Origin of the sequence: Mesorhizobium sp. M1006 (assembly GCF_040318825.1) — a bacterium.
Lineage (GTDB): Bacteria > Pseudomonadota > Alphaproteobacteria > Rhizobiales > Rhizobiaceae > Mesorhizobium.
This window is the reverse complement of the sequence record NZ_JAMYMZ010000029.1, coordinates 1-57,671: the sequence shown is the minus strand read 5'-3', so window position 1 is coordinate 57,671 and position 57,671 is coordinate 1. Positions and strand designations below refer to the sequence as shown.

Genomic DNA, 57,671 nt, shown 5'->3' with positions numbered 1-57,671 from the left:
GATGAAAATCGCCAACCGCATCAGCGCCGGTACCATGGCCGGCGCTGCGGCGGCGATCGCCGCGCGGTCTTGAGCCGGCGTCAACCCATTTCGATTATCGGTGCGATCTCGACGCTGAAACCCGGGTCCGTCAAGATAGGACAATCTTTGGCTTTGCCGACGGCATCGTCGATGTCCTTTGCTTCGATGATGGTGTAACCGGCGGTCGGATTGCTGCCGCCATTGTTCTCGACCTTGCCGCCAGGCAGCAGGGTCTTCGACATGCCGACTGGATTGCCACCGTCGACCACCGCTGAACCAAGCTTGCCGTACCAGCCGTTCCAGGCATCCATCGCTGCCTTCCGTTCGGCCTCCTCGGTCGGCATCTTGCCCGAGCCGTGATAGACGTAGAGAAATTTCGCCATGTTCTCCTCCTCTGATCGGCGGCATCGAACCGGCATGCGGTCATGCCGCATGCCGATCATCGGACCAAACCGGCAAACAAGCAACGAGAATGCGAAGTAGCTAATATAATATGCCGTTGGCTCGCAACGGCGGTGCCCTATCGCGCCATCGCATGGTATTCATCGTTCGGCCGCATATCGATTGCCGATGCCAGCCGGTTCGACATGTTGAAGAACGCCGCGGTCGAGGCGACGTCCCAGATGTCGCGGTCGGAAAAGCCGACTTGCCGCAACGCCGCCCGGTCCGCTTCGACGATCTTTGCCGGCTGCCCGGTCAGCTTCACCGCGAATTCGAGCATGGCGCGTTGCCTGTCCGACAGCTTGGCGGCGCGAAAATTCATCACCATCATCTCGCCGAAGGCTGGGTCGCCGGAAAGCTGGCGCACCGCCGCGCCATGCGCGGCCAGGCAATAGTAGCAATGGTTGACCGATGAGACGGCCACCGCGATCATCTCGCGCTCGAGTTTCGACAGGCCGGATTCACCCAGCATCAAATCATTGTACATGTCGGTGAAAGCGCGCAGCTTCTTCTCGTCGAAGGCATAGGCGAGCAGCACGTTGGGAACGAGGCCGAGCTTCTCCCGGCACTTGGTGAAATAGGCCTTGGTCGCGTCGCTCAGCTCCGCCGGTGCCAGGTCAAGCGCGGTGATTTTGTCCGTCATGGCGGATCTCTCCTCTTTTTCGCCAGGCTGCCGGTGAATTCCGACATTTCGTCGCAAGCCGTCAAACCTTTGTCGCCAAATACCCGTCATCTGTTAGCATAGCCGCAAAAACATGTGACGGGAGGGACTCATGGCCAGCGTAAAGTCAGCGAGCCGGTTGAAAAAAGCCGGCCTGACGAGGGGTGAAGCCGCGGGTGGTGAAAAGCCCGGCAGGCTTGCCGACTACCTGCTGGCCCGAGCTCCGGCCGAAGATGTCGCCGCCTACGACGTCATCGATCTCGAACGCGCTGCCGAACTCGCCGGCCGCGCAGTGGCCAGGCACAAGAAGGACGACTGCGTCGTTGCCATAGACGTCGATTCCGGTGTCGTCCGCCAGGGCCGGCCGATGACGGTGATCACTGTCGTCAACGACAACATGCCGTTCCTGTTCGATTCCGTCCTCGGCGAGATTACAGAAAGCGCCGGCGAGCCGCTGCTGGTTACCCATCCAGTCATAGTCGTCAGGCACGGCAAGAACGGCGTCGAGGAAATCCTCGGCGATGGCGGTTATGCCAAGGGCGACCACAGCCATGACCGACTGAGCGTCATCCATGTCCATATCGGCCGCCTTTCGGCCGAGCAGGCCGAAGGCCTGGCCGCACGCCTGACGAAACTGCTCGGCCAGGTGCGAGCCGCCGTCACCGACTGGAAGCCGATGCTTGCCCGCCTCGACCAGGCGATCTCGGAATTCCGCTACTCGCCAGTGCCGCTCGACAAGGCCCATGTCACCGAGGCGATCGCCTTCCTCGAATGGCTGCGCGACGACAACTTCACCTTTCTCGGCATGCGCGAATTCAACTATACCGGCGGCGAGACGAGCGGCATGCTCGAGCGCGCCGAAAAGCCCGGCCTCGGCATCCTTTCCGATCCCGACGTGCTGGTGCTCAGACGCGGCACCGAAGCGGTGAGCACGACGCCGGAAATCCGCGCCTTCCTGCATGGGCCGGAACCGCTGATCGTCACCAAGGCCAACGCCAAGTCGTCGGTGCACCGCCGCATCTACCTCGACTACATCGGCGTCAAGACCTACACCGGCAAAGGCGTGCTTTCAGGCGAGCTCCGTATCGTCGGCCTGTTCACCTCGACTGCCTATACGCGCTCGGTGATGAAAATCCCCTATCTGCGCTCGAAGGCGGAAACCGTCATCGCCAAATCCGGCTTCAATCCAAGCGACCATTCCGGCAAGGCATTGATCAACGTGCTGGAGAGCTATCCGCGCGACGAGCTGTTCCAGGTTCCGGTGCCGATCCTGCGCAAGCATGCCGAAGCCATACTGGGCTTGATCGAGCGGCCGCGCGTCAGGGCATTGGTGCGTGTCGACCAGTTCGACCGCTTCGTCTCCGTGCTCGTCTTCGTGCCGCGCGACCGCTACGACAGCGTCGTGCGCGAGAAGATCGGCACCTATCTGAAGACCGTCTTCGAAGGCCGGCTGTCCGCCTATTACCCGGCCTTCCCGGAAGGCGGGCTGGCGCGCGTCCATTTCATCATCGGCCGCTCCGGCGGCAAGACGCCGAAGGTCGAGCAGGCAACGATCGAGGCGGCGATCCGCGACATCGTACGGACTTGGGACGATGCCCTGCGCGAGACCGCGACCGAGACCGGCGCCGATGCGAGACTCACGGCCATCGCCTCGCGTTTTTCGGAAAGCTATCGCGACAGTTTTCGGCCGGGCGTGGCGCTGGCCGATGCCGGGCGCATCGCCAAGCTCGATGCGTCAAATCCGATCGCCATCGACTATTACCGTCACGCCGACCAGAAGCCGCATCAGGCGGCACTGAAGATCTATCACCATGGCAGCCCGGTGGCGCTGTCGCGGCGCGTGCCCGTGCTGGAAAACATTGGTTTCCGCGTCATCAGCGAGCGCACTTTCGAGGTCGGCGACAATCAATCCGGCACGATCAATAGTGATCAGCCCGGCATGGTCTTCATCCACGACATGGAACTCGAGAACAGCTACGGCAGGCCGATCGACCTCGGCAATGGCGGCGCGCTGTTCGAGGATGCGTTCCTTTCCGTCTGGCGCGGTGATGTCGACAATGACGGCTATAACGGCCTTGCCCAGACCGCCGGCCTGTGGTCGGGCGAGATCACCGTCCTGCGCGCCTATGGCCGCTATCTCCAGCAGGCCGGCATCCCGCAGAGCCAGGATTTCATCGCCGCCGCGCTCAACCGTTATCCCGAGATCGCCCGCGGCCTGCATGCGCTGTTTGTCGCCCGCCTCGGCGCGACGGCCGAGACGGAAGGCGTCGTTCAGGCCAAACATCTGAAAGCCAAGATCACGGATGCGCTGGAAGACGTTCCCAACATTGACGACGACACCATCATCCGCCGTTATCTGAACCTGATCGAAGCCTCGCTGCGCACCAATCATTTCGTTGCCGATACGAAACAGAAAGGCCAATCGCTGGCGATCAAGCTCGATTCGCAATCGGTCGACGGGCTGCCGGCGCCGCGGCCATGGCGGGAGATCTTCGTCTACGGCTCCGAGGTCGAGGGTGTGCATCTGCGCTTCGGCCCGGTCGCGCGCGGCGGCCTGCGCTGGTCGGACCGTGCGCAGGACTATCGCACCGAGGTGCTCGGCCTGGTCAAGGCACAGCAGGTCAAGAATGCGGTGATCGTGCCGGTTGGCGCCAAGGGCGGCTTCTACCCGAAAAAGCTGCCGATGAGCGCCGGGCGCGACGCAATTTTCGAGGCCGGCACGGCCGCCTACAAGAATTACGTTTCCAGCCTGTTGTCGATCACCGACAATATCGGGCTGGATGGCGTCATCCCGCCAGCCGGCGTCGTGCGGCGCGATCAGGATGATCCGTATTTCGTCGTCGCCGCGGACAAGGGCACGGCGACCTTCTCGGACATCGCCAACGCCATCAGCGAAAGGCACGGCTTCTGGCTCGACGACGCTTTCGCCAGCGGCGGTTCGGCCGGCTACGACCACAAGAAGATGGGCATCACCGCCAAGGGCGCCTGGGAAGCGGTCAAGCGGCATTTCCGCGAGATGAACCGCGACATCCAAACCACGCCGTTCACCGTCGTCGGCGTTGGCGACATGTCGGGCGACGTGTTCGGCAACGGCATGCTGCTGTCGGAGCAGACCCGGCTGATCGCCGCCTTCGATCATCGCGACATCTTCATCGATCCCGATCCCGACATGGCCGCTTCGATGGCCGAGCGCCGGCGTATGTTCGCTCTCGCCCGCTCAAGCTGGCAGGATTACGACAAGACGAAGCTGTCCGAAGGCGGCATCATCGTCTCGCGCAGCCAGAAGTCGATCACCTTGCCGGCTGCCGCGGCTGCAGCTATCGGCCTCGGCAAGACAACGGCCACGCCGGTCGAGATCATGAGTGCCATCCTCAAGGCGCCGGCAGATCTTTTGTGGTTCGGCGGCATCGGCACCTATGTCAGGGCATCGGGCGAGACCAACCAGGACGTCGGCGACCGTGCCAATGACGCGATCCGCATCACCGCGCTCGACCTGCGTGCCAAGGTCATCGGTGAAGGCGCCAATCTCGGCGTCACACAGCGGGCGCGCATCGAATTCGGATTGAATGGCGGCCGCTGCAACTCAGATGCGATCGACAATTCGGGCGGCGTGAACTGCTCAGACGTCGAGGTCAACATCAAGATCGCGCTGGCTTCCGCCATGCGGAAGGGATCGCTGACGCGGCCGTCGCGCAACAAATTGCTGGCCGAGATGACCGACGAGGTCAGCGCCCTGGTGCTGTCCAACAATTACCAGCAGACGCTGGCGCTGTCCCTTGCTCGCACGGGGGGCATGGCGTACATGGCCATACGGCCCCGATTGTGGTTGGCGAGCGCGGCGCGGGGGTGGCGCGCCGGTGCGGGGACGCCGGGGCGGGCGGGGGCGGCTGTTCCCGGGCGCGACGCGCGCGGCGAGCCGCTCACCCGGGCCGAGCTCGGCGTGCTGCTTGCCTATGCCAAGATCGTGCTGTTTTCCGATATCGTCGCCAGCGACGTGCCGGACGATCCGCATTTCGACCGCGACCTGATGGGTTATTTTCCCGACCGCATGGCAAAGAAATATGCGGCGGAAATCCACGGCCATCGCCTGCGCCGCGAGATCATCGCCCGTGCCGTCGCCAATGACCTGGTCAATCGCGGCGGCCCGTCCTTCGTCAACAGGCTGCAGGAAGCGACCGGGCGCAGTGCCGCCGATGTCGTGCGCACCTTCGCCGTGGTGCGGGATGGCTTTGCGCTGCCGGCGCTCTATCGCCAGATCGACGCGCTCGACAACCTGATCGACGGACAGATCCAGCTCGACCTCTATCAGGCGGTCAGCCGGCTGATCTATGTGACCAGCGGCTGGTACCTGAAGAACGATGCCGGCACCGCACCGCTCGGGCAGCGGATCACCGAGTTGCAGGATGCGCGCAAGGCGCTGGAGCCGAAGCTCGTTGCGCTGTTGCCGGCCTTCTCGCGCGAGCGGATCGAGGAGCGGCGGCACAGCCTGTCGAAGGGCGGCGCGCCCGAGAGCCTGGCCGAGCAACTGGCGTTGACCGATGTGGCGGAACTCATCCCCGACATTGCGCTGACGGCGCGGACGGCAACTGCCGGCATCGTCGCTGCCGCCAAGGCGTTTTTTGCAGTCAGCGATGTCTTCCGCATACCGCGCGTCGAAGATGCGGCGCGGTCGATCACGCCCCCGGATTATTACGATCAACTGGCGCTTTCGCGCGCCACCGACACAATCGGCGCGGCCAGGCGCGGCATCGCGGTGGCGGCACTCACCAGTCATGCCGAGGCGGCGGATCCGGTGACAGCATGGTTGGAGGCGGGCGGCGAACGGGTCGGACGCATCCGCGAGCGGCTGCAGGCTCTGACCGAGGGCGGCGACATCACCGTGTCGCGGCTGTCGGTGGCGTCCGGCCTGATGAGCGATCTGACAGGGCTGTGAGACGTCTTCCACATCGCGCGGGATTGCCGGGAAGAACTGCGCTATTGAGCGAACGGCGCCCTGCGTTGGGGGGCGCCGGAGCATGATCCCAAAAAGTGACGATCGGCTTTTGGACAAGATCGTGCTCAACAACAAGACGGAGCATCATTCCGATTCGATCGGCATGGAGCAAGCTCCAGCGGAGGGGACATGGCTGAGATGGCAGTGCAGCGGGCATCGGGACGCGGCATCTGGGGATGGATGCTGTTCGACTGGGCGGCACAGCCGTTTTTCACGGTCGTTACCACCTTCATCTTCGGTCCTTATTTCGTCTCGCGCATGGCCAGCAATCCAGAGACCGGGCAAGCGGCCTGGGGCTACGGCATTGCCGCCGCCGGCGTCGTCATTGCCGTTTTGTCGCCGGTCCTCGGCTCGATCGCCGATCAGACTGGACCACGCAAACCGTGGATAGCCTTCTTCGCCGCGGTTAAAATCACCTGCCTCACCCTGCTGTGGTTCGCCGCGCCCGGCTCTAATCTTTTTCTGGTCGTGGCGTTGTTCTCGCTGGCGTCGGTCGCGGCGGAATTCTCGACTGTGTTCAACGATTCGATGATGCCCCGCCTGGTGCCGAAGAGCGACATCGGCAGGATCTCGAACATGGCCTGGGGACTCGGCTATCTCGGCGGCATGATCGCACTGATCTTCGTCGTTACCGTCATGGCCGGCTCGCCTGAAACCGGCAAGACCGTCGTTGGGCTCGACCCGATCTTCGGCCTCGACCCCAGGCTCGGCGAGGACGCGCGCGCCACCGGACTGTTGTCGGCGGCCTGGTATTTCCTGTTCATCCTGCCGATGTTCTTCTTCACGCCTGATGCGATCAAAGGCATTCCAATCGGGCCGGCGGTGCGCGAAGGCCTGTCGGAACTGAAGTCGACGCTGGCCGAAGTGCGCAAGCGCAGCGGCATTTTTCGCTTTCTCGTCGCCCGCATGATCTATCAGGACGGCGTCAATGCACTGCTGGCGCTGGGCGGAACGTTTGCGGCGGCAATGTTCCATTGGTCGATTACCGAGATCGGCCTGTTCGGCATCATCCTCAACGTCGTTGCCATCGTCGGCTGCCTGGTTGCCGCACGCCTCGACACAGCACTGGGTTCCAAGACCATAGTGATGATTTCGCTGGTCATGCTAAGCATCGCTACGCTCGGCATCGTCTCGACCGGCCCGGGCTATACGCTGTTCGGCGCCTGGATGATGATGCCCGGACTGGACGGCGGCGGATTGTTCGGCACGGCGGCGGAAAAAGCCTACATTTTCTACGGCCTGCTGATCGGGCTTGCTTTCGGGCCGGTGCAGGCATCGTCGCGCTCCTACATGGCGCGCAGCGTCTCCGCTGCCGAATCGGGCCGCTATTTCGGCATCTATGCGCTGGCCGGCCGGGCAACCAGTTTTGCCGCACCCTTCATGGTGGCCACGATCACCCTGGCCAGCGGCTCGGCGCGGCTCGGCATGGCGGCGATCGTGCTGTTCCTTGGCGCCGGCATGGCGATCCTGATCGGCACGCCCTATCCGGCGGATCGGCCGGCGGAGTGAGCTGCTCCTGCCTTCTCCCACAGCGGGGGTAACGCGTTCAATGCCGGAAATGCCTCACTCCGGTGAAGACCATGGCAATGCCGTGAGCGTCGGCGGCGGCGATGACATCGTCGTCGCGCATCGAGCCGCCGGGCTGGATGACGGCTGTGGCGCCGGCTTCGATTGCCGACAAAAGCCCATCCGCGAACGGGAAAAAGGCATCCGAGGCGACGACCGAGCCCCCGGTCAAGGGCTCCGTCAGGCCGGCAGCCTCGGCGGCGTCGAGCGCCTTGCGCGCCGCGATGCGCGAGGAATCGACCCGGCTCATCTGGCCAGCGCCGATGCCGACTGTAGCGCCATCCCTGGCATAGACGATGGCGTTCGACTTGACGTGCTTTGCCACACGAAAAGCGAATTTCAGATCGGCCAATTCGGCCGGCGTCGGAGCGCGTCTGGTCACCACTTTCAGCTCGAGGTCATCCACCACCGCGTTGTCGCGGCCCTGGACCAGCAAACCGCCAGCAACCGATTTCAAGCCAAGGCCCGCCGCGCGCGGGTCGGGCAGGCCGCCGGTGACCAGCAGGCGTAGGTTCTTCTTGGCGGCAATGATGCGGACTGCTTCTTCGGACGCCTCCGGTGCGATGATCACCTCGGTAAAGGTCTTGACGATCTCTTCGGCGGTTCCGGCATCGAGGATGCGGTTCATGGCGACGATGCCGCCGAAGGCCGAGACCGGATCGCAGGCCAGCGCCTTGGCATAGGCCGCCTGCAGCGAAGCGTCCTCAGCGACGCCGCACGGGTTGGCGTGCTTGATGATGGCAATTGCTGCGGAGCGCGACGGGTCGAACTCGCCGACCAGCTCGAAGGCAGCGTCGGTGTCGTTGATGTTGTTGTAGGAAAGCTGCTTGCCCTGAAGCTGGCGCGCCGTGGCAACGCCCGGCCGCCTGTCGCCGTTGACATAGAAGCCGGCGCCCTGATGCGGGTTTTCGCCATAGCGCATCACCGACTGCAGCTTGCCGCCGAAGGCGCGCCATGTCGGATGCTCGATCTCAAGCGCCTCGGCGAACCATCCCGAGATCGCCGCATCGTAGGTGGCGGTGCGGGCAAAGGCCTTGGCTGCCAGCTTCTTGCGGAAATCCAGCGACAACGACCCGAAATTCATCTCCAGCGCGTTGAGCACCGAGGCATAGTCATCGGGATCGGTGACGATGCCGACATAGGCGTGGTTCTTGGCCGAGGCACGGATCATCGCCGGGCCGCCGATGTCGATGTTCTCGACGATCGCCGCGTAGTCGGCGCCGGAGCGACGCACCTCTTCGAACGGATAGAGATTGGAGACGACGAGATCGATCGGCTCGATGCCGTGGTCGCGCATCGCTGCGGCGTGCTCGGGATCGTCGCGCACGCCAAGCAGTGCGCCATGCACCGACGGGTGCAGCGTCTTGACGCGGCCGTCCATGATCTCGGGAAAGCCGGTGAGCTCGGACACGTCGCGCACCGCCATGCCTGCCTCGGCAAGCGCCCTTGCGGTGCCGCCGGTCGAGACTAGCTCGACGCCGGCCGAAGCCAGCGCCCTGGCGAAATCGATCAGGCCGGTCTTATCAAAGACGGAAAGGAGCGCGCGACGGATGGGTACAAGGTCGGGCGCGGGAATGTTCTTGGCGGCGACGGCCATGGGCTGGCGGCCTTTCCAGTTCTGGTTGGAGAGCGTCCGCGGGCCGTAGCATATGAGGCCCGGAAATCAAGCCGCAAGACTTGATCAGTGTCTGCCGTTGCCACCGGCTTCAGCTTTTTCCGGACGGCCGGCGATGATGGTGCGCGTCAATTGCCAGTGGACCTCCGAAGTTTCCGAGGCCTTGAACGCAAGCACGATCTGGCGGCTGCGGCGCGGGCCGCCAAGCCCTGCGAAATAGATCGATTCCTCGACCTCGGGCACCACTTCGGTAGAGGTAAACACCCAGGTGTCGGCATGGTCGGCGGCCAGCACCAGACGGTCATGCTCATCCTGGAGCAGGCTAATATCGGGATGGACATGGAAACGCACCGTGACGAAGTCACGGCCATTGTTGCGGATAGAAGCGCCGCCCGGGCGCAGGAAACGGTCCCTGCCGGCAAACACATTGCCTTCGGTCGATAATTTCAGCTCGCGCTCATGCAGGAAGCCGAAGCGCGCTGCATAGCCGTCATGGCGGGCGATGAAGCCCTGGCTGCCCTTCTGGTCGGTGCGCTTGCAAGGCACATGCTGCGGCCCGCCGATCAAAGGCGTGCCGAGCAGGTCGTTGACGCGCAAGGAGTGATTGAAGCGCGCCGACGACGTGTCGTTGATGGTGGCGGTCGAGTGGGCGGCGGTGGCGCGGGCAAGCGGCCGGAACTCGGCGGCGCCATAAGTGTCTATTCCGGCGTTGACGATATAGTGCTGGCGGCCCGACGACAATTCGAAGGCGAGGCATCCGGCGTGAGCGGCATTGGATACGTCGACAGGGGGCGGCGGGCCGGTATCGGCGATCACAGTGACACCGCCCATCGACAGGCGCTCATAACCCGAATGCGGCGCGTGCAGCAACGGTGCGCCGGCGGTGTCGTCGTGATGCAGGATGCTGGCGATACGGTCGTGAATGGTGGCGCCCATGCCGTTGAAGCGGGCAAGGCTGCCGTCCTGATGGCGAAAGAAGCGCAATGCCGGCAGCATCCGGTCGATGGCGCCGATCAGGGCGGCCGGCGGTGTCTCGGCCTGATTGGCGTATGTCTGGCGCAACGGCAGAAGGTCGGCGAGGATTTCAAGCACGGCCATCGGATTGCGCGAGATATGGCCGCCGTCAGGCAGGATCTGGCGGTCGAGCTCCTCGGCGAGATTGCGGGTAGCACCGCGTAGCGCCGAGGCCGGCGCCGGCAGCGACAAAGCGGCAAAGGCCAGCGCAATGCGGGCGCGCAGCCGGTCCTTGCCGTCCGGCATCTCGCGCACCATGGCGCGCAGATAGCGGATCTGGACGGCGAGCGATTTCAAGAACGCGCGGTAGAACGGAAATTCGGCACCCTGCAACACGATCGAGGAATGCTGCAGCCAGGCAATGACACGCTTGGCCGTCGTGCCGGGCTCCCAGGCGACGCCGGAAATATGGCTGCCATGGATTGCAATCCAGTCGGAAACCAACGCCCGCGCGTTGGCGGCGGCTAGCTCGGTGCCGGCGGCACGCATATGCCGCAGCCAGCGAAAGCCATGCAGCGTTTTTTGCCAGCCGGGATTGGGCACGTCGATCTGGAAGGGCGATTTGCCGCCGGTCTCGACCAGATGCCCCGAAAGCGGATAGCGGCCGTAATAGATCTCGAGCGCGATCTGAGGATCGGCGAGCCGCAGGTCCGGTGGGGCGATCAGGACGCGCTCCGGCGTGCGGCCTGAGTAGCGCCAGCGATAGAGTGGCCCGGCGCGCAAGCGCCGGCGCGTCTTGCGCCAGAACTCCCTCGCGACAAGCGTCCACAGACGCGTCGTGTTACCGGCAGCGATTGCCAAAACCCCTCCTGATCGTCCTCACCCAGGCACAAGTTTATATGATTCAAGAACTTGTGCGAAGGCGAATTCCGCGGCAGTGGGGCCGTTCAGCCTGTTTTCCATGCCTCCTCGCCCCAAGAAGCCGGACGGCGCTTCAAGATCGGCCCTTAGCCGGCTCTGCGCATGCGGGCGGCGAAGAAGCCGTCCAGCCCGGAGCGGCCCGGCGAGCCTAGCTCCAGATCGGCAGGCGTGGTGCGCAACGTGCCTTGCGGCGTCAGAAACGGGTCGATGCCGGCGATCTCACCCGGCCGAAGCGGGTCGTCGACAATCTCCGCATTGCCGGCGAGAAAGTCGCGATAGAGCTCTTCGCCTTCCAGTGGATCGAGCGAACAGTTGGAAAAGACGATGCGTCCACCAGGCTTGACCAGGGTGACGGCGCGGGCAAGCAGCCGGCGTTGCAGGTTGGCCAGTTTTTCGACGTCGGCCGCCGTCTTCGTCCAGGGGACGTCGGGATGCCGCCGCACCGTGCCGGTCGAAGAGCAAGGTGCGTCGAGGAGGACCGCATCGAAGAGGTCCTTCGGCTCGTATTTGAGCAGATCGGCCTGGACGATCTCGGCGGCCAGACCGAGCCGTTCGAGGTTCTGCGTCAGCCGTGCCAGCCGCGTTTTGGACATGTCGAGCGCGGTGACGTGGGCGTCGGCGAGGATCAGCTGGGCGGTCTTGCCGCCCGGCGCGGCACAGAGGTCGGCGATTCGCAAACCATTGATGTCGCCGAACAGCCGGGCCGGCAGGCTGGCCGCTGCATCCTGAACCCACCAGGCGCCTTCCCCAAAGCCGGGCAGTTCGGTCACGGAAGCGCTGAGCTTTTCCACCCGCACCGTGCCGGTCGGCAGGACAAAGCCGCCGAGCCGTTCGGCCCACAGCGCCGGGTCCGACTTGACCGAGAAATCGACCGGTGCCTCATGGCGATGGGCGAGCAGTATCTGCCTGGCCTTGTCGAGGCCGTAGACTGTTTTCAAACGGTCGGAAAACCATTTTGGCGCCTCGTCGGTAGCGGCAAGTGCTGCGGCGAGCTCGTCCTGCTTGGCCCGCGCCAGCGTGCGCAGCACGCCGTTGACGAGGCCGGAAAAGCGCGCCGTGCGCGGATCGGACTTGGCGTGTGTCACGGCGAGGTCGACGGCGGCGCGGTCGGGAACATCGAGGAACAGGATCTGCGCTGCCGCCACATGCAAAATGTGCGAAAGCGCCGTGGCGTTGGGCGGTAGCGGCTTTTCCAGGCGACGGGCCAAAAGGCCTGATATGGTCATGCGGTAGCGCAGGGCGGTGACCAGAATGGCGCGCACCAAAGCGCGGTCGCGCAGGTCGAGCGCCTTGTATTGTGGATGGCCGTTCTCATGGTCGGTCAGCCCGTCGAGCGGCGTCCTCGCGTCGATGACAGCGGCAAGCAGCCGCGCGGCTGCCTTGCGCGCGGCGAGACCGCGAGCTTCTGAAGCCTCACTGTGAGTTGGCCTCATTGTGTCGGCGATCGGTTGACTAGTTTAAATATGGCGCTGACAAAATCTTCTTTACTTCCTAGGGGTGAGATCACCTGAATGTAGTCTTTCTCAACCGTGCCGACATAGTCCGCGACTTGCTTTGGAGATGCACCATCCCCGACAAGTCGGACGATGTGGCGGAGATAGGTGTCATATTCATCTTCAGGAAGTGGGCGAAAGCCCAGGTCACTTGATGTTGCTATGCTCGCCATCGGTATGCCGATAGGGTTCCAGTGCCTTGCACAAAGATCGCGCATTTCCGCCAGCGAGATCCCGCCTTTTTTGTCTGTCGCGCTCGTCACGACCACGGACCTTTGGGGCCGGTCGGATTGCGTCCCCAGGGATTGGGTCTCGGCTTGGCCGGCTCAGGCGGCCTCTCGGGCCGCGCGGCCCTGTCCCACGAACCAGACGGCTGCTGCCCGGTCGCTTCCGGCGCCGGCCTTGACGTCGCGGCCGCTTCGGGTGCGCCGGCCATTTCGCTCGCCATCCTCTGCAACGCGGCGATGCGGTTTTCTGTGCTCGGGTGAGTGGAAAACAAACTGTCCATGCGCTCGCCGGAAAGAGGATTGATGATGAAGAGATGGGCGGTTGCCGGATTGCGCTCGGCATCCGGGTTGCGGATGCGTTCGGCGCCCCGCGCGATCTTGTCAAGGGCCGAGGCGAGCCACAGCGGGTGTCCACAGATTTCGGCACCGCGCCGGTCGGCCTCATATTCGCGGGTGCGGCTCACCGCCATCTGCACGATCATGGCGGCCAAAGGCGCGACGATCATTGCCACCAGCACGCCGACGATGCCGAAGGAATTGTTGTTGTCGCGGTTGCCGCCGAAAAAGAAGGCGAAATTGCCGAGCATCGAAATTGCGCCGGCAAAGGTGGCGACGATCGTCATGGTCAGCGTGTCGCGGTGCTGCACATGGGCGAGCTCGTGCGCCATCACCGCCGCGACTTCTTCATGCGATAGCCGCTCGAGCAGGCCGGTGCTGGCGGCGACAGCGGCATTTTGCGGATTGCGGCCGGTGGCGAAGGCATTGGGCTGCGGATTGTCGATGAGATAGGTTCTCGGCATCGGCAGGCCGGCACGTTGGGCGAGACCCTGCACGATGGCGTAATATTCAGGCGCGTTGCGTTCGTCGACTTCGATCGCACGGTGCATCGACAGCACCATCTTGTCGGCGTTCCAATAGCTGAACAAATTGGTGCCGGCGGCAATCAGCAAGGCGATCATCATGCCGCCGGATCCGCCGACCAGATAGCCGACGCCCATGAACAGGGCCGTCATTGCGGCCAAAAGCATGGCGGTGCGAAGGGTGTTCATCGTCTGCTCCATTTGGGCCCAACAAAGGGGTCGATCCTTGTGGGCGCATCGCTATATGATGGGAAACAGCCGTTCCCGTTTCAATCGGGCCTGTTTCAATCTAGCGGAAGATCGCATGATCGACAAAACCAGCCAAACGCATGCTAACGGCTCGCCGCAAAAGCCGCTGACCCCGGCAGCCAGGCGCGCCTTGGTCGAGGCCGAGGCCCGGCGGGAGAAATATCGCGAGCAGGAAGCCACGCTGCCGAGGGAGATCGGCGGGCGCGGCGGCAAGGAGCCTGGCCGCTATGGCGACTGGGAGGTCAAGGGCCTGACCAGCGACTTTTAGCGCAAGCAGGATGCTAGTTAAGCAGGCTGTGCGGTCCGTTCCGCTTCGATGGCAATCCAGCCGTTGTCATCGACGGCGATGCCGATCACGCCATAGCCGGTGATGGCGGCATGCGGCGTCTGCAACGGATGCCGGTGCGTGGCGCTGATCACCACGATTGCAGCGCCCGCGGCTTCGGCTGCCGCTATGCCGGCCGGCGCGTCCTCGAAGACGAGGCAGTCGCGCACATCGACGCCGAGCCGTGCGGCCGCCAGCCGGAAGCAGTCGGGCGCCGGCTTGCCGCGAGCCACGTCCTCCGCCGCGACGATCACGGCGGGAGCCGGAATGCCGGCGGCCTGCAGGCGCAGCAAGGCAAGTTCGCGCGGTGCCGAAGTGGCGATCGCCCAGCTTCCAGGCGGCAGCGACGCCAAGAAGGCCGCGGCGCCGGCAATCGGGCGAATGCCCTCGACATCGGCCGCCTCGGCCTGCAAAAGCGATTCGGCTTCGCGGGCAGGATCGACGCCTGGGAGCGCCAGCCGGCCGATGGTCTCGATCGCCCGCACGCCGTGGATGGTCGGCAGGAATGCGGCGACGTCAAGACCTTGCCGATGCGCCCACGCTGCCCAGACCCTTTCCGCCGCGGCGATCGAATTGAGAATCGTGCCGTCCATATCGAACAGTAAGGCCGCGAATTTTCTGCCTGCGAACATCGGCTTTCCCGGGTCATCTTGGAGGGATTATGTCAAAAGACGCGTGTCGATCGACCGTAACGTTGCCGCGTCCGTATGGGAAGCCGCGAGGCGTCGTTTTCGACGTTTGCAAGGAACCGCCGCACACTCTCCTGCGTTGACCACCACTATCTTCCATGACGATCGTAGGGGGACGGCGATGCTGATCAGGCTCGGCTATGAAATTGCCATTGAATGCGCTGCAGCCACGCCGATTGTTTCGCTGCTCGAGATCCATCGGGATCGCCAGGCCGACATCAAGCGGCAGACGCGCGTGCTGACGTCGCCGTCGGTTCCGACCAGGGTCTACCACGATCTTTTCGGCAATAGCTGCCGCCGCTTCACGGCTCCGGCCGGAAGCTTTCGCATCCTTTATGACGCGGTGGTCGAGGACAGCGGCGAGATGGACGAAGTCAGCACGCTGGCCGGGGAAGTCCCGGTTGCCGAATTGCCGGACGGGGTGCTCGGCTATCTGCTCGGCAGCCGTTACTGCGAGACCGACCATCTCGGCGACCTGGCCTGGCAACTTTTCGGCCAGCTTCCGCCGGGCTGGGCGCGGGTGCAGGCGATCGTCGACTATGTCCACAACCGCCTGTCCTTCGGCTACGGCTATGCGCGCTCGACCCGCACGGCGGCGCAGGCGCATGAGGAGCGCGTCGGCGTCTGCCGCGACTTTGCCCATCTGGCGATCACGCTCTGCCGCTGCATGAACATCCCGGCCCGCTACGTGAACGGCTATCTCGGCGATATCGGCGTGCCCGCCGATCCGGCGCCGATGGATTTCTCGGCCTGGGTGGAAGTGTTCCTCGACGGCAGATGGTACACCTTCGATCCTCGCCACAATGTGCCGAGGATCGGCCGCGTCGTCATAGCCCGCGGCCGCGACGCCACCGACGTGCCGCTGCTGCACAGTTTCGGCCCGCATCGGCTCAGCCTGTTCAAGGTCTGGACCCACGAGCAGGAAGGCAATCTGTTCAAGCCGCCCTATCGCGGCGTCGACAAGACCGTCAGCGCACGGATGCTGGCCTGATCTTCGGACACATTCGCAGTCCGGATTTCCACCTGCCGCCACTGCGGCAGCACTGATCCTGTTCGATACATCTCGTCTGTACCGGATTGGGACGCAGTCCAGCCGTCTCGAATTGCGAGCCCGAATCTTGGTAAGCGCTTTTTGAACAAAGCCGTGCCGACGCGGCTTTCGTTTACCCGCTGTTTACCTTGTCGCCGCTCGAAACCGTTTGGAAACAATGGCCTGAGCGGGGGCCGCTCGCTTTCCCGCGCCCGGCGGCGCGATCCGGTCGGATTCCTGCAATGCGCGTTCGGACAGCTGCAGGCTGTAGCGAATGGAGGCGGAAAGAATGCGGCGTTTCGGGGGTCTTGTTCAGGCGATCGGCGGCTTTGCCGGGGATCGCAGCGGAAATTTCGCGGTCCTGTTTGGTATAATCGGCTTAGTACTGGCGCTGAGTGTCGGCTTTGCCGTCAATGTATCCCAACTCTACAATGTGAAATCGAGCCTGCAAGGCGTCGTCGACGCTGCGGTCACCTCGACGGCCCGCGACCTGACGACCGGCGTCATCAGCGAGGCCGAAGCCAGCAAATCGGTGCAGGCCTTTCTCGATGCCAACAGCACGGCGGGTATCCTGCAGGACAATCAGATCGTTCTCGACAAACTGACCGTCGACCAGACCGCCAGGACCGTTCAGGCGGACGTTCATGTCAATGTCAGCTATTATTTCCCGCTTTTCAGCACGGGTAGCATGCAGCGCGTTCCCGCATCGACGACGGCTCTCTATTCGGACAAGCAGATCGAAGTCGCGATGATGCTCGATGTGACCGGCTCGATGGCAGGCCAGAAAATCATCGATCTGCGGACGGCTGCGGCGAATGCCGTCGACAGTTTTCTGGGCGGTCAGGACACCTCCAAACCGCGCGTGCGGGTTGCCATCGTACCTTATGCCAATTCGGTGAATGCCGGTACACTTGCCGCCAGCAGCGTCTATGTGGAAACCACCGCCAGCCAACGCAAACAGGCGCCGGCCAATGACGCTGTGCAGTATGTCTCGGGGCTCATCCGTCCTGACAATTGCGCCACCGAACGCAAGGGGACCTACCAATATTCGGACGCAGGCCCCGACGCCAGCATGGTCAACCGCGACTACCTGCTGTCGTCCTTCGCCTGGCAAACCGGCACCGCCGCCTGCCCGGCCGCCACGCTGATGCCGCTGACGGCGGATGCGACGGCGCTCAAGACTGTCATCAAGAATTTCGTCGCCTCCGGCGGCACTGCCGGCCATATCGGCGTGCAGTGGACCTGGTACATGCTCTCGGAGAACTGGGGGGGCATCATGAGGACTTCGCAGCGGCCGGCCAAGATGGATCCAAGAAAGGTCGCCAAAATCGCGATCCTGATGACCGACGGCGAATTCAACCTGTCCTACTTCGATGCGAGCACGGTGAGCGACGTCTACAATGACGCCGGCAAGGAGCCGACCCGCACGGCCGCCAAGAAACTTTGCGCTGCCATGCGCGACAACGGCATCGAGATCTTCACTATTGGGTTTGACCTAAACGAAACGAATGCCAAGGCGACGCTCCAGGATTGCGCGAGCCCGGACACCGCCAAGATCAAGCACTTCTACCAAGCTGCCAATGGAACCGAACTCAACCAGGCTTTCCAGGACATAGCGCGCAACGTCGAGATGTTGACCGTAACCAAATAAGGGACAACAGCCCAAAAAGGAAAAGGCCGCCGCTTCTCGCGAAGTCGGCGGCCTTCCGTGTTTCCGTCCATGGCGCGGCTCCTGGCGGCGACGGTTGGTCGCCAGCCGCGCATCTCGCGCCTTAACGGGAAGACTGCTTCCCGAAAGTGCGATCCGCTGAGGCCACGTTCTGGAAAACGAAATCACTCGACATCGGATCACCTCCTTTCGATTTGTTGAACACTTCCTCATGATGGGGTGTCATCCGGCAAATGGCAAGGCGCGGCACTCGAAAATCCTGAACAAGCGTGCTTGTGCACTCGGGCGGCTTGCGGCCGGCCGATCGGGCAGGCAAGATCGAGCCGCGATTGTTCCGGGCCGTTATTTGCCGGGTAAGGGAGGACGGGGATGGAGGCAGCCGAGAGAGCGGCCCGGATTGTTCGGACGGTCATCGAGACGCTGAAGCCGGGTTTCGCGGTGAGGCTGTGGACAGGCGAGCGGATCGGCCCGGCTACCGGCCCGGTGCTCACTATCAACGACCAGGACATCGTCTGGCAGATCGTACGTCGGCCCTCTTTATCGACGCTGATCGAGATGTGGATTGCCAAGGCGGTCGACGTCGAAGACGGATCGCTGTTCGATTTCTACGCCTTGCCCACGCACGGCAAGCTCAGGACGAAGCTCAAGACATTGCCGAAGCTGGCGATCCTGCGCGACCTGCCGGCGGTGCTGTTTTCGCGAAAACAGATGACGACGCGAACCGATCTTTCCGGCCGCAATCCTTTCGTCAGCGGTTCGAGCAAGGAGGCGATCCAGCATCATTACGACATTTCCAACGCATTCTACCGGCTCTTCCTCGACGAGCGCATGGTCTATAGCTGCGGCTACTTCAAGGATTTCGCCAACGATATCGATCAGGCCCAGAGAGACAAGCTCGACCATATCTGCCGCAAGCTTCGCCTGAAGCCCGGCGACAGATTGCTCGACATCGGCTGCGGCTGGGGAGCGATGCTCATCCATGCGGTGAAGAATTATGGCGTCGTCGGCCACGGCGTTTCGCTATCGGAAGCACAGACCGAACTCGCCCGTGAACGCATCCGCGCCGCCGGGCTGGAGGACCGCATCACCATCGAGATCAAGTCCTATGCCGAGCTGTCCGGCTCCTTCGACAAGATCTCCTCGATCGGCATGTTCGAGCATCTGGGGCTTGCCAACCATGCGGCCTATTTCTCGAGGATCCATCGCCTGCTCAAGCCCGGCGGCATCTATCTGCACCACGCCATCACCCGGCGCGACAAGGGCAGCTTGAAGAAGACGCTGCGCAAGGGGCCGGAATTCAAGGCGCTGATCAAATACATTTTTCCGGGCGGCGAACTCGATACGATCGGCATGACGCTCGGCAATCTCGAGGCGCACGGCTTCCTCGTCTACGACGTCGAAAACTTGCGCGAGCACTATGCGCGCACCTGCAGGCTATGGGCAGAGCGTCTCCACGCACGCTTCGACGAAGCCATCGCCGAGGTCGGCGAAGCCAAGGCGCGGCTCTGGCTGCTTTATCTGACCGGTTGCTCGATCACCTTCGAACGCGCCTCGGCGCAGATCTTCCAGACCGTTGTCACTAGGCGCGCGCGCGGCCCGAGCGGCCTGCCGCCGACGCGGGCGGATTTGTATCGATAGCTACAGGAGGCGCATCGTGGCGCCGATCTCGACGCGGGCCGGTCGGTCGACGGTGCAGTAGACGCCGAGGTTATGGGCGTTGTGGCGGACCAGGCTGCGCAGGATTGCCGGGTCGTGGTCGAACCCGTTCTGGCCAATGATGGTGAAGCCGCAGCGGCGGCACGGCTCGGAGATGGTCAGGAGCAGGTCGCCGATTGCCAGCTTGCACCCGATCCATTCCGTCTCGGGAAACGACCCCTCGACCTCTGGCATATCGACGACGATGTTGGGGCGGAAGCGGCGCGCGTCGGCGGCGCCCTCTGGATGCAGCACTTTCAAACGCGCCAGTGAGGCGGTGGTCAGCAGATGAATAGGGGTTTTGACGTAGCGTTCCGTCAGCAGGGGGCCGAGGTAATCCGGAGCCGCATTTTCCCGGCGGAACGGCCGGATGGAAGCCGCAAAGCCGAGATACGCGGAAACCGCGCGATCACTTTGCGCGCCAGGTGCCGAAAGCCAGCGTCCGTCGGGGATGGCGACCTCCAGCCTGCCGGCCTGCGACAGCCGGGTGCGGATGCGGGGCACCTTGTGCCATTTCGCTTCGCGGTCGGGCCGCGCGATTTCATCGGTCGAGGTATCGACAAGACCAAACAGGCGGTCGCCTTCGACGGTATACCAGTCGACGGAGATCGCCTCCTGAAACTCGCCGGCGAGCGAGCTCGCGGGATAGCGCCAAAGCTCGGTGACGGCGCCCAATGCGGGTTGCATCAGCCCTTCTTGTTTTGCCGGTTGGCGATCAGGTCGTCGACGACTGCCGGGTCGGCGAGCGTCGAGGTGTCGCCGAGCGCGGCAAAATCATCCTCGGCGATCTTGCGCAGGATGCGCCGCATGATCTTGCCGGAACGGGTCTTCGGCAGGCCGGGCGCGAACTGGATCTTGTCGGGCGAAGCGATGGCGCCGATCTCCTTGCGGACATGGGCGACGAGCTCCTGGCGCAATTCCTCGCTTGGCGTCTCGCCGGCCATCAGCGTGACATAGCAGTAGATGCCCTGGCCCTTGATATCGTGCGGGTAGCCGACGACGGCGGCCTCCGAGACCTTCTCATGCGAAACCAGCGCCGATTCGACCTCGGCGGTGCCCATCCGGTGGCCGGAGACGTTGATGACGTCATCGACGCGGCCGGTGATCCAGTAGTAGCCGTCAGCATCGCGGCGGCAGCCGTCGCCGGTGAAGTACCTGCCCTTGTAGGTCGAGAAATAGGTCTGTACGAAGCGGTCGTGATCGCCATAGACGGTGCGCATCTGGCCCGGCCATGAGTCGGCAATGCAAAGGTTGCCGCTGGCTTCGCCTTCCAGTACCTTGCCGTCGGCGTCGACCAGCTGCGGCTTGACGCCAAAGAAGGGCCGCGTCGCCGAACCCGCCTTGAGGTGGGTGGCGCCCGGAACCGGCGTGATCATGATGCCGCCGGTCTCGGTCTGCCACCAGGTGTCGACGATCGGCACCTTGCCGTTGCCGACGACGTTGAAATACCACTCCCAGGCTTCCGGATTGATCGGCTCGCCGACGGTGCCGAGCACGCGCAGCGACTTGCGCGACGTTTTGGTGACATGGGCATCGCCGGCGCCCATCAGCGCGCGCAGCGCCGTCGGCGCCGTGTAGAAGATGTTGACCTTGTGCTTGTCGATCACGTCCCAGAAACGCGACTGCGACGGGTAGTTCGGCACGCCTTCGAACATCAGCGTGGTGGCGCCGTTGGCGAGCGGCCCGTAGACGATATAGCTGTGGCCGGTGACCCAGCCGACATCGGCGGTGCACCAGTAGATATCGCCCTCATGATAGTCGAAGACATATTGGTGGGTCATCGAGACATAGACGAGATAGCCGGCGGTGGTATGCAGCACGCCCTTCGGCTTGCCGGTCGAGCCGGATGTGTAGAGGATGAACAGCGGGTCCTCGGCGTTCATCTTCTCGGGCTTGCATTCGGCCTTAACCGTGGCGACCTCGTCATGGTACCAGACGTCGCGCCCGGCGGCCCAGCCGGTTTTGCCGCCGGTGCGGCGCACGACCAAGACCTTTTCGACTTTCGTTCCGGCCTTGGCGGCGATCTCGATCGCCTTGTCGGTGTTCTCCTTCAGCGGGATAGTCTTGCCGCCGCGCAGGCCTTCGTCGGCGGTGATGACGAAGGTCGACTTGCAGTCGTCGATGCGTCCGGCCAGCGCATCCGGCGAAAAGCCGCCGAAGACAACCGAATGAATGGCGCCGATGCGCGTGCAGGCGAGCATCGCATAAGCGGCCTCCGGGATCATCGGCATGTAGATGGTGACGCGGTCGCCCTTCTTAACGCCGTGCTTCTTCATCACATTGGCGAGGCGGCAGACATGTGCGTGAAGTTCGTTATAGGTGATCTTCCTGTCGTCGTAGGGATTGTCGCCTTCCCAGATGATGGCGGTCTGTTCGCCGCGCTTCTTCAGATGCCGGTCGATGCAGTTCCACGAAACGTTTGTCTGGCCATCCTCGAACCATTTGATCGAAACCTTGCCGTCGAAGGACGTGTTCTTGACCTTGCTGTAGGGCTTGAACCAGTCGATGCGCTTGCCGTGCTTGCCCCAGAACTTGTCCGGGTTGTTGACGCTGTCGGCGTACCATTTCAGGTAGGCGTCATTGTCAATCAGCGCGTTCTTCTTCCACGCCGGCTGGACGCGATGGACATGAACATCGGACATTTCTTCGCCTTCCTCCCCAAAACCAAACCGCCGGCTTGACCGCCGGCAGGATCGCGGCGATGCGGCCGCGAATTCGCGCGCATTATTAACAGTTCGGCGGTGACGGCAACATTAGACGTTGGATTCGCGCGGCGGGATGCCGCAGGTGCCTTGCCCGGCGGTGTCAGCACTCTCGTGAGGCGGCTGCTAAGCGCATGTTTTTGCGGGAGGAATCTGATTTGATCGTAGAAATATCAATAGACGAATAAGCAAATGGGGTGCACAATTTCAGGCTGGGAGGAAGGAGAATCAACCAGGGGACCGGCAATGCGCGACCATTCAGAAATGGACCTGATGCTCAAGGGCTATGGCTTGACCACGGCCAAGATTCTTTATCACTTCCCAGATCATCCGCATCTGCTGCAGAGCTTCATCTGGCAGGATTACGACATCGCCCCGAAATTTCCCGTGCTGATCCGCTTCATCGAGTTCTGGAAGGCCAAGCTCGAAGGCCCGCTGCATTCGGTCAGCTACACGCACCAGAAGCTGATCGCGCCGAACGAATGGCGCAAGGTCGACGGCGAGTTCGTTCTGCATTAGCCGGGCGGGCGGCAGTCTGGGAGCCGCCGCCCAGCTTTTGGAGCGTCAGACTGCGGGCGGGTTCAGCCGGGCAAAACCCTCCTGCCGGCGATAGGGAAAATACGGATAGGGTGCGGTGACCTCACTTGCCGTGTCGAGCTTCTTCATCTGCTCGGCTGTCAAGGACCAGCCGACGGCGCCGAGATTCTGGCGCAACTGCTCCTCATTGCGCGCGCCAATGATGACGGAGGCGACGGTCGGCCGCTGCAGCAGCCAATTGATGGCGATCTGCGGTATGGTCTTGCCGGTTTCCTCGGCGACAACATCAAGCGCGTCGACGACCCGATAGAGATGCTCATCCTCGACGGGCGGTCCGAAGCTTGCCGTGTCGTGCAGCCGGCTTTTCTCAGGCAGCTTCTGGCCACGGCGGATCTTGCCGGTCAGGCGGCCCCAGCCGAGTGGGCTCCACACCAGCGCACCGACGCCCTGGTCGAGGCCGAGCGGCATCAACTCCCATTCATAATCGCGTCCGACCAGCGAGTAATAGACTTGATGGGCGACGTATCGGGGATAGCCATGTCTATCCGCCAGGCCGAGCGACTTCATCACTTGCCAGCCGGAAAAATTGGAGACGCCGACATAACGCAGCTTGCCGGCGCGCACGAGACTGTCCAACGTCGACAGCACCTCCTCGATCGGTGTTGCGGCGTCGAAGGCGTGCAGTTGCAGCAGGTCGATGTAATCGGTGCCAAGACGCTTCAGCGCGTCTTCGACGGCCTTGATCAGGCGTGAACGTGACGAGCCGGCATCGTTGGGACCGTCGCCCATCGGCAGCGAGGTCTTGGTCGAGATCAGCACGGCGTCGCGGCGGCCCTTGATGGCAGCGCCGAGCACTTGTTCGGAAGCGCCATTCGAATAGACATCGGCGGTGTCGAACAGGTTGACGCCGGCCTCAAGGCAGATGTCGACCAGCCGCCGTGCTTCCGCCGCATCGCTGTTGCCCCAGGCACCGAACAGCGGGCCTGAACCGCCGAAGGTTCCAGCGCCGAACGAGAGCACCGGAACCTTCAGGCCTGATGCGCCAAGATTTCGATAATCCATGGGTTTGCTCCTTGTGGAAGGATGGCTGTTTCAAAGATTGGCTCAGGTTTGCGTTCTATGACCGCGCGATTTCCGGTGTAGCGAGGACAGGATCTCGGTCGAGACGCAGCGCAAACGCCGCTACGGCAAGCGCTGAAAGTGGCAACAGCGCCGCGACCCAGGTGACGGCACCGAGGCCGGGACCATGGGCGATGACCACGCCGCCGAGCCAGGCGCCGGCCGCATTGCCGAGGTTGAAGGCGGCGATGTTGAAGGATGAAGCTAGGCTCTGGCCGGCGCCTTGCGCCTTCTGCAACACCCATAACTGTAGCGGCGCGACGGTGGCGAAGGCGGCGGCGCCGAGCAGGCCGACATAGATAACGGCCATGACCTGGCTGTGCAGGGCGAAGGTCATGGTGCCGAGCACCAGCGCCAGCACGACGAGACTGCCGAGAACGGACGGTACCAGCCAGCGATCGGCGAACTTGCCGCCGGCGAGGTTGCCGGCGATGAGGCCGCCGCCGAAGACCAGCAGGATCGGCGACACCGCTGTCTCGTCAAAACCGGTGATCTCGGTCAGCAACGGGGCGATGTAGGTGAAGACGGCGAAGACGCCGGCATAGCCAAGCACGGTGGTGGCAAAGCCAAGCAGGACCGGCGCGCGGCCGAGCAAGGCGAGATCGGCGCGCAAATTGCTCTTCTCAGGCTCTGTTCGGCTGCGCGGCACCAGCAGCAGAATGATGGTAAAGGCGGCGATGCCGACCAGGGTCACCGCCCAGAAGGTCGCGCGCCAGCCGAAGGCTTGGCCGAGCCATGTGCCGAAGGGCACGCCGAGGATGTTGGCGATGGTCAGGCCGGTGAACATCAGGGCGATCGCCGAGGCTTTCTTGTTGGGCGCCACCAGTCCGGTCGCCACGACCGAGCCGACGCCGAAGAAGGTACCGTGGGCGAAGGCGGTCAGTACGCGCGCACCCATCAGCGTCCAGTAGTCTGGGGCAAGCGCACAAGCGAGGTTGCCCAGCGTGAAGATCGCCATCAGCGCCAGAAGCACGGTCTTGCGCGGCCAACGGCCGGTCGCGATCGTCAGCAGCGGCGCGCCGATGACGACGCCCAGCGCATAGCCAGAAATCAGCTGGCCGGAAGCTGAGATCGAGACGCCGAGATCGGTGCTGACGTCGAGCAGCAGGCCCATGATGACGAATTCGGTGACGCCGATGCCAAAGGCACCGGCGGCAAGAGCGTAAAGAGCAAGGGGCATGGCGGTTCCCACTTCGATGACGACCAGTTTTGACGACGGGCGCCGTGTCCTCCCACGCCCCGATCCGGAAGATCGTGCCGCGATGTGCTGTGAACCAGCCTTGCATCGGGCACATCGTCTGTGAAATAGATTCACCAATGGCCAGGCCCGACATCAATCGCTCCGGCGAGATCGAAGTGTTCGTCCGCGTCGTCGAGGCGGGCAGCTTTTCAGCCGCTGCCCGCGCGTTGCGGATGACGCCGTCGGCGGTGAGCAAGCTGATCGCGCGGCTGGAGGCGCGGCTTGGTGCGCGGCTGGTCAGCCGTTCGACGCGCAAGCTGCAACTGACGCCGGAGGGGGCGGCGTTCTTCGACAGCGGCGTGCGCGTCCTTGCCGACATGGCGGCGGCCGAGCGCGAGGCAGCGGCGGGTGCCGCGCCGCGTGGCCGGCTGCGGATCAACAGCTACGTGCCTTTCGGGCAGCATCGGCTGATCCCGCTTTTGCCGCGTTTCCTAGAGCGCTACCCCGAAATCTCGGTCGATCTGGTGTTGACCGACGATGTCATCGACCTGATGGAGGAGCGCGCTGACGTCGCCATCCGCGCCGGGCCGCTCGGCGAATCACGGCTGGTGGCGCGCAAGCTCGGGCAGAGCCGGGTGGTCGTCGTTGCGGCGCCATCGTATCTCGAAGCGCGTGGCACGCCCAAGACGCCCGCCGACCTCGATCGTCACAACCGGATGGGATTCCGTTTCGTTCGTCACCTCGAGGGCTGGCCTTTTATCGACGCGGCCGGCAAACCGATCACCCTGTCGATCATCGGAAATACGCTGGTCAGCGACGGCGAGGCGATGCGGCTGATGGCGCTCTCGGGGGCGGGCATCGCCCGGCTGGCACGCTGGCATGTGGAGGCCGACATTGCCGCCGGCCGGCTGCTGCCGCTGCTGGAAGAGTTCAATCCCGGCGACGAGGAACTCACCCACGCCGTCTATGTCGGCCAAGGCAAGTATCTGCCGGCGCGGGTGCGGGCGTTTTTGGACTTTTTGGTCGAGACTGTCCGGCTGACTTGAGCCCAAAAAAAGATAGGGAGCCTGCCGGCTCCCGAAGCATCAAATCGAAGGTAAATTGAACTACTTTTTCGGCACAAAGGGCGCCGGCCGCCGGCCGGCCGCCTGACGCTCCAGCATCCAGCCCGGGTATTCGGCGGGCAGGGCACTGACTTCGTCGAGGCGAACAAGATCATCGGCATCGAGCTGCAACTCGGTGGCTGCAAGGTTCTGTTCCAGCTGCTCCATGCGGCTGGCGCCGATGATGACGCTCATCACGAATGGCTTGGCCAGGACATAGCCGAGCGCCACCGTGGCGACGCTGACGCCGTGCTTGACGGCGATCTCGCGCATGACAGCGACCGCTGCCCAGGCACGGTCCTCATTGACCGGCGGGAAATTGAAGCTGGCGCGACGGCCCTCGCCATTGCCGGGGGCGCCCGGTCCGTATTTGCCGGAGAGCAGGCCGCCAGCCATCGGCGACCAGACCATCAGCCCGAGTTTCTCCTCGTTGAGCAGCGGCACGATTTCGCGCTCGAGATCGCGGCCGGCGATCGAATAATACGACTGCACGGTCTCGAAGCGGGCAAAGCCTTTGCGCTCCGCAATACCCAGCGCCTTGGCGATGCGCCAGGCCTGCCAGTTCGAGACGCCGACATAGCGGACCTTGCCGGCGGCAACCAGGTCGTCGAGCGCCCGCAGCGTTTCGTCGATCTGCGTCACCGTGTCGGTGCCGTGCAGCTGGTAGAGATCGATGTGATCGAGCTGTAGCCGCTCGAGGCTGCTCTCGACCGAATCCATGATGTGGCCGCGCGAGGAACCGCGCTGGTTCGGGCCGCCGCCCATGGCGCCATGAACCTTGGTGGCGATGATCACGTCCTGACGGTTGACGCCAAGGTTCCTGAGCGACTGGCCGAGAAGCCGTTCCGAGGCGCCGAAGGAATAGACATCCGCCGTGTCGAAGAAATTGACGCCGGCGGCGAGGGAGCGGGCAACGATCTCGTCGACGCCCTTCTGGTCGAGGCTGGCGATCAGGCCCCATTGGGCATTGTCGCCGGCCGCGCCGAACGTCATCGTGCCGAGGCAAAGTTCGGAGACGAACATCCCCGTATTTCCAAGTTGATTGTAACGCATGGTGGCTCCAGACGGGTTGAGAATAACTCGACCCATATAGGAACGAAACGTTCCGTTTCTATACGCTGGCTTAGTCAATGTCAGCCTGTGGCCTAAGGTCGGCTGCGCCTCATCTGGCGCCGAAAATCGCCGATCCAACCCTGACACTGGTCGCGCCGAAGGCGATCGCGGTTTCGTAGTCGCCGGACATGCCCATGGAGAGCTTGTCGACGCCGGCCTCGAGCCCAAGCTTTTCCAGCAGCGCGAAATGCGGACCGGGGTTCTCGTCGGCCGGCGGAATGCACATCAGCCCTTCGATGGCGAGGGCGTGAACCGAGCGGCAGCGGGCGACGAAGGCGACAGCCTCGCGTGGCTCGATGCCGGCCTTTTGCGGCTCGGAGCCGGTGTTGACCTGGACATAGAGCCTTGGCGTCCTGCCCTGCCTGGCGATTTCCTTGGCCAGCTCTGCGGCGATCTTTTCACGGTCGATGGTTTCGATGACGTCGAACAATGCCACCGCTTCCTTGGCCTTGTTCGATTGCAGCGGACCGATCAGATGCAGCTCGACGTCGGGAAACGCCGTCCGCAGTGCCGGCCATTTGGCTTGTGCTTCCTGGACGCGGTTTTCGCCGAAGACGCGCTGGCCGGCCTCGATGACGGGGCGGATATCGGCGGCGTCGAAGGTTTTCGAGACCGCGACCAGCGTCACCGCTCCGGCCTCACGGCCTGCCTCGCGCTCGGCGGCAGCGATCCTTGCCTTGACCGTGAAAAGCTGTTCGGCGGCGCTCGCCATGCCTATATCCTGCCTGTGTTTGGCTTTTCGCCGGATCGCCGCAGTTGACGGGTCCGGCAATCCATGGTGAACACCGCGACGACATTTCCTGAGCCGCCCGGGCATTGTCCGGCGGCTCGCGCATGCTTTTAAGTGAAAAACACCCGATGGCAACCGAACGATACAATCCGCGCGCGTCAGAGCCCAAATGGCAGAAGGCCTGGGACGCCAAGAAGCTGTTCGAAGCCGACAATGACGACCCGCGCCCGAAATACTACGTGCTGGAGATGTTCCCCTATCCGTCCGGGCGCATCCATATCGGCCATACCCGCAACTATACGATGGGCGATGTGGTGGCGCGCTACAAGCGGGCCAAGGGTTTCAATGTGCTGCACCCGATGGGCTGGGACGCCTTTGGCATGCCAGCCGAAAACGCGGCGATGCAGAACAAGGTCCATCCCAAGGACTGGACCTATCAGAACATCGCCGCCATGCGCGAGCAGCTCAAGGTCATGGGCCTGTCGCTCGATTGGGCGCGCGAGTTCGCCACCTGCGATGTCGACTACTATCACCGCCAGCAGATGCTGTTCCTCGATTTCGTCGAGAAGGGGCTGGTGACGCGCAAATCCTCCAAGGTCAACTGGGATCCGGAGGACATGACGGTGCTTGCCAACGAGCAGGTCATCGACGGACGCGGCTGGCGCTCAGGCGCGCTGGTGGAACAGCGCGAGCTGACGCAGTGGTTCTTCAAGATCACCGATTATGCGCAGGATCTGCTGGATTCGCTCGATCAGCTCGACGACTGGCCGGAAAAAGTGAAGCTGATGCAGGCGAACTGGATCGGCCGTTCAGAAGGGCTGCTGATCCGCTGGCCGCTGGTCAAGCCAATCGCCGGCGAGCATGAGCTCGAAGTCTATACGACCAGGCCCGACACCATCTTCGGCGCGTCCTTCATGGCGATTGCGGCCGACCATCCGCTGGCCAAAAAGGCCGCCGAGGACAATCCGGCGGTGGCAAAGTTCATCGACGAAGTCCGCCATATGGGCACTTCGGCGGCGGCCTTGGAGACGGCCGAGAAGAAGGGTTTCGATACCGGCACTCGCGTCGTCCATCCGTTCGACGAGAGGTGGACGCTACCCGTCTACGTCGCCAATTTCGTGCTGATGGACTATGGCACCGGCGCCATCTTCGGCTGCCCGGCACATGACCAGCGCGACCTCGACTTCGCCAACAGATACGGCCTTCCGGTCATTCCGGTGGTGATGCCGGAAGGCGAGAATCAAGGAAGCTTCCAGGTCATCGACGAGGCTTACGTCGATGATGGCGCGATGATCAATTCGCGCTTCCTCGACGGCATGAAGCCGGATCAGGCATTCGACGAGGTGGCGAAGCTGCTGGAACAAAGGACCATCGGCAACCGGCCGATGGCCGAGCGCAAGGTGAATTTCCGCCTGCGCGACTGGGGCATTTCGCGCCAGCGCTATTGGGGCTGCCCGATCCCGATGATCCATTGCGAGGATTGCGGCGTGGTGCCGGTGCCGAAAGCCGACCTGCCGGTCAAGCTGCCGGACGACATCGAGTTCGACCGGCCGGGCAATCCGCTCGATCGCCATCCGACATGGCGGCACGTCAAATGCCCGCGTTGCGGCAAGGATGCGCGGCGCGAAACCGACACGATGGACACATTTGTCGATTCTTCGTGGTATTTCGCGCGCTTCACCGCGCCGTGGGCAAACGATCCGACCGATCCCGAGGCCGCGACTGAATGGCTGCCGGTCGACCAGTATATTGGCGGTATTGAGCATGCGATCCTGCATTTGCTCTATTCGCGCTTTTTCACCCGCGCCATGCGCGAGACCGGCCATGTCGATCTCGCCGAGCCGTTCAGGGGCCTGTTCACGCAAGGCATGGTGGTACACGAGACCTATCGGGTTGGCGGCGCCTCGAACGGCCGCTGGCTTGCGCCAAGCGAGGTCAGGCTGGAAGACGCCGACGGCAAGCGCCGCGCCTTCGAAATCGCCACCGGCGAAGAGGCGGTGATCGGTCCGCTCGAAAAAATGTCGAAGTCGAAGAAGAATACGGTGAGTCCGGAAGAGATCACCGACGGCTACGGCGCCGATACGGCGCGCTGGTTCATGCTGTCGGACTCGCCGCCCGAGCGCGATGTCGAATGGACCGACGAGGGTGCGGCCGGCGCGCATCGCTTCATCCAGCGCATCTGGCGCCTGGTGTCGACGGCTGCCGAATCGCTCGCCGGAGTCCGGCCAGAGGCGGCGAAGGACGGCGAGGCCGGGACAGTGTCCAAGGCCGCGCACAAGATCCTGAAGTTGGTCGGCGAGGATATCGAAAAGCTCGCCTTCAACCGCGCCATCGCCCGCATCTATGAGCTCGCCAATGCCTTGACCGTACCGCTCAACGAGGCGGCAGAGGGCAAGGCCGGTCCGGCCCTGCAAGCGGCCTGCCGTGAGGCCGTCGAGATCCTGGTGCACCTGATCGCGCCGGTCATGCCGCATCTGGCCGAGGAGTGCTGGCAGACGCTCGGCGGCACCGACCTTGTCGCCGAACGGCCCTGGCCGGACTACGATGCCTCGCTTGTCGTCGACGCCGAGATCGTGCTGCCGGTCCAGGTCAACGGCAAGAAGCGCGGTGATTTGACAATTGCCCGCGACGCGGACCAAGGTGCGGTCGAAAAAGCGGTTCTGGCTCTCGAGTTCGTGCAGAAAGCGCTCGAAGGTAAGGCGCCGCGCAAGGTGATCATCGTGCCGCAGAGGATCGTCAATGTCGTTGCCTGATCCGAAAAAAGCGGAGCTGACGCTGCGCCGTGTCGTGCTTTACGGGCTGCTCGCCTCGGTGGCGCTGGTTTCCGCCTGCACGGTGCGGCCGCTCTATTCGAGCGCGCCGCTGATCGCCGGCTCGCAGGTCGGCGCCGCTGCCGAGCTGGCATCGATCTCGGTCAAGCCGGTCAAGACCCGCTACGCCCAGCAGGTCCGCAACAATTTGATCTTCGCGCTCGGCCAGGGCGCCGGCGAGCCGGCTTCGCCGGTCTATTCGCTTGATCTCGGCGTCTCCGAACTCGTCGAATCGGCGGCAATCGAGCAGGTCACGACCGACGAGGACGAGCCGACCGCCGGCACTGTGACGCTGACTGCCAACTATGTGCTCAGCGATGCCAAGACGGGCACGGTCATAGCGAGGGGCAAGCGCTCGATTCCGTCGTCATACGACAGGCCGCGCCAGGAATTCGCGTCATACCGGGCCCAGATCGACGCCGAGAACCGTGCGGCGCGCGAGCTGGCAGATGTGCTGCGGCTGTCGATTGCCCAGGATCTGATCAAGCACGGCAGGCCGGCGGCAAGCTAGGTCTTTCCAGAGTGCGCAATCTGCAAAAAAAGGCCGATTGCTCGGCCTTTTTTGTTCGTAGGACAGTCGCTTCAGCCGATCTTCTGCCCGGTCTTTGCCCAGTCGGCGAGGAACAGTTCCAGGCCCTTGTCGGTCAGCGGGTGCTTGACCAGCGCCTTGAGCGTCGCCGGCGGCGCGGTGATGACATCGGCACCGATCAGCGCCGCCTGCTTGACATGGTTCACGGTACGCACCGAAGCGGTCAGGATTTCAGTCTGGAAGTCATAATTGTCGTAGATGGTGCGGATATCGGCAATCAGCTCCATGCCGTCCCAGCCGCTGTCGTCGATGCGGCCGACGAAGGGCGAGATGAAGGAGGCGCCGGCCTTGGCGGCGAGCAGCGCCTGGGTGGCCGAGAAGCACAGCGTGACGTTGACCATGCGGCCGTCCGACCGGATGTCCTTGCAGGCTCTCAGGCCGTCGAGCGTCAGCGGCACCTTGATGCAGACATTGTCGGCGATCCTGGCCAGGATCTTGGCCTCCGCCATCATGTCCTTGTATTCGGTGGCGACGACTTCGGCCGAGACTGGGCCCTTGACGATCTCGCAGATCTCTCTTGTGACGTCGGCGATCTTGCCGCCGGATTTCAGGATCAGCGACGGATTGGTGGTTACGCCGTCGAGCAGCCCCAAATCGTTCAGCTCGCGGATTTCCTTGACATCGGCGGTGTCGACAAAAAATTTCATGGCGGTCTCCTGAAGATTTTTCATGTGCACGTCATGCACATTTGGGGTCGGACTTTGATCTAGACCAAAGTCGGGGCAAGGTCACGCCTCATGATCGAAGATTCGCCCTTTGTCGCGGCCGCACCGGTGCTGGTGCCGATGCCCGCCGAGCGCCCCTACACCTATGCCGTGCCGGCTGGCATGCGCGTCGTGCCGGGCTCGATCGTGCGCGTTCCGCTTGGGCCCCGCCAGGTCGCCGGCATCGTCTGGGACGGCGCCGTCGAAAAGGTCGACGCGAAGAAATTGCGGCCGATCGAGCAGGTTTTCGACTGCCCGCCGATCGACCGCGCGATGCGGCGTTTTGTCGATTGGGTGGCGCAGTACACGCTGTCGCCGCCCGGCATGGTGGCGCGCATGCTGCTCAGGGCGCCGGAGGCGTTCGATCCGGAGCCGTGGATCGAAGGGCTGCAGCGCACCTTCGCCAAGCCCGACCGGATGACGGAGGCGAGGATGCGCGTGCTGGAGACAGCCGAAGGCGGACTTGCCTGGACACGATCCGGCCTGGCGCATGCGGCAGGCGTGTCGTCGACGGTGGTGGACGGGCTGCGGGCGCAGGGCGTATTCCAGACGGTGATGATCCCGCCGCGGCCGGTGGTCGCAGCACCCGATCCCGGCTACGCCGTGCCTTCACTGATGCCGGACCAGAGCGAAGCAGCCGAGATGCTGCGCACCAACGTCGCGACCGGCACATTCGGCGTCACCCTGCTCGATGGTGTAACCGGATCCGGCAAGACGGAGGTCTATTTCGAGGCGGTTGCGGCCGCGCTCGATCGCGGCAAGCAGGTGCTGATCCTGCTGCCGGAAATTGCGCTGACCCACGCTTTTCTCGAACGCTTCCAGGAGCGGTTCGGTGCCAAGCCGGCGGAATGGCACTCGGATCTGCCGCCAAGGATGCGCGAAAAGGTCTGGCGGCAGGTAGCGGAAGGCGGCGTGCGGGTCGTCGCCGGCGCGCGCTCGGCGCTGTTCCTGCCGTTCAGGGAGCTTGGATTGATCGTAGTCGACGAAGAGCACGATCCCGCCTACAAGCAGGAGGATCGCGTCTTTTACAACGCGCGCGACATGGCCGTGGTGCGCAGCCATATCGGCGGCTTTCCGGTCGTGCTCGCCTCGGCGACACCGTCGGTCGAAAGCCGGGTCAATGCCAGCCAGGGCCGCTACAGCAGGGCGGTGCTTTCGGCGCGCTTTGCCGAGGCGGCACTTCCCGATCTCAAGACGATCGACATGCGCCGCGCGCCGCCTGCACGCGGCGGCTTCCTGTCGCCTGTACTGCTCGGCCATATACGGCAGACGCTGGAAAGAAAGGAACAGTCGCTGCTGTTCCTCAACCGGCGCGGTTATGCGCCGCTGACGCTCTGCCGGGTCTGCGGCCATCGCTTCGGCTGTCCGGTCTGCTCGGCCTGGCTGGTCGAGCACCGCTTTCGCGGCCAGCTCGTCTGCCACCACTGCGGGCACAATGAACGCCGGCCCGAAGCCTGTCCGGAATGCGGCACGCTCGATCATCTGGTCGCCTGCGGGCCGGGCGTCGAGCGCATCGCCGAGGAGGTCGTCGCGCATTTCCCCGATGCCCGCACCATCGTACTGTCGTCCGACCTGATGGGCGGCGTGCGGCGGCTGCGGCTCGAGCTTGAAGCCATCGCCAATGGCGAGGCCGACATCGTCATCGGCACGCAACTCGTCGCCAAGGGCCATAATTTCCCCAACATGACGCTGGTCGGTGTGGTCGATGCCGATCTCGGCCTTGCCAATGGCGACCCGCGCGCCGCCGAGCGCACCTTCCAACTGCTCAGCCAGGTGACCGGCCGCGCCGGTCGCACCGGCAAGAAAAGCCTCGGCCTGCTGCAGACCTTCCAACCCGACCACCCGGTGATGCGCGCGATCGTCTCAGGCGATGCCGAGGCCTTCTACGAGCGCGAGATCGCCGAGCGTGAGCGGGCGGGGCTGCCGCCCTTCGGCAGGCTCGCCGGCGTCATCGTCAGCGCGGCGACACGGGCCGAAGCCGAAGGGCACGCCCGTGGCCTGCGTCGCGCCGCGCCGCAAGCCGCCGACCTATTCGTGCTCGGCCCGGCCGAGGCGCCGCTGTCATTGATCGGCGGCCGCCATCGCTTTCGCCTGCTGATCCAGGGCGAGCGGCGCGCCGACATGCAAGGGTTCATTCGCACCATGCTGGCCGAGGGACCGAAGATAAGGGGCTCGGTGCGAGTCCAGGTCGACATCGACCCGCAGAGCTTTTTGTAAGCTGTCGAATTACCCTTTCGAGGCGCGTTCGGTGAATGGGTTCAGGTAAGGCACGTCGAGAATCGCAAAATGCCGGGTGTTGGCCGTCAAAACTGACAGGCCGTGCAAACGGGCAGTAGCTGCGATCAGAACGTCCGCCAGACCCGGATTGGCGCCTCTGGCGATCGTGGCGTCTTCCAGTTTTCCGGCTTCTCGCGCGATTGCTAAATCGATGGGAAGGATTCGCTGGTTGAACTCTAGAAGCAACCTTTCGAACCACTCATTGATGCGCTCTGCCTTCATATGCCCGCCCGCCCGCTTCAGTTTCGCGATTCCTCGTTCCACCTCCAAGATGACGATCGACGAGAGCTGCCAAGAGCCGCGTTCTCCTTGGTCGGCAACCCAGTTCTGCACGTGTGACGGAAACAAAGGCCGACCGGGTGCAAATGCCGAGAGAAAAGACGTCTCAAGCAGATAGCCGGTCAAAACTCCACTTCCCGCGACGGCGATTCGTTTCGCTCAAGCTCAATGCCGCCTGGATACTGAAGCAGGAAATCCACGAAGTCTTTTTGGCTGTTCTGCGGATAAAGTTTCCGTCCCTCACCGATTGGCACCACCATGACTGCGGGCTTGCCGTGCTTGGTGATAACCGTGGGCTCACCGTTCTCGGCAGCCTTCACAAGTGCGGAAAGGCTGGCCTTTGCCTCTCGTAGTTGCATCGTCTTCATGCCCGGAACCCTTGTGGTCTCATGTAGTCACAATATGGGAATTGTGCACAAAAAACAGCGCGTTGTGTAACGTCCTGTTAGCCCGGTCGAGACAACGGTCGGGCTCGCGTTGGGCTGACGCGCCGTAAATTGCGACGGCCCATCTGGCGCATGTCTCTTGCTTCGCTAGAATGCCCGAAAATTTTGAATATCCATTTACGAGGGGACAAGGATGGAATTTGCGTTTCCATGGCCGATGAGCCAGGGCGAGTGGCTGGCATGGTCAAGCGCCGTCGTGACCTTGCTTTTCGGGCTGCTGCTGTTCCTGGCGCCAGGGCTGGCCTTCCGGATTCTCAGGCTGCAGGTCAAGCCCGAGAAGGCGGCGGCGATCGCCGAAGGTCGCGGCAGGATGTCGGGCTTCTATCTCGGTGTCAGCCTGTGCTGCATCCTCTTGGCGCAGCCGCTGCTCTATATGGCGCTCGGCTTCTCCTGGCTGTTCACCGCCTTCGGCCGGCTGCTATCGATGATGTCGGACGGCGCCAACACGCCGTTCAACTGGGCTTCCATCGTCGTCGAGCTGGTGCTGGCGGCGCTGCCGCTTGCCTTCGCCTTCGGCTTTTTGCCCTGAATCAGGGATCAATCCGGGGTTGGTTGCTGAACTCGCCCGGCGGATGCGACAATAGTGCCTGAAAACCATGCCGGACGACGCATTGCGGTCTGAAAATGCCTGTGCTAGACGGCAATCGACTTTCGACCGGGGATAGCGGAAGCCGCGCCTCCGTGCTTGGAAAAATGCAGTAAGGTCAAAGATTTAGCCAGCGTTTTTGCTCGCGCCAACAATCTGCGGCCTGTCAGACAAGAGAAAAGACGGTCCGTGGCCCAATCGTCATCGCCAATCTCAGGTGTCGCAGAACGCTATGCGGGTTCGCTGTTCGAACTCGCGCTGCAGGCCAATTCGGTCGCCGGCGTCGAGGCCGACCTCAACAGGTTCGAAACGATGCTCGAAGGCAGCGCTGACCTTTCGCGGCTGATCAGGAGCCCTGTCTTCTCCAGCGAGGACCAGGCCAAGGCGATCGCCGCGATCGCCGACAGAGCAGGGATTACCGGCCTCACCGGCAATTTCCTGCGCGTCGTTGCCCAGAATCGCCGGCTGTTCGCCGTGCCCGGCATGATCAAGGCGTTCCGCCAGATCGCCGCCGAACACCGCGGCGAGACCGCTGCCGAGGTCACCTCGGCGCATGCGCTGACGCCTGCCCAGGAAACCGAGCTGAAAGCAGCGCTGAAAAGCGTCGCCGGCAAGGACGTGGCGATCACGGTCACCGTCGATCCGTCGCTGCTCGGCGGACTGGTGGTCAAGATCGGCTCGCGCCAGATCGATACGTCGCTCAAAACCAAACTCAATTCGCTCAAGCTTGCACTGAAAGAGGTCGGCTGATGGACATCCGCGCCGCGGAAATTTCCGCAATTCTGAAAGACCAGATCAAGAATTTCGGCAAGGAGGCCGAGGTCTCCGAAGTCGGCCAGGTGCTGTCCGTCGGTGACGGTATCGCCCGCGTCTACGGCCTCGACAATGTCCAGGCCGGCGAGATGGTCGAGTTCCCCGGCGGCATCCGCGGCATGGCGCTCAACCTCGAAGCCGACAATGTCGGCGTCGTCATCTTCGGCGCCGACCGCGACATCAAGGAAGGCGACACCGTCAAGCGCACCGGCGCCATCGTCGATGCGCCCGTCGGCATGGGCCTGCTCGGCCGCGTCGTCGACGCGCTCGGCAACCCGATCGACGGCAAAGGCCCGATCCAGGCCACCGAACGCAAGCGCGTCGACGTCAAGGCGCCCGGCATCATCCCGCGCAAATCGGTGAACGAGCCGATGTCGACTGGCCTCAAGGCCATCGACGCGCTGATCCCGGTCGGCCGCGGCCAGCGCGAGCTGGTCATCGGCGACCGCCAGACCGGCAAGACCGCGATCATCCTCGACACCATGCTCAACCAGAAATCGGTGCACGACAACGGCCCTGAGAAGGAAAAGCTGTACTGCGTCTATGTCGCCGTCGGCCAGAAGCGCTCGACGGTGGCGCAGTTCGTCAAGGTCCTGGAAGAGCGCGGCGCGCTCGACTATTCGATCATCATCGCCGCGACCGCCTCCGATCCGGCGCCGATGCAGTTCCTGGCGCCGTTCACCGCCTGCACCATGGGCGAATATTTCCGCGACAACGGCATGCACGCGCTGATCAGCTACGACGACCTGTCGAAGCAGGCCGTCGCCTATCGCCAGATGTCGCTGCTGCTGCGCCGTCCGCCGGGCCGCGAGGCCTATCCCGGCGACGTCTTCTACCTGCACTCGCGCCTGCTCGAGCGCGCCGCCAAGCTTAATGACGAAAATGGCGGTGGGTCTCTGACTGCGCTGCCGATCATCGAAACGCAGGCCAACGACGTGTCGGCCTATATCCCGACCAACGTCATCTCGATCACCGACGGCCAGATCTTCCTGGAAACCAATCTGTTCTTCCAGGGCGTGCGCCCGGCGGTCAATGTCGGCCTTTCGGTGTCGCGCGTCGGCTCCTCGGCGCAGATCAAGGCGATGAAGCAGGTTGCCGGATCGATCAAGGGCGAGCTCGCGCAGTACCGCGAAATGGCTGCTTTCGCGCAGTTCGGCTCCGACCTCGATGCCGCCACGCAACGCCTGCTCAACCGCGGCTCGCGCCTGACCGAGCTGTTGAAGCAGCCGCAATTCTCGCCGCTCAAGGTCGAGGAGCAGGTCGCGGTGATCTTCGCCGGCGTCAACGGCTATCTCGACAAGCTGACGATCAACCAGGTCGGCAAGTTCGAGCATGGCCTGTTGTCGCATATGCGCTCGGCCGGCAAGGACGTGCTCGACGGCATCCGCAAGGAGAAGGCGCTGTCCGACGATCTGCGCGCCAGGCTGAAGGCAGAAATCGACGCCTTCGCCAAGACCTTTGCTTGAGCAGGACGGACGGGATCAGGTTTGAAGCATGCCTTCGTTAAAAGACCTTCGTAACCGTATCGCCTCGGTCAAGGCGACGCAGAAGATCACCAAGGCGATGCAGATGGTCGCCGCGGCGAAGCTGCGTCGCGCGCAGGAAGCGGCGGAAGCGGCGCGTCCCTATTCGGAGCGCATGGGCGCGGTGCTGGCCAATATCACCCAGGCGATCGGCGGCGGCGGCGATGCCCCGGCGCTGATGACCGGCACCGGCAAGGACGACGTGCATCTGCTTGTTGTCTGCACGGCCGAACGCGGCCTGTGCGGCGGCTTCAATTCGCAGATCGCCCGTTTTGCCCGCGACCACATCCGCAAGCTTCTGGCCGACGGCAAGCAGGTCAAGATCATCTGCGTCGGCAAGAAGGGGTTTGACATATTGCGCCGCGACTACGGCGCGCTGATCATCGAGCGTGTCGACCTGCGCGAGGTCAAGACGCTGGGCTTCGTCAATGCCGATGCCATCGCCAAGAAGGTGATCCACCTGTTCAACGAAGGCGGCTTCGATATCTGCACGCTGTTCTATTCGCAGTTCAAGTCGGTGATCAGCCAGATCCCGACGGCGCAGCAAATTATCCCGGCGGGCGCGCCTGCGGCTGGCGCGGAAGTGAGGGATGGCGGCAGCGCCGTCTACGAATACGAGCCGGAGCCGGGCGAGATCCTCTCCGATCTCATCCCGCGCAACATTTCCGTGCAGGTTTTTCGCGCGCTGCTCGAGAATGCTGCCGGCGAGATGGGCGCCAAGATGAGCGCCATGGACAATGCGACGCGCAACGCCGGCGACATGATCAACAAATTGTCGATCACCTACAACCGCCAGCGGCAGGCGCAGATCACCAAGGAATTGATCGAAATCATTTCGGGCGCCGAGGCGCTCTAGGCACGCTCACAAGGAGGTCATCGACCTCAAGCGTGTGAGAAACAAAGAGACGAAAAGGGTAAGGACGATGGCGAAAGCAGCGACCCCGAAGACGGCAGCCCCGAAGACCGCGGCACCAGCGAAGGCTCCGGCAGCAGCAAAGGCCGCTCCGGCCAAGAAAGCGGCAGCAACCAAGGTCGCCGCTGTGAATGCGCCGGCCGCCACCATCAAGAAAACCGGCCTGGCAGGCAAGGTTCGCCAGGTCATCGGCGCCGTTGTCGACGTCCAGTTCGGCGAACATCTACCGGCGATCCTGAACGCGCTTGAGACGATCAACGTCGGCAATCGCCTGGTGCTAGAGGTGGCCCAGCATCTGGGCGAAAACACCGTGCGCTGCATCGCCATGGACTCGACCGAAGGTTTGGTCCGTGGCCAGGACGTCTATGATACCGGCGCTCCGATCACCGTGCCGGTCGGCCCGGGCATGCTCGGCCGCATCATCAACGTCATCGGCGAGCCGGTCGACGAGGCAGGCCCGGTCGACGGCATCGAGATGCGCTCGATCCATCAGCCGGCGCCGACCTATGTCGAGCAGTCGACGGAAGCGCAGATCCTGGTCACCGGCATCAAGGTGCTCGACCTGCTGGCCCCCTATGCCCGCGGCGGCAAGATCGGCCTGTTCGGCGGCGCCGGCGTCGGCAAGACGGTGCTGATCCAGGAACTGATCAACAACGTCGCCAAGGCGCATGGCGGCTTCTCGGTGTTCGCCGGCGTCGGCGAGCGCACCCGCGAAGGCAACGACCTCTATCACGAGTTCATCGAGTCCGGCGTCAACAAGAAGGGCGGCGGCGAAGGCTCCAAGGCCGCGCTCGTCTATGGCCAGATGAACGAGCCGCCGGGCGCCCGCGCCCGCGTCGGCCTGACCGGGCTGACGGTTGCCGAATATTTCCGCGATCAGGGCCAGGACGTGCTGTTCTTCGTAGACAACATCTTCCGTTTCACGCAGGCGGGCTCGGAAGTGTCGGCGCTGCTCGGCCGCATTCCTTCGGCCGTGGGCTACCAGCCGACGCTGGCTACCGACATGGGGGCGCTGCAGGAGCGTATCACCACGACGACCAAGGGTTCGATCACCTCGGTGCAGGCGATCTATGTGCCGGCCGACGACCTGACCGACCCTGCACCGGCGACCTCGTTCGCCCACCTCGACGCGACGACCGTGCTCAACCGTGCGATTTCGGAAAAGGGCATCTATCCGGCGGTCGATCCGCTCGATTCGACCTCGCGCATGCTCGACCCGATGGTTGTCGGCGAAGAGCATTACCAGGTCGCCCGCCAGGTGCAGTCGATCCTTCAGCGCTACAAGTCGCTGCAGGACATCATCGCCATCCTGGGCATGGACGAGCTGTCGGAAGAGGATAAGCAGACCGTGGCCCGCGCCCGCAAGATCGAGCGCTTCCTGTCGCAGCCCTTCTTCGTCGCCGAAGTGTTCACCGGCGCACCGGGCAAGCTGGTCGACCTCGCCGACACCATCAAGGGCTTCAAGGGCCTTTGCAACGGCGACTACGACCATCTGCCAGAAGCCGCCTTCTACATGGTCGGCGGCATCGAGGAAGCGGTCGAGAAGGCACAGCGCCTGGCCGCTGAAGCGGCCTGATGGTGAATGGTCAATAGTGAATTGTGAATGGGGAGTAGCGGATAGGAAATCGGGGCTGAGTGAAGGTCATTCTTTCTGACCGTTCACCATTCACCATTCACCAGTCGCTAGATTGATCATGCCTGAAGCTTTCAAATTCGAACTGGTCTCGCCGGAGCGCCTCTTGGTTTCCGAGCAGGTCGAATCCGTCGTCATCCCGGGCGCCGAAGGCGAGATGACTGTCATGGCGCATCACGCACCGGTCATGACCACAATCAAGCCGGGCGTCGTTACGCTGAAGACCGCGCAAGGCAAGGAAGAGCGCTATGTGGTGTTCGGCGGCTTTGCCGACATCGTTCCGGCCGGCTGCACGCTGCTCGCCGAATCGGCTGTGGCCGTCGGCGACATCGACCGCGCCGACCTTGCCCGCCGCATCCAGGAGGCGAGGGAAGACGCCGCCGACGCCAAGGACGACCAGACCCGCAGCAAGGCCGAGCAGTTCCTCAACCAGCTCACCACGCTCGAAGGCGCCATCCTGCCGGCTTGAGGTTCGCTCAAATGACTAACTGAAAAAGCGGGCTTGCCCCGCTTTTTTGTTTGGTGGACAGTCTGGCTGCCTTGGCGTGGGGGGTGGCCGATGACAAAACAAGCAGTGCAACAAGAAACTATCTCGCGATCCAGATGGTCGACGGCCCTGGTGTCGGCCTTTGGCGGCCCGTTTGGCGGGTTCCTCTGGATCGGCAGCGGCAAACTGGCGGTCGCTAGCCTGGTGGTGATCAGCGCCGTCGTTTTCGCGCTTGTTTACATTGGCTTTCCGGTATTGCCTGGCGTCGATCTTGCTTGGTGGGCCAATTTTTCAGGGATCGGTTTGATGGCCCTGTGGGCAGCGATCGTTGTTCCCTTCGCGCACCGGTTCAAGCCGGACAGATGGTACGCGCGTGGGCTTTCGGTGCTGGTGCTCGTCTTTCTGACTTCGTATCCGGCTGCATTCGCAATACGCGCGTTCCTGCTCCAGCCTTTTTCGATTCCCTCCAGCAGCATGGTGCCGACGTTGCAGGGAGGCGACTATCTCTTCGTCTCCAAAATGGCATACGGCTACAGCCGCTACAGCGTGCCGTTCAACTTGCTTCCCGTTGATGGACGTATATTCGGCGCGGAACCCAAAAGGGGAGATCTGGTTGTCTTCAAGTTCCCGCCCGATCCGAGCGTGGACTACATCCAGCGGATCGTCGGCCTTCCCGGCGAGAAGATCCAGATCATCGGCGGGGTGCTTCACATCAACGATGTCGCAGTGGGACTCGACGATATCGGCACTTTTTCGTCCGACGAGTTCTCGAAAGCCAAACTTCAACGCGAAACTCTGCCGGGGGGCGTCACCACCCATTCCGTCCTCAACCTTACCGACAACTCGATCGGCGACAATACGCGTGTGTTTGAGGTGCCCGAAGGCCACTACTTCGTGCTTGGTGACAATCGCGACAATGCCTCCGACAGCCGGTTCAGTGTCGGGTTTGTTCCCTATGAAAATCTGGTCGGCAAGGCCGTGCGGCTGTTCTGGAATTCCAAAGGTACCGATTATTCGTCTCGACAGACGCTGAACGGCCAGGCGAGCAAGTAGCTCAAACTGTCAGTGCCTCTACTGCGCGCATGACGCCGCGCAGTTCGGCGAGGCCCTTCAGGCGGCCGATGCAGGAATAGCCGGGGTTCACCTTCTTGCCGATGTCGTCGACGATCGCGTGGCCATGGTCCGGACGCATCGGCACCTGCCAGTCCGCCCTGCCTGCCGCCTTGCGCCGCCGCTCTTCGCCAATCAGCGCCGACACGACCGCCACCATGTCGGTGTCGCCGTCGAGGTGCTCGGCTTCGTGGAAGGAGCCGTCTGGCTCCTTGGTGACGTTGCGCAGATGGGCGAAATGGATGTTTTCGGCGAAGGCCTTGGCCATTGCGGGCAGATCGTTCTGCGCGCCCGCGCCGTAGGAGCCGGTGCACAGCGTCAGCCCGTTAGCCGGCGAAGCGACCGCGTCGAGCAGCGCGCGGGCATCATTGGCGTTGGAAACGATGCGCGGCAGGCCGAACAGCGAAAAGGGCGGATCGTCGGGGTGGATCGCCATCCTGACGCCGGCCTCTTCGGCCACCGGCACGATCTCGCGCAGGAAGGCAAACAGGGTTTCGCGCAGGCCTTCGGTGGAGACGTCCTTGTAGAGGTCGAGGGCGCGGCGGAAGCTTGCGCGATCGAAGATGAATTCGCGCGCCGGCACCCAGCCGATCAGGTTGCGCTCCAGCCTTGCCTTGTCGCTGTCGCTCATCCCTTGCAGCCGCGCACGCGCGGCCTCGATACGGACCGGTGGGTGATCGGCCTCCGCCCCTTCTCGCTCAAGGATGAAGACGTCATAGGCGCAGAGCTCGACGACATCGAAGCGCAGCGCGGTGCCGCCATGCGGCATGGGATAATCGAGGTCGGTGCGCGTCCAGTCGGTGATCGCCATGAAATTATAGCAGACGGTATTGATCCCGGCGGCGGCGACGGAGCGGACCGACGCCTTGTAATTGTCGATCAGGGTGCGCCAGTTGCCGCTGCGGGTCTTGATGTCCTCATGGACGACGATGCTCTCGACCACATCCCAGGTCAGGCCTGCTGCCTCGATGTCGGCCTTGCGCCTGGCGATCTCGTCCGCCGGCCAGGCGCGGCCGTCATTGAGGTGATGCAGCGCGCTGACGATGCCGACGGCGCCGGCTTGACGGACATGGGCAAGCGTCACCGGATCGTCCGGCCCGAACCAGCGCCAGGTCTGTCTCATGGCTTCTCACTCCCTATGCCAAGCGCCGCGAAGGCAGCGGCAGGTCCGCCCCGCCGCAGGCGCTCGAGATGGGCTGCCGTCAGATCGATCAGTGTCATGCGGTGGGAATGGTCCTTGGCGAAGCCGGCGAGATCGAATATCGCTGTCACCGTTTCATCAGCCGGCCGGCTGCCGAGCGCCGTAAGCCGAGCGTCGATCGGGTCGGTAAAATGGGCTTCCGGCAAGGTTTTGCCGCGCGCCTCGCAAGCGGTGATCCAAGCCGCCACCACCAGCATGAGATGCGCGGGCAGGTCACCGGCGCCCAGCCGATCGAGGGCAGAGGCGACGATGCGCTGCGGCAGCTTCTGGCTGCCGTCATTGGCGATCTGCGCCGTGCGATGGGCGAGCGCGGTGTTCGAATAGCGTTCGGCGAGCTGGGCCGTGTAGCCGGCCGTATCGAGCCCGGCGTCCTGCGGCAGCGTCGGGATGGCCTCGGCCCATAGTCCGTCGACGAATTGCCGGATCGCCGGATCGGCAAAGGCGCGGTCGACCGTGTCGTAGCCGCTGAGCAGGCCGAGATAGGCGATTGCCGAATGCGAACCGTTGAGCAGCCGCAGCTTCATGTCCTCGAAGGGCCCGACGTCGCCGACCATGGTGACGCCGAACTTTTCCCAGGCCGGCCTGCCAGCCGGGAAATCGTCTTCGACCACCCATTGGCAGAACGGCTCGGTCATCACCGGCCAGGCATCCTCGACGCCGAGCTCGACGGCGATACGCGCCCGGTCGGCGTCGGTAGTCGCCGGCACGATGCGGTCGACCATGCTCGACGGAAACGCGACGCCGTCGGCGATGTGGGCGGCGAGCCTGGCATCGCCTGAAGTGGCGAGCCTGGCATCGCGCAGTGCGGCGAATTCGACCAGCAGGCGGTGCAGCGTGGCGCCATTGGCCGGAAGGTTGTCGCAGCAGAGCACGGTGAAAGGCTGGATGCCTGCGGCACGGCGGCGCGACAGCGCCTCGGTCAGGAAACCATGCGCCGTCCGTGGCATTTGCGGGTTGGCCAGATCATGGACGATGTCGGGGTGGGTATTGTCGAGGCCGCCGCCGGCTGCCCTCAAATAGGCCTTTTCGGTGATCGTCAGCGTGACGATGCGGGTGCGCTGATCGGTCAGGGCGGCGAGCACCGCAGCCGGATCTTCCGGTGCCACCAGCAGCGACAGGATCGAGCCGACGACGCGCAGCTCTTCGCCGATGCTGCTCCTGATCGCCAGCGTGTAGAGGCCATCCTGCGGCGCCAGTGCGTCGCGCGTGTCAGGACTGCGCAAGGACACGCCGACAATGCCCCAGTCCGCCTCGCCCGCCGCCAGGCAGTCGTCGACATAGGCCGCCTGGTGGGCGCGATGGAAGGCACCGACGCCGAGATGGACGATGCCCGGTGCAATAGCGCCGCGGGCGTAGCGCGGGACCGCGACCGAAGCCGGCAGTGCCTTCAGCGTGCTGTTGGAAAGGCGTCTATTGGTCATTGCGCCACGTGTCTGATCGAGATTGTTGGGTCACTGCTGGCAGGCGGCGTAACACCCGATGCCGTCACGCACAATGGGCAATGGCCGACGAAAAGTCATCATACAACAACCCAGTTTTTGTATGTTGACATTATTTCTTTCCAACCCTACCGATGTTCGGATTGGGAGGATTCACGTGGCCGCATTGACGGATCCGGACTTGCTGTTTGCCGCCGAGGCGCGCCCGCGTTCGTTGGCCCGCGATCTCTATGCCGCGGTCAAAGACCTTCCGATCGTCAGCCCGCACGGCCACACCGATCCGCGCTGGTATGCGCTCAACGAGGCGTTTCCCGATCCGGCGCAGTTGCTGATCGTGCCGGACCACTACATTTTCCGCATGCTGTTCAGCCAGGGCGTTCGGCTTGAGGAGCTTGGTGTGCCGACGCTTGACGGCTCGCCGGTTGAAACCGACGGCAGAACGATCTGGCGGTGCTTCGCCGAGCATTATTACCTGTTCCGCGGCACGCCGACCCGGCTGTGGTTCGACCATGTGCTTGCCCATCTGTTCGGCATCGACGAGCCGCTGACGGCCGCAACCGCCGACCGCCATTACGATATGATCTCGACCTTGCTGCAGTGGGAGAATTTTCGCCCGCGAGCGCTGTTCGAGCGCTTCAATATTGAAGTCATCGCAACGACCGAAGGCGCGCTCGACGATCTCAGATGGCACCAGATGATCCGCGACAGCGGCTGGGACGGCCGCGTCGTCACCGCCTATCGGCCGGATGCGATCGTCGATCCCGACTTCGAAGGGTTCTCGGCCAATCTCGACCGGCTTGGCGAGATCACCGGCTGCGACACCGGCAATTGGGCCGGCTATCTCGATGCGCATCGCCAGCGGCGCGCCTTCTTCAAGAGCTTTGGCGCGACTTCCTCCGATCACGGCCATTCGACGGCCGAAACCGCCAATCTCTCGGATGCCGCCGCGCAGAAGCTGTTCAACCGCATCCGCCGGGGCTCGGACGACGAGCGCGAGCGAAAGCTGTTCCGCGCCCAGATGCTGACCGAGATGGCCAAGATGAGCCGCGACGACGGGCTGGTCCTGCAGATCCATCCCGGCTCCTGGCGCAATCATTCGCCGGCTATCTTTCGGAAGTTCGGCAGGGACAAAGGCTTCGATATTCCGACGCGAACCGACTATGTGACGGCGCTGAAGCCGCTGCTCGACTGCGTCGGGCTGGAGCGCGACCTCACCATCATCCTCTTCACCCTCGACGAGACCAGCTATGCGCGCGAGCTGGCGCCGCTCGCCGGCGTCTACCCGGCATTGAAGCTCGGGCCGGCCTGGTGGTTCCACGACAGCCCCGAAGGCATGCGCAGGTTCCGTGAGATGACCACCGAAACCGCCGGTTTCTACAACACCGTCGGTTTCAACGACGATACCCGCGCCTTTCCATCCATACCGGCCCGCCATGATGTGGCGCGCCGGGTCGATTGCGCTTTTCTGGCGCGTCTCGTCGCCGAGCATCGGCTCGGCGAGGACGAGGCGCACGAGCTGGCGCAGGAACTTGCCTATACGCTCGCGAAAAAGGCGTACCGGCTCTAACGGCGCTTGCCGCCATCGTTCAAACGGGAGGAAACCAATGCTGCATTTTTCGAGACTGGCGGGGGCTACGCTAGTTGCCGCCGCACTGCTGGCCGGAACGGCAAGCGCTCAGACGGTTCTGCGCTCGTCCGACACCCACCCGGACGGCTATCCGACGGTCGAGGCGGTCAAATATTTCGGCGAGCTGGTGAAAGAGCGCACGGCCGGCCGCTATGTGGTCGAGATCTATCCTTCCGCGCAACTTGGCGAGGAAAAGGACACGATCGAGCAGGTGCGCACCGGCGTGATCGATCTCAACCGCGTCTCGATGGCGCCGTTCAACGGGCTCATCCCGGAGACCACCGTGCCCTCGCTGCCCTACATCTTCCGTTCGGAAGAGCATATGCACAAGGTCATGGACGGGGCGATCGGCGACCAGATCGCGGCGGCGTTCGACCAGGTCGGGCTGGTGTTGCTCGCCTTTTACGACGGCGGCTCGCGCTCCTTCTACAATTCGAAGAAGCCGATCAACACCGTAGCCGACATGGCCGGGATGAAGTTCCGCGTCATCCAGTCCGACATCTTCGTCGACATGGTGGCGGCACTTGGCGCCAACGCGACGCCGATGCCGTATGGCGAAGTGTATTCGGCGATCGAGACCGGGGTGATCGACGGCGCGGAGAACAATTTTCCGAGCTACGACACCGCCAAGCACGCGGAAGTCGCCAAATACTATTCGCTCGACGAGCACACGATGGTGCCGGAAGCCTTCGTCATGGCGAAGTCGAGCTGGGACAAGCTGACGCCGGAAGACCAGGCGATCTTCAAGGCGGCCGCCAAGGAGAGCGTCGCCAAGCAGCGCGAGCTGTGGACCGCCAAGGTCAAGGAATCGCGCGCCAAGGTCGAGGCGGCCGGTTCGCAGATCACGACGCCGGACAAGCAGCCCTTCATCGACGCGATGGGGCCGGTCTACGAGAAGCACGTCAAGGACGACAAGCTGAAGGCCATGGTCGAAGCCATCAAGGCCGTGCAGTGATCAAGCGGCGGCGCGGACATTCCGTGCCGCCATCCTCCTGGGGAGAAAACCGGTGACTTCCAGCCCAAGACCAACACCGCTTCTGTCCGGCGTCGCGCAAGTGATGTCGCGCGTCAGCACGGCGGCGCTGTCGATCGCCGGCATCGGGCTGGTGCTGATGACCGCCTTCGTCGCCTGGCAGGTATTCGGCCGTTATGTTCTGAACCGTTCGCCGAGCTGGACCGAGCCGGGCTCGGTGATGCTGATGAGCTGGTTCATTTTCCTCGGCGCTGCCGTCGGCGTGCGCGAGAACTATCACCTCGGCTTTGACGTCCTGCTCTACGTGCTGCCGAAAGGCGGCAAGCGCTGGCTGCGGATGATTTCGGACCTCGTCGCGCTCGCCTTCGGCATCGGCATGATCTGGTACGGCAGTCAGCTGGTCGCATTGACCTGGGGCTCTGTCTTGCCGTCGCTCGGCATATCGGGGGGCTGGGACTACGTCCCGCTTGTGGCGGGAGGCGCGCTCATCGTGCTCTTCACGCTGGAGCGCATTGTGCTTCGCCTCTCCGGCGCGCCGATCGACGATGCCCTCGATGAACTGCCGCCGGCCGAAGTCGCGGCCGAACTCGACACCGCCAACGTGAAGGTCTGACGCCATGGAACTGTGGATTCTCTTCGGCGTCTTCACCCTGCTGATGCTTATCGGCACGCCGATCGCTTTCTGCCTCGGCGTCGCAAGCCTCGCCACCGTCCTCTATATGGGCCTGCCGCCGCTGATCGTGTTCCAGCGCCTGAATTCCGGCATGAGCGTCTTTTCACTGCTGGCCATTCCGTTTTTCATCTACGCCGGCGACTTGATGGTGCGCGGCGGCATCGCCAGCAAGATCGTTGCCTTCGCCGGCTCGCTCGTCGGCCATTTGCGCGGCGGCCTCGGGCAGGTCAACATTGCAACCGCTACACTGTTCGGCGGCATTTCCGGCTCAGCGGTGGCGGAGGCAGCGGCGGTAGGCGGCCTGATGATCCCGCAGATGAAGGCGCGTGGATATGGAGCGGACTACGCCGTCAACGTCACGTCGATGGCGGCACTGATCGCGCTGCTGCTGCCGCCGTCGCACAACATGATCATCTACTCGATCTCGGCAGGCGGAAAGATCTCCATCGCCGATCTGTTCACGGCCGGCATCATCCCGGGCCTGCTGCTGGCCCTGTCGCTGATGGTCACCGCCTATATCGTGGCGCGCTCCCGCGGCTATCCGACCGAGGCGTTTCCGGGCTTCACCGCGGTCGCGCATCTTTTCGCCGTCGCCGTGCCCGGCCTGCTGTTGATCGCGATCATCTTCGGCGGCGTGCGATCGGGCGTCTTCACCGCCACCGAGAGTTCCTGTATCGCCGTCATCTATGCGCTGCTCGTGACCGTCTTCGTTTACCGGCAGATGACCTGGGAAGGGTTCGTTCATGCTACCCATGGCGCCGTGCGCACCACGGCCATGGTGCTGCTCATCATCGGCATGGCGGCGGCGTTCTCGTGGCTGATGGCCTTCCTGAAAGTGCCGGCAGCGTTGATAGCCTCCATGAACGCGATCTCGGACGATCCGCTGGTTGTGCTTCTCCTGCTCAACCTCTTGATGCTGTTCCTCGGCACGTTCATGGACATGGGGCCGACGATCATCATTTGCACGCCGATCTTCCTGCCCGTGGCGCAGGCCTACGGCGTCGATCCGGTGCATTTCGGCGTCATCATGATCCTCAATTTCGGCATCGGACTGAACACGCCGCCGGTGGGCGCGGTGCAGTTCGTGGCGTGTGCAGTGGGCAAGATATCCGTCTGGGAATCGATGCGCTCGATCTGGCCGTTCTATGCGGCAGGCCTCGTGGTGCTGGCGCTCGTCACCTACATTCCGGCCATTTCGCTATGGCTGCCGAGTGTCTTCAAATAGGGGTGCGACATGGCTTCGGATACCGCAGTCGGGCTCCGCGTCGAACGAAGACCGAAGCTTTCGGAAACCGTTGTCGCTGCGATCCGCAAGCAGTTGCAGGCGGGCGAGATCCAGCCCGGGCAAAAGCTGCCGACCGAGGGTCAGCTGACTGAAACCTTCGGGGTCAGCCGCACCGTGATACGCGAGGCGCTGGCCAAGCTTGCCGCGGACGGCCTGGTCGAACCGCGCCAAGGCGCCGGCGTCTTCGTCACCGAGCATATCTCGACAGCGTTCGGTGCTCTGGCAGCGGAGATGGGCAGCAAGGATTCGATCGCCCTCAACGTGCTCGAAGTCAGGTTGGCGATCGAGATCGAATCCGCCGGGCTCGCCGCCATCCGGCGCAACGCCGCGCAGGAAGCGGCAATCCAGGAAGCCTTCTTCGAGTTCGAACGGCTGCTCCTCAACAGCGAGCCGACTGGACCGGCCGACCTTGCCTTCCACCGCGCAATCGCCAGCGCCACCAACAATCCGTTCTATGTCGAGATGCTCGACGTGCTCGGCCGGCGCGCCATTCCTTGCGATGTGACCTCGCCCTGGTCGACCGAGTTCGCACAGTCCGACGCCTACCAGCGCGGCCTGCAGCGCGAACACCTGATGATCCTCAACGCCATCTCGGCAGGCGATGCCGAAGCGGCGCGGGAGGCGATGCGCGCGCATCTCGGTGCCAGCCAGCAGCGCTATCGCGAGCGCCTGCACGCGCGCCAGGTTTTTTATGCCGACTCGGTCAAGGCCGCGGCAACTGAATAAGCAATTGAGGCAGCGCCATGGGACAGCAATGAATCACACTGACAAGCATACGGATTTCACCTCTCGCTTCGCCATCGATCCTGTTTCTGCCGCAGCCATGGGAACGGACGAGCTGCGGCACAATTTCCTGATCGAGGACTTGTTCCAGCCCGGCCGCATCGGCCTGACCTACACCCATTACGACCGCATGATCGTCGGCGGCGCCATGCCCGCTGGTACACCGCTGCCGCTGCAGGCGATCAAGCCGACCGGGACCAAGAATTTTCTCGACCGCCGTGAGATGATCATCGTCAACATCGCCGGTGCAGGCGTCGTCAAAGCCGGCGGCCAATCCTACGAGCTGCAGGCACGCGACATGCTCTATCTCGGCATGGGCACCGATGAGGTGTCGTTCGCTGCGACCAATCTGGCTGAGCCGGCTAAGTTCTACCTGCTCAGCGCGCCGGCGCATCAGAGCCATCCCAACCGGCTGATCCGCATCGGCGATGCCAAGCGGCTCGATCTCGGCAGCCAGGCAACCTCCAACGAGCGCTCGATCTTCCAGTTCATCCATGCCGATGGGGTAAAGACCTGTCAGCTTGTCGTCGGCATGACGCAGCTTGCCTCCGGTTCGGTCTGGAACACCATGCCATGCCATGTGCATGACCGGCGCATGGAAGCCTATCTTTATTTCGATCTGCCGGAGGCGGCGCGGGTGTTTCATTTCATGGGCGAGCCGGACGAAACGCGCCATCTCGTCATGCGCAACGAGGAGGCGGTGCTGTCGCCGGGATGGTCGATCCATTCGGGCGCCGGCACCTCCAACTACGCCTTCATCTGGGCGATGGCCGGCGATAATGTCGACTATACCGATGTCGACCTGGTGGCGATGGAGGAGCTCAAGTGAGCGATCTCTCGGCCTTCAGCCTTGCCGGCAAGCGCATCCTCGTCACCGGCGCCAATACCGGCATCGGCCAAGGCATCGCCGTGTCGATCGCGCGCGCAGGCGGCGCGGTCGTCGGCGTCGGCCGGTCGGCGATGGACGAGACGGCGGAGAAGATTGCGGCTGTCGGCGGCCGCTTCGAGGCGGTCCGCTGCGATCTTGGTGATGATGCAGCTGCCCAGGCGATGCTTGACCGCGTCTGGGACGGCACCGGACCACTCGATGGCCTGGTCAACAATGCGGGCATCATCCGGCGTGCCGATGCGGTTGACCTCACCGAAGCCGACTGGGATGACGTCATGGGCGTCAATCTGAAGACGGTGTTCTTTCTCAGCCAGAGTTTTGCCAGGCGCGTGCTTGCCGAATCTGGACGGCGTGGCAAGATCGTCAACATCGCTTCGGTGCTGAGCTTTCAGGGCGGCATTCGCGTCGCCTCCTACACCGCCTCCAAACACGGCGTGCTCGGCATCACCCGCCTGCTGGCATGTGAATGGGCGGCAAAGGGCATCAACGTCAACGGCATTGCGCCGGGCTATATCGAGACCAACAACACCGAGGCGCTGCGCACCGATCCCGACCGCAGCGCTTCGATCCTGGCGCGCATTCCGGCCGGCCGCTGGGGCGCGCCGGAAGACATCGGCGACGCAGCCGTCTTCCTGCTGGCGCCGGCGTCCAACTACATGCACGGCGCGGTGGTGCCGGTGGACGGCGGCTGGCTGGCACGATGAACAGCGACGATGAGAGTCTGACGATGACCGGAACCAAAATCTTCTCGCATGCCGGCGAGGGTGCGTGGACGCCGACGCCCGACGGCAACCGCCGGCGCGTGCTCCTGCACACCGACGAACTGATGATGGTCGAGTTCGGTTTCGACAAGGGCGGCGTCGGCGCGCTGCACTCGCACCCGCATGTCCAGGCAAGCTACGTCGCCGAAGGCCGCTTCGAAGTCACCATCGACGGCAGGACCGAAATCCTGGAGACGGGAAGCAGTTTCATCGTTCCGTCCAATCTGGTCCATGGTGTCAGGGCGTTGGAGGCGGGACGACTGGTCGACAGCTTCACGCCGCACCGCGCCGATTTCCTCGACTGAGCTGCGGGCCCGAAGTTCAGGCAGCCGGCTCTCGGAACGAAAAAACCCGCGCCTCCGGAGAGACGCGGGCGTGTTGCCTGGGCGCTTGTGGCGCCGCGGTACTCAAAACATCACCGCAGAACCTGAACCTGCCGAATGATGGTGAAGATAGGATTAACCGCTCCGAGGCGTTGCGATATTCACAGCCAAAGCGAATAGGGGCTGGAACGACGGTCTGATATCGGCCAATGAGAGAGAAGTTCGCCTCAGGCGGTGCCGCGGACAGGACCAGAGGGGTCGATAAATGTTCGAATCTGCTGTCCAGGCAATCACCTGGCGATTCGCCGGCGAATTTCGGCAGGTCGTATCCCCGAAAGTTCTGTAATGCAGGTTGCAGCGAGCATCCCGGCAGAGGATTCCAAGCGGCGCGTCCTGAAAGATGTATTCGGCTTCGATGATTTTCGTCTCGGCCAGGCGGCCGTGATGGAGGCGCTGCTGGCCGGGCATCATGTGCTGGCTGTCATGCCGACCGGCGCCGGCAAATCGCTCTGCTACCAGGTCCCGGCGCTGGTCCTGGGCGGGCTCACCATTGTCGTTTCGCCGCTGGTGGCCCTGATGCAGGATCAAGTCGCCGCATTGCGCCTTGCCGGCGTGGCGGCCGATACGATCAATTCCTCGCTCGACCGCGATGCCAATGTCGCTGCATGGCGCCGTGTCGCGGCAGGCCAGACGCGCCTGCTCTATCTTGCACCGGAGCGGCTCATGACCGTGCGAATGCTCGAGGCGTTGACCAAGCTCGATGTCCGGCTGATCGCCATCGACGAGGCACATTGCATCTCCCAATGGGGACCAGCGTTCCGGCGCGAATACGAAGAATTGTCGAGACTACGTGATATCTTCCCGAAAGTGCCGATCATTGCGTTGACGGCGACGGCGGACGAAACGACGCGCACCGACATTGCCGCGCAACTGTTCGACGGGCGCGTCGATACCGTGGTGCTCGGCTTCGACCGGCCGAACATCAAGCTAGGCATTGAGCCCAAGCAGGACAGCAAGCGCCAATTACTAAACTTCGTGCAGCGCCATGCGGGCCGCAGCGGGATCGTCTATTGCCTGTCACGCAAAAAGACCGAAGAGATGGCGGCGTTCCTCGAGCGGAACGGCGTACGCGCGCTCGCCTATCACGCCGGCATGAGCAAGGACGCGCGTGAAGCGAATCAAAACGCTTTCATGACCTTGTCCGGCGTGGTGATGGTGGCGACCATCGCCTTCGGCATGGGGATCGACAAGCCGGACGTCGCCTATGTCTTCCACACCGACCTGCCGGGCAGCTTGGAGGCCTATTATCAGGAAATCGGGCGCGCGGGCCGCGACGGGCGGGCGGCCGAGGCACATATGCTGTTCGGTCTCGGCGATATCCGCATGCGCCGGCTTTTCATCGAAGACGAGGACGCGCCGGCTGAGCACAAAAGGCGCGCGCATGGCCGGCTCGAAACGCTGATCGGTTATTGCGAGACGACGCAGTGCCGGCGCCAGATCCTGCTTGGCTATTTCGGCGAAAGTGCTTCGCCTTGCGGCAATTGCGACAACTGCCTCGACCAGGCGCCGCATGCGGATGGCGAGGCGGAGGCGCGGATCATCCTGGCGGCGATCGCACAGACCGGCGAGCGCTTCGGCGTCGCCCATGTCGTCGATGTCCTGCTCGGCCATGAAACCGAGAAGGTCCTGGACAGGAACCACCACAGGCTTGCCAGCTTCGGCACCGGTGTGGCGCATAAAAAGAGTTTCTTGCTGTCGCTGCTCCGCCAACTCGTCGCGGGCGGGTTCCTGACATTGGACTCAGCCGGCCATGGCGGCCTCGCCATTGCCGAGAAGGGCCGTGCGCTGGCTCGGGGCGAGGCTTCGTTCCGGTATCGCGTGGACGCGCGCCAGTCATCGCGAGGCAAGATACGTCCTGAAGATACCGCAGCGGGCACGGAAGGTCTGGATTCGGCGCTGCTGGCCGCGCTCAAGGCTGTACGGCTGCGTCTTGCCCGGGAACGCCAGGTGCCGGCCTTCGTGATCTTTTCGGATCGTACACTGATCGATATGGCCGAACGCTGCCCGCGTGATCTGGACGCCTTCGCCGCGGTCAACGGCGTCGGCGCCGCCAAGCTCAAGGATTTCGGCGAGATATTCCTCGGCGCGATCGCTGCGCATCAATCCGGGGTGGCGGGCTGAAGACCCACTTCAGTGACGCAATCAGCACCGGCTTCGTCTCGCCGCCGCAATCGCAGCCTCCTGCTGCCGCAAGCGCTCGATCTTCGCACTCTGGCGGGCAGCCACGGTCGAAGCGACACGCTGCCCTCCCAACAGCCAGCCCGGAATGTTGGTGTGGACGACTTTGCCACGAGCGATGGCTGTCGCCGACATTTCGTCGGCGACAGCGCCCATCGCCACGTTGAGCTCGACGCAACTCATCTTGTCGTATTTCGCAGCATCAAAGGATGCCGGCAAAGGCGATGCGCAACTTCCGACAAACATGAGGCTGCATATCAGAGGCGTGGCCGTGGAGATCGCCTTCATTCCCTTATCAAGCACATTGATGCCGGACGGGCGGATTTCCGGAGGGTTCTCGATCTCAGGCGGCGAAGCGCTCCCGAGGTTCCGCGTAACTGAAGCATGTGACCTCTACAATACTCTGTGCTGACCGACCTGTTTGTCTTCAAAGAATTCCGAGAGAGTCGCTGCCGTCTTGTCGGGGTGCTCTTCCGGGAAAAAGTGCCCGCCTTGGACAGCGCATCCTGCCACTCTGTCGGCCCATTTCCTCCAGATGGCCAGCGGCCCGCCTTCTTGCGCATACCAGTTCTCCAGGGCGCCTTCGCCACTCCATAGCGCCAGTAGCGGACAGTCGATGCGACGACCGTTTGCGCGGTCCAACGCGTCATGTTCACGATCGATCGTCGCAGCGGCGCGATACTCTTCGCAGATGGCATGAATATGCGCGGGATCGCGAAGCGCATCAACATAGGCGTTCCTGACCTCTTTGGAGACCATTTTCGCTGACGATCCCCACTGCGTTATTGCATCGTCGACGACAGCATCGGGAGCCGCTCCGATCAGACGCTCCGGCAGGGGCTCCGGCTGGGCAAGAAGGCTCCAGGGCCAGAAGCCAAGCGCCAGTCTGGCATCCGCCCGATCCCATGTTGCGGCGGTGGGGATGATGTCGAGGACGGCGATTTTGAGCACTTTGTCGGAATGGTCCAGCGCCAGGCGATAGGCAACCCGCCCGCCACGATCATGCCCGGCAACCATGAACCGCTCAAACCCCACTTGCTTCATGGCCTGAACCATGTCGCCGGCCATGGCGCGCTTGGCGTATGGGCTATGATCGGCAGAGGAAAACGGGCATCCGCTTTGCCCATAGCCTCGAAGGTCGGCGGCGACGACCGTGAAGCGGGGCGCCAAGGCTGCGGCGATATCCCTCCACATCAGATGCGTTTCTGGAAAACCGTGAAGAAGCAGCAGCGGCGGACCGGTGCCTCCGACCCTTGCGAAAATCGTCGTATCGTCCAGTCGTAGGCTGGTGGCTCTGAAACCTGCAAACACCGTCAGCTTCCTCCGCGCCCTTAGGAAAGCTCCGTAAGGGCGCTAACGGCCGCCTGAGGCGAAAACCCCGGCCGCGATGGCCAGGGTTCAAGCCGGCCAGTTGCTAGAATCGAAACCAGACCCAAACGCGCCTGCGGAAGCACCGCCTGCGCCGATAGCCGTTTCGCCAGTAAACGCGACAGACCCTTCTCCAGGCGCGCCGGCGGCGCCGGCGCGGCATGTGCCACCGGCGATGATAGACTGGTTGCAACTCTGCTTGAGTTTCGTCGTCGTCGAAGGTCTCGACATCCGGCGCCTCGAGTTCATCGAGAATGCCCCTTCTGGCAGTTGGAACGCCGGCCACCGCATTGATTGGCCGAACCGTGCTTGCAAGGGCCGCGGCCCCGGCAATGCCAAACATTCCTGTCAAAAATAGTCGCCGATCCATGGAAACCTCCCAGTCTTCAACCAGCGATAGAACAAGCTGACGATGGGGAGATAGCGCAGTCGGTGCAAACGCCTAGTGCCGCACGGCGACTAGCGGTGGTCCGGTCGGCCGGAGGGTGTTGTCTCGTCCTCGAAGTGGGATGGCTACCTCGATCGACAAGCACCCGGAGTTTTCTGAATTGGAGGGCCGAAAACAATGAAGATCGAATGACGTCTACGCCATAGCCACGCAATTTCACGCTACTCGCGTTGCAAGGAGGCTTGACTGCCATCCTACCAGAAGGTAGGTAAAAGCATGAGCAACTTGTCTACCACCTCTGACGACATCCTGGCTTGTGCGCGTTCGCTGATCGTGGCTGGCGGCTACAACGGTTTCAGTTATGCCGACGTTGCTGATGTGGTCGGGATCCGTAAGGCGAGCATCCATCACCATTTCCCAAGCAAGGTCGATCTGGTTCGGACGCTGGTTGCGCGGTATCGCGAAGAAACTGAAGCGGGGATTGCAAATGTCGAACTTCACGAATCCGATCCGCTCGAACAGTTGCGGATCTATGCCGGGTATTGGGAAGCCTGCATCGCGAACGCCAGCGCCCCGTTTTGTATCTGCGCGCTGTTGGCAAGCGAGCTCCCCGTGCTGCCCGAGGAAGTTAGCCTTGAGGTCCGGGCGCATTTCCGCTCGCTGTCGGCTTGGCTGACATCCGTGATGGAGCGCGGTGCGCGGCACGGCCAATTTCGACTGATGAGTACCCCTCGTGCCGAGGCTGAAGCGTTCATGGCGACCGTTCACGGCGCGATGCTTTCAGCACGGGCCTATGGCGATCCGAAGATATTCGCCGTCGTGACCGGCCCGCTCCTGGAGCGGCTCCGCGCTTCCCCCCGGATACCAGCCTAGATCTCAACTAACCATACTAGCGATCACTCCGCGACGTTCGTCGAGAGCCCCTACCTACTAGTCGAAAGGACAATCCAATGACGGTTCACAGTGGCGATCTCTCCCGCGCCAGCCAGGAACAATGGCTTAAGCTCTATTACTTCGCTCGGACGACGTTCTCGGCTGTCTGGGTGGGGGCTGCCTTTACGGTGGGACAGCATTCCGGGGTGGTCGCGGCGGTTTTGCTCGTGGCTTATCCTGCATGGGATGCCCTGGCCAATTTTGTCGACGCATCGCGCAGCGGAGGATTGGGACAGAATCGCACCCAGGCCATCAACGTCGTGGTCAGTGTGGCGACAACGTTCGCGGTCGTTGTTGCGCAGAAGATGAGCATGAACTGGGTGCTGGGCGTGTTCGGCCTATGGGCGATCCTGTCCGGCCTGCTTCAACTCGGTACCGCTGTCCGCCGTTGGAAGAGCTCTGGTGCGCAGTGGGCGATGGTCCTGAGCGGAGGGCAGTCAGCACTGGCAGGCACGTTTTTCATCGCACAGGCGCGGATGCCGATGCCGCCATCGATCACCAACGTGGCCGGCTATGCCGCAGTAGGCGCCCTCTACTTCCTGGTTTCGGCGGTGTGGCTGAGCGTGAGCCAATTGCGGCGGAAGGCTGCATAGCGTGCCGTCTTAAGCCATTACCGGCGCGATGAGAGATGCTGTTACCTATGGGTCGATAGTGTTGAAAAAGTCCGGGTTGCAGCAGTCCTGAAGCACTGATTCAATCTTCGTCGTAAGAGGAGATTGAGTCGATG

The 57,671-nt window shown here is 63.3% G+C and carries 51 protein-coding genes (1 of these 51 running past the window's edge); 30 read left to right on the top strand and 21 right to left on the bottom strand.

Annotation, left to right across the window (positions count from 1 at the left end; genetic code table 11):
* Positions 1–73: the end of a LysE family translocator gene (locus tag NKH60_RS23725; RefSeq protein WP_352834068.1), read on the top strand. The gene continues 542 nt to the left of window position 1, outside the view; the window shows 73 of its 615 coding nt (coding positions 543–615); its start codon lies off the left edge, out of view; its stop codon occupies positions 71–73.
* A 7-nt stretch (positions 74–80) separates the two neighbouring features.
* On the opposite strand, the gene NKH60_RS23720 is transcribed toward NKH60_RS23725, so the two are convergent.
* Together NKH60_RS23720 and NKH60_RS23715 are read right to left on the bottom strand one after the other, a co-directional pair.
* Entirely contained in the window at positions 81–404 is a 324-nt protein-coding gene (locus NKH60_RS23720; protein WP_023678126.1) for a YciI family protein, read from the bottom strand.
* 137 nt (positions 405–541) lie between these two features.
* A complete protein-coding gene (locus NKH60_RS23715; RefSeq protein WP_352683681.1) occupies positions 542–1,105 on the bottom strand; it encodes a peroxidase-related enzyme in 564 nt (187 codons plus the stop codon).
* 130 nt (positions 1,106–1,235) lie between these two features.
* Here NKH60_RS23715 and NKH60_RS23710 point away from each other — a divergent pair, with 130 nt between their 5' ends.
* Positions 1,236–6,056, top strand: coding sequence for an NAD-glutamate dehydrogenase (locus NKH60_RS23710; RefSeq protein WP_352873491.1), 4,821 nt, complete (start codon positions 1,236–1,238; stop codon positions 6,054–6,056).
* 189 nt (positions 6,057–6,245) lie between these two features.
* On the top strand, positions 6,246–7,625 hold the full coding sequence (locus NKH60_RS23705; protein WP_352834066.1) for an MFS transporter: 1,380 nt from the start codon (positions 6,246–6,248) through the stop codon (positions 7,623–7,625).
* Between the two features lie 37 nt (positions 7,626–7,662).
* Here NKH60_RS23705 and purH read toward each other — a convergent pair whose 3' ends face one another.
* The 5 genes from purH to htpX form a co-directional block, all read right to left on the bottom strand.
* A complete protein-coding gene (purH, locus tag NKH60_RS23700; RefSeq protein ID WP_352540907.1) occupies positions 7,663–9,279 on the bottom strand; it encodes a bifunctional phosphoribosylaminoimidazolecarboxamide formyltransferase/IMP cyclohydrolase in 1,617 nt (538 codons plus the stop codon).
* Between the two features lie 84 nt (positions 9,280–9,363).
* Positions 9,364–11,112, bottom strand: coding sequence for a heparinase II/III family protein (locus NKH60_RS23695; RefSeq protein WP_352474667.1), 1,749 nt, complete (start codon positions 11,110–11,112; stop codon positions 9,364–9,366).
* A gap of 146 nt (positions 11,113–11,258) precedes the next feature.
* Positions 11,259–12,605, bottom strand: a complete 1,347-nt coding sequence (locus tag NKH60_RS23690; RefSeq protein ID WP_352817486.1) for an RsmB/NOP family class I SAM-dependent RNA methyltransferase — start codon at positions 12,603–12,605, stop codon at positions 11,259–11,261.
* Positions 12,602–12,928, bottom strand: coding sequence for a hypothetical protein (locus NKH60_RS23685; RefSeq protein WP_352451231.1), 327 nt, complete (start codon positions 12,926–12,928; stop codon positions 12,602–12,604). Before NKH60_RS23685 ends, NKH60_RS23690 begins: the two co-directional genes overlap by 4 nt.
* Entirely contained in the window at positions 12,925–13,941 is a 1,017-nt protein-coding gene (htpX, locus tag NKH60_RS23680) for a zinc metalloprotease HtpX (RefSeq protein ID WP_352817489.1), read from the bottom strand. Before htpX ends, NKH60_RS23685 begins: the two co-directional genes overlap by 4 nt.
* A gap of 115 nt (positions 13,942–14,056) precedes the next feature.
* Here htpX and NKH60_RS23675 point away from each other — a divergent pair, with 115 nt between their 5' ends.
* Positions 14,057–14,269, top strand: a complete 213-nt coding sequence (locus NKH60_RS23675; protein WP_352451229.1) for a DUF1674 domain-containing protein — start codon at positions 14,057–14,059, stop codon at positions 14,267–14,269.
* A 17-nt stretch (positions 14,270–14,286) separates the two neighbouring features.
* Here the strand turns inward: NKH60_RS23675 and NKH60_RS23670 are convergent, their stop codons facing one another.
* Positions 14,287–14,958: an HAD-IA family hydrolase gene (locus NKH60_RS23670; protein ID WP_352834062.1), complete on the bottom strand. Its 672-nt coding sequence runs from the start codon at positions 14,956–14,958 to the stop codon at positions 14,287–14,289.
* A gap of 178 nt (positions 14,959–15,136) precedes the next feature.
* Between NKH60_RS23670 and NKH60_RS23665 the strand changes: the two genes are divergently transcribed.
* From NKH60_RS23665 to NKH60_RS23655, 3 genes are all read left to right on the top strand, one after another.
* Positions 15,137–16,006, top strand: a complete 870-nt coding sequence (locus NKH60_RS23665) for a transglutaminase-like domain-containing protein (RefSeq protein WP_352834059.1) — start codon at positions 15,137–15,139, stop codon at positions 16,004–16,006.
* 328 nt (positions 16,007–16,334) lie between these two features.
* Positions 16,335–17,696, top strand: coding sequence for a pilus assembly protein TadG-related protein (locus tag NKH60_RS23660; protein ID WP_352834057.1), 1,362 nt, complete (start codon positions 16,335–16,337; stop codon positions 17,694–17,696).
* Between the two features lie 387 nt (positions 17,697–18,083).
* Positions 18,084–19,352, top strand: coding sequence for a class I SAM-dependent methyltransferase (locus tag NKH60_RS23655; RefSeq protein WP_352471295.1), 1,269 nt, complete (start codon positions 18,084–18,086; stop codon positions 19,350–19,352).
* On the opposite strand, the gene NKH60_RS23650 is transcribed toward NKH60_RS23655, so the two are convergent.
* Both NKH60_RS23650 and acs read right to left on the bottom strand, forming a co-directional pair.
* Positions 19,353–20,096, bottom strand: coding sequence for an MOSC domain-containing protein (locus tag NKH60_RS23650; protein WP_352817503.1), 744 nt, complete (start codon positions 20,094–20,096; stop codon positions 19,353–19,355).
* Positions 20,096–22,051 carry an acetate--CoA ligase gene (gene acs, locus NKH60_RS23645; RefSeq protein ID WP_352817506.1) on the bottom strand — a complete coding sequence of 652 codons (1,956 nt, stop codon included), beginning with the start codon at positions 22,049–22,051 and terminating at the stop codon, positions 20,096–20,098. The genes NKH60_RS23650 and acs overlap by 1 nt, the downstream gene beginning before the upstream one ends.
* Positions 22,052–22,357: 306 nt before the next feature.
* On the opposite strand from acs, the gene NKH60_RS23640 reads away from it, so the two are divergent.
* A complete protein-coding gene (locus NKH60_RS23640) occupies positions 22,358–22,630 on the top strand; it encodes an usg protein (protein WP_023678111.1) in 273 nt (90 codons plus the stop codon).
* A 45-nt stretch (positions 22,631–22,675) separates the two neighbouring features.
* Here NKH60_RS23640 and NKH60_RS23635 read toward each other — a convergent pair whose 3' ends face one another.
* Together NKH60_RS23635 and NKH60_RS23630 are read right to left on the bottom strand one after the other, a co-directional pair.
* Positions 22,676–23,710: an aldo/keto reductase gene (locus NKH60_RS23635; protein ID WP_352683663.1), complete on the bottom strand. Its 1,035-nt coding sequence runs from the start codon at positions 23,708–23,710 to the stop codon at positions 22,676–22,678.
* A gap of 55 nt (positions 23,711–23,765) precedes the next feature.
* Positions 23,766–24,947 (bottom strand): MFS transporter, encoded by a 1,182-nt coding sequence (locus tag NKH60_RS23630; protein ID WP_352471291.1) that lies wholly within the window; start codon positions 24,945–24,947, stop codon positions 23,766–23,768.
* Between the two features lie 137 nt (positions 24,948–25,084).
* Here NKH60_RS23630 and NKH60_RS23625 point away from each other — a divergent pair, with 137 nt between their 5' ends.
* Positions 25,085–25,993 (top strand): LysR family transcriptional regulator, encoded by a 909-nt coding sequence (locus NKH60_RS23625; RefSeq protein ID WP_352767523.1) that lies wholly within the window; start codon positions 25,085–25,087, stop codon positions 25,991–25,993.
* Between the two features lie 60 nt (positions 25,994–26,053).
* Here the strand turns inward: NKH60_RS23625 and NKH60_RS23620 are convergent, their stop codons facing one another.
* Together NKH60_RS23620 and NKH60_RS23615 are read right to left on the bottom strand one after the other, a co-directional pair.
* Complete coding sequence (locus NKH60_RS23620) at positions 26,054–27,103, bottom strand: aldo/keto reductase (protein ID WP_352834054.1); 1,050 nt, start codon at positions 27,101–27,103, stop codon at positions 26,054–26,056.
* A 109-nt stretch (positions 27,104–27,212) separates the two neighbouring features.
* Entirely contained in the window at positions 27,213–27,875 is a 663-nt protein-coding gene (locus NKH60_RS23615) for a YggS family pyridoxal phosphate-dependent enzyme (protein WP_352834051.1), read from the bottom strand.
* A 146-nt stretch (positions 27,876–28,021) separates the two neighbouring features.
* Here NKH60_RS23615 and leuS point away from each other — a divergent pair, with 146 nt between their 5' ends.
* On the top strand, positions 28,022–30,646 hold the full coding sequence (gene leuS / locus NKH60_RS23610) for a leucine--tRNA ligase (RefSeq protein WP_352834048.1): 2,625 nt from the start codon (positions 28,022–28,024) through the stop codon (positions 30,644–30,646).
* Positions 30,633–31,214: an LPS assembly lipoprotein LptE gene (locus NKH60_RS23605; RefSeq protein ID WP_352613270.1), complete on the top strand. Its 582-nt coding sequence runs from the start codon at positions 30,633–30,635 to the stop codon at positions 31,212–31,214. The genes leuS and NKH60_RS23605 overlap by 14 nt, the downstream gene beginning before the upstream one ends.
* Before the next feature lie 71 nt (positions 31,215–31,285).
* On the opposite strand, the gene fsa is transcribed toward NKH60_RS23605, so the two are convergent.
* Positions 31,286–31,939, bottom strand: a complete 654-nt coding sequence (gene fsa / locus NKH60_RS23600; protein ID WP_023678103.1) for a fructose-6-phosphate aldolase — start codon at positions 31,937–31,939, stop codon at positions 31,286–31,288.
* A 90-nt stretch (positions 31,940–32,029) separates the two neighbouring features.
* On the opposite strand from fsa, the gene NKH60_RS23595 reads away from it, so the two are divergent.
* Positions 32,030–34,213 carry a primosomal protein N' gene (locus NKH60_RS23595; protein WP_352834045.1) on the top strand — a complete coding sequence of 728 codons (2,184 nt, stop codon included), beginning with the start codon at positions 32,030–32,032 and terminating at the stop codon, positions 34,211–34,213.
* A 9-nt stretch (positions 34,214–34,222) separates the two neighbouring features.
* Here the strand turns inward: NKH60_RS23595 and NKH60_RS23590 are convergent, their stop codons facing one another.
* Positions 34,223–34,678, bottom strand: a complete 456-nt coding sequence (locus NKH60_RS23590; protein ID WP_352834042.1) for a type II toxin-antitoxin system VapC family toxin — start codon at positions 34,676–34,678, stop codon at positions 34,223–34,225.
* Entirely contained in the window at positions 34,675–34,920 is a 246-nt protein-coding gene (locus tag NKH60_RS23585; protein ID WP_352834039.1) for a type II toxin-antitoxin system Phd/YefM family antitoxin, read from the bottom strand. Before NKH60_RS23585 ends, NKH60_RS23590 begins: the two co-directional genes overlap by 4 nt.
* A 211-nt stretch (positions 34,921–35,131) precedes the next feature.
* On the opposite strand from NKH60_RS23585, the gene NKH60_RS23580 reads away from it, so the two are divergent.
* The 7 genes from NKH60_RS23580 (at position 35,132) to lepB (ending at position 42,006) form a co-directional block, all read left to right on the top strand.
* A complete protein-coding gene (locus tag NKH60_RS23580) occupies positions 35,132–35,527 on the top strand; it encodes an AGROH133_08824 family phage infection protein (RefSeq protein ID WP_352500793.1) in 396 nt (131 codons plus the stop codon).
* Positions 35,528–35,773: 246 nt separating this feature from the next.
* Entirely contained in the window at positions 35,774–36,334 is a 561-nt protein-coding gene (locus NKH60_RS23575; protein ID WP_352504886.1) for a F0F1 ATP synthase subunit delta, read from the top strand.
* Positions 36,334–37,863, top strand: coding sequence for a F0F1 ATP synthase subunit alpha (gene atpA, locus NKH60_RS23570; RefSeq protein ID WP_352471281.1), 1,530 nt, complete (start codon positions 36,334–36,336; stop codon positions 37,861–37,863). Before NKH60_RS23575 ends, atpA begins: the two co-directional genes overlap by 1 nt.
* Before the next feature lie 28 nt (positions 37,864–37,891).
* Positions 37,892–38,776, top strand: coding sequence for a F0F1 ATP synthase subunit gamma (locus NKH60_RS23565; RefSeq protein ID WP_352471280.1), 885 nt, complete (start codon positions 37,892–37,894; stop codon positions 38,774–38,776).
* Between the two features lie 67 nt (positions 38,777–38,843).
* Positions 38,844–40,409 (top strand): F0F1 ATP synthase subunit beta, encoded by a 1,566-nt coding sequence (gene atpD / locus NKH60_RS23560; RefSeq protein WP_352834035.1) that lies wholly within the window; start codon positions 38,844–38,846, stop codon positions 40,407–40,409.
* A gap of 118 nt (positions 40,410–40,527) precedes the next feature.
* A complete protein-coding gene (locus tag NKH60_RS23555; protein ID WP_352489184.1) occupies positions 40,528–40,935 on the top strand; it encodes a F0F1 ATP synthase subunit epsilon in 408 nt (135 codons plus the stop codon).
* Positions 40,936–41,025: 90 nt separating this feature from the next.
* Positions 41,026–42,006, top strand: a complete 981-nt coding sequence (gene lepB, locus NKH60_RS23550; RefSeq protein ID WP_502896518.1) for a signal peptidase I — start codon at positions 41,026–41,028, stop codon at positions 42,004–42,006.
* 1 nt (position 42,007) lies between these two features.
* Here the strand turns inward: lepB and uxuA are convergent, their stop codons facing one another.
* Together uxuA and NKH60_RS23540 are read right to left on the bottom strand one after the other, a co-directional pair.
* Positions 42,008–43,186 carry a mannonate dehydratase gene (gene uxuA, locus NKH60_RS23545; RefSeq protein ID WP_352834032.1) on the bottom strand — a complete coding sequence of 393 codons (1,179 nt, stop codon included), beginning with the start codon at positions 43,184–43,186 and terminating at the stop codon, positions 42,008–42,010.
* Entirely contained in the window at positions 43,183–44,685 is a 1,503-nt protein-coding gene (locus tag NKH60_RS23540; protein WP_352834030.1) for a mannitol dehydrogenase family protein, read from the bottom strand. Before NKH60_RS23540 ends, uxuA begins: the two co-directional genes overlap by 4 nt.
* Before the next feature lie 175 nt (positions 44,686–44,860).
* Between NKH60_RS23540 and uxaC the strand changes: the two genes are divergently transcribed.
* The 9 genes from uxaC to recQ all read left to right on the top strand — a co-directional run bounded on the left by uxaC (position 44,861) and on the right by recQ (position 54,198).
* Positions 44,861–46,270 (top strand): glucuronate isomerase, encoded by a 1,410-nt coding sequence (uxaC, locus tag NKH60_RS23535; protein WP_352873480.1) that lies wholly within the window; start codon positions 44,861–44,863, stop codon positions 46,268–46,270.
* A gap of 37 nt (positions 46,271–46,307) precedes the next feature.
* Positions 46,308–47,285 (top strand): TRAP transporter substrate-binding protein, encoded by a 978-nt coding sequence (locus NKH60_RS23530; protein WP_352834027.1) that lies wholly within the window; start codon positions 46,308–46,310, stop codon positions 47,283–47,285.
* Positions 47,286–47,388: 103 nt separating this feature from the next.
* Positions 47,389–47,916 carry a TRAP transporter small permease gene (locus tag NKH60_RS23525; RefSeq protein WP_023719697.1) on the top strand — a complete coding sequence of 176 codons (528 nt, stop codon included), beginning with the start codon at positions 47,389–47,391 and terminating at the stop codon, positions 47,914–47,916.
* A 4-nt stretch (positions 47,917–47,920) separates the two neighbouring features.
* Positions 47,921–49,201 (top strand): TRAP transporter large permease, encoded by a 1,281-nt coding sequence (locus tag NKH60_RS23520; RefSeq protein ID WP_292656436.1) that lies wholly within the window; start codon positions 47,921–47,923, stop codon positions 49,199–49,201.
* A gap of 9 nt (positions 49,202–49,210) precedes the next feature.
* Complete coding sequence (locus NKH60_RS23515; RefSeq protein ID WP_352621452.1) at positions 49,211–49,987, top strand: FadR/GntR family transcriptional regulator; 777 nt, start codon at positions 49,211–49,213, stop codon at positions 49,985–49,987.
* Between the two features lie 28 nt (positions 49,988–50,015).
* Entirely contained in the window at positions 50,016–50,873 is an 858-nt protein-coding gene (kduI, locus tag NKH60_RS23510; protein WP_352834024.1) for a 5-dehydro-4-deoxy-D-glucuronate isomerase, read from the top strand.
* Entirely contained in the window at positions 50,870–51,637 is a 768-nt protein-coding gene (gene kduD / locus NKH60_RS23505; protein ID WP_352613289.1) for a 2-dehydro-3-deoxy-D-gluconate 5-dehydrogenase KduD, read from the top strand. Before kduI ends, kduD begins: the two co-directional genes overlap by 4 nt.
* 23 nt (positions 51,638–51,660) lie before the next feature.
* Positions 51,661–51,999 (top strand): cupin domain-containing protein, encoded by a 339-nt coding sequence (locus tag NKH60_RS23500; RefSeq protein WP_352540932.1) that lies wholly within the window; start codon positions 51,661–51,663, stop codon positions 51,997–51,999.
* A 363-nt stretch (positions 52,000–52,362) separates the two neighbouring features.
* Positions 52,363–54,198, top strand: a complete 1,836-nt coding sequence (gene recQ / locus NKH60_RS23495) for a DNA helicase RecQ (protein WP_352834018.1) — start codon at positions 52,363–52,365, stop codon at positions 54,196–54,198.
* 21 nt (positions 54,199–54,219) lie between these two features.
* Here the strand turns inward: recQ and NKH60_RS23490 are convergent, their stop codons facing one another.
* The gene (locus NKH60_RS23490) at positions 54,220–54,438 is read right to left on the bottom strand and encodes a hypothetical protein (RefSeq protein ID WP_245274746.1); all 219 of its coding nucleotides are present in this window, start codon (positions 54,436–54,438) and stop codon (positions 54,220–54,222) included.
* A 210-nt stretch (positions 54,439–54,648) separates the two neighbouring features.
* A complete protein-coding gene (locus tag NKH60_RS23485) occupies positions 54,649–55,566 on the bottom strand; it encodes an alpha/beta fold hydrolase (RefSeq protein WP_352849969.1) in 918 nt (305 codons plus the stop codon).
* 721 nt (positions 55,567–56,287) lie between these two features.
* Here NKH60_RS23485 and NKH60_RS23480 point away from each other — a divergent pair.
* Complete coding sequence (locus NKH60_RS23480) at positions 56,288–56,884, top strand: TetR/AcrR family transcriptional regulator (RefSeq protein ID WP_352834012.1); 597 nt, start codon at positions 56,288–56,290, stop codon at positions 56,882–56,884.
* Positions 56,885–56,961: 77 nt separating this feature from the next.
* Positions 56,962–57,537 carry a DUF308 domain-containing protein gene (locus NKH60_RS23475; RefSeq protein ID WP_352873475.1) on the top strand — a complete coding sequence of 192 codons (576 nt, stop codon included), beginning with the start codon at positions 56,962–56,964 and terminating at the stop codon, positions 57,535–57,537.
* Positions 57,538–57,671: the final 134 nt, after the last annotated feature.

Bases quoted from the DNA above. Each gene is read 5' to 3' on its own strand.
- NKH60_RS23720 (WP_023678126.1), bottom strand. From the start codon at position 404: ATGGCGAAATTTCTCTACGTCTATCACGGCTCGGGCAAGATGCCGACC.
- NKH60_RS23715 (WP_352683681.1), bottom strand. From the start codon at position 1,105: ATGACGGACAAAATCACCGCGCTTGACCTGGCACCGGCGGAGCTGAGC.
- NKH60_RS23710 (WP_352873491.1), top strand. From the start codon at position 1,236: ATGGCCAGCGTAAAGTCAGCGAGCCGGTTGAAAAAAGCCGGCCTGACG.
- NKH60_RS23705 (WP_352834066.1), top strand. From the start codon at position 6,246: ATGGCTGAGATGGCAGTGCAGCGGGCATCGGGACGCGGCATCTGGGGA.
- purH (WP_352540907.1), bottom strand. From the start codon at position 9,279: ATGGCCGTCGCCGCCAAGAACATTCCCGCGCCCGACCTTGTACCCATC.
- NKH60_RS23690 (WP_352817486.1), bottom strand. From the start codon at position 12,605: ATGAGGCCAACTCACAGTGAGGCTTCAGAAGCTCGCGGTCTCGCCGCG.
- htpX (WP_352817489.1), bottom strand. From the start codon at position 13,941: ATGAACACCCTTCGCACCGCCATGCTTTTGGCCGCAATGACGGCCCTG.
- NKH60_RS23675 (WP_352451229.1), top strand. From the start codon at position 14,057: ATGATCGACAAAACCAGCCAAACGCATGCTAACGGCTCGCCGCAAAAG.
- NKH60_RS23670 (WP_352834062.1), bottom strand. From the start codon at position 14,958: ATGTTCGCAGGCAGAAAATTCGCGGCCTTACTGTTCGATATGGACGGC.
- NKH60_RS23665 (WP_352834059.1), top strand. From the start codon at position 15,137: ATGCTGATCAGGCTCGGCTATGAAATTGCCATTGAATGCGCTGCAGCC.
- NKH60_RS23660 (WP_352834057.1), top strand. From the start codon at position 16,335: ATGCGGCGTTTCGGGGGTCTTGTTCAGGCGATCGGCGGCTTTGCCGGG.
- NKH60_RS23655 (WP_352471295.1), top strand. From the start codon at position 18,084: ATGGAGGCAGCCGAGAGAGCGGCCCGGATTGTTCGGACGGTCATCGAG.
- NKH60_RS23650 (WP_352817503.1), bottom strand. From the start codon at position 20,096: ATGCAACCCGCATTGGGCGCCGTCACCGAGCTTTGGCGCTATCCCGCG.
- acs (WP_352817506.1), bottom strand. From the start codon at position 22,051: ATGTCCGATGTTCATGTCCATCGCGTCCAGCCGGCGTGGAAGAAGAAC.
- NKH60_RS23640 (WP_023678111.1), top strand. From the start codon at position 22,358: ATGCGCGACCATTCAGAAATGGACCTGATGCTCAAGGGCTATGGCTTG.
- NKH60_RS23635 (WP_352683663.1), bottom strand. From the start codon at position 23,710: ATGGATTATCGAAATCTTGGCGCATCAGGCCTGAAGGTTCCGGTGCTC.
- NKH60_RS23630 (WP_352471291.1), bottom strand. From the start codon at position 24,947: ATGCCCCTTGCTCTTTACGCTCTTGCCGCCGGTGCCTTTGGCATCGGC.
- NKH60_RS23625 (WP_352767523.1), top strand. From the start codon at position 25,085: ATGGCCAGGCCCGACATCAATCGCTCCGGCGAGATCGAAGTGTTCGTC.
- NKH60_RS23620 (WP_352834054.1), bottom strand. From the start codon at position 27,103: ATGCGTTACAATCAACTTGGAAATACGGGGATGTTCGTCTCCGAACTT.
- NKH60_RS23615 (WP_352834051.1), bottom strand. From the start codon at position 27,875: ATGGCGAGCGCCGCCGAACAGCTTTTCACGGTCAAGGCAAGGATCGCT.
- leuS (WP_352834048.1), top strand. From the start codon at position 28,022: ATGGCAACCGAACGATACAATCCGCGCGCGTCAGAGCCCAAATGGCAG.
- NKH60_RS23605 (WP_352613270.1), top strand. From the start codon at position 30,633: ATGTCGTTGCCTGATCCGAAAAAAGCGGAGCTGACGCTGCGCCGTGTC.
- fsa (WP_023678103.1), bottom strand. From the start codon at position 31,939: ATGAAATTTTTTGTCGACACCGCCGATGTCAAGGAAATCCGCGAGCTG.
- NKH60_RS23595 (WP_352834045.1), top strand. From the start codon at position 32,030: ATGATCGAAGATTCGCCCTTTGTCGCGGCCGCACCGGTGCTGGTGCCG.
- NKH60_RS23585 (WP_352834039.1), bottom strand. From the start codon at position 34,920: ATGAAGACGATGCAACTACGAGAGGCAAAGGCCAGCCTTTCCGCACTT.
- NKH60_RS23580 (WP_352500793.1), top strand. From the start codon at position 35,132: ATGGAATTTGCGTTTCCATGGCCGATGAGCCAGGGCGAGTGGCTGGCA.
- atpA (WP_352471281.1), top strand. From the start codon at position 36,334: ATGGACATCCGCGCCGCGGAAATTTCCGCAATTCTGAAAGACCAGATC.
- NKH60_RS23565 (WP_352471280.1), top strand. From the start codon at position 37,892: ATGCCTTCGTTAAAAGACCTTCGTAACCGTATCGCCTCGGTCAAGGCG.
- atpD (WP_352834035.1), top strand. From the start codon at position 38,844: ATGGCGAAAGCAGCGACCCCGAAGACGGCAGCCCCGAAGACCGCGGCA.
- NKH60_RS23555 (WP_352489184.1), top strand. From the start codon at position 40,528: ATGCCTGAAGCTTTCAAATTCGAACTGGTCTCGCCGGAGCGCCTCTTG.
- lepB (WP_502896518.1), top strand. From the start codon at position 41,026: ATGACAAAACAAGCAGTGCAACAAGAAACTATCTCGCGATCCAGATGG.
- uxuA (WP_352834032.1), bottom strand. From the start codon at position 43,186: ATGAGACAGACCTGGCGCTGGTTCGGGCCGGACGATCCGGTGACGCTT.
- NKH60_RS23540 (WP_352834030.1), bottom strand. From the start codon at position 44,685: ATGACCAATAGACGCCTTTCCAACAGCACGCTGAAGGCACTGCCGGCT.
- NKH60_RS23530 (WP_352834027.1), top strand. From the start codon at position 46,308: ATGCTGCATTTTTCGAGACTGGCGGGGGCTACGCTAGTTGCCGCCGCA.
- NKH60_RS23525 (WP_023719697.1), top strand. From the start codon at position 47,389: ATGTCGCGCGTCAGCACGGCGGCGCTGTCGATCGCCGGCATCGGGCTG.
- NKH60_RS23520 (WP_292656436.1), top strand. From the start codon at position 47,921: ATGGAACTGTGGATTCTCTTCGGCGTCTTCACCCTGCTGATGCTTATC.
- NKH60_RS23515 (WP_352621452.1), top strand. From the start codon at position 49,211: ATGGCTTCGGATACCGCAGTCGGGCTCCGCGTCGAACGAAGACCGAAG.
- kduI (WP_352834024.1), top strand. From the start codon at position 50,016: ATGAATCACACTGACAAGCATACGGATTTCACCTCTCGCTTCGCCATC.
- NKH60_RS23500 (WP_352540932.1), top strand. From the start codon at position 51,661: ATGACCGGAACCAAAATCTTCTCGCATGCCGGCGAGGGTGCGTGGACG.
- recQ (WP_352834018.1), top strand. From the start codon at position 52,363: ATGCAGGTTGCAGCGAGCATCCCGGCAGAGGATTCCAAGCGGCGCGTC.
- NKH60_RS23490 (WP_245274746.1), bottom strand. From the start codon at position 54,438: ATGAGTTGCGTCGAGCTCAACGTGGCGATGGGCGCTGTCGCCGACGAA.
- NKH60_RS23480 (WP_352834012.1), top strand. From the start codon at position 56,288: ATGAGCAACTTGTCTACCACCTCTGACGACATCCTGGCTTGTGCGCGT.
- NKH60_RS23475 (WP_352873475.1), top strand. From the start codon at position 56,962: ATGACGGTTCACAGTGGCGATCTCTCCCGCGCCAGCCAGGAACAATGG.